The following is a 55,759-nucleotide window of genomic DNA, read 5'->3' on the forward strand; positions in this document are numbered from 1 at the left end:
GCACGGCGGTCCGGGTGGGCACGGCGGTCCGGGCGGGCACGGCGGTCCGGGCGGGCACGGCGGTCCGGGCGGGCACGGCGGTCCGGGCGGGCACCCCGGTGGTCACCCGGGCGGTAACAACCAGGGCGGCTCGAACCAGGGCGGCTCGAACCAGGGCGGCTCGAACCAGGGCGGCTCGAACCAGGGTGGCTCGAACCAGGGTGGCAGCAACCAGGGTGGCTCGAACCAGGGTGGCTCGAACCAGGGTGGCACCAACCAGGGTGGCGGCAACCGCCGCTGAGGGCACGTAGGTCCGGGGTTCGTCGTACCCGTACCGGAAGTGGCCGGCGATTGGTCTCCGCCGGCCATCCCTCCCACGCCGGTGATGCGGGGGACGGGCTCCGGACCTACGGAATCACCGGGGGCTGCCGCGCCGAAAACGCCGCGTGCTGGCGGTCTGGTCTCTAGGCTCGAAACGGCTCGAAACGGGCCAGGAACGTCCGACACGGCGGTTCTGCCGCCGAATATATAAAGGGATGCGCCCGGCCGGCTGGGGGGCAGTACCGGCCGGGCGCACGTCTCATCGGGTCGCCATGATCAGACCTGCGGGGTCCAGGCAGACCAGTTCCAGAGCGCGGGCGATCAGGGCGGGGTCGTAGGTCGAGGCGTGGAAGACCGCCTCCAGGTGCAGGACACCGTTCATCTCGCTGGTGGTGAGGGTGATGCCCTCGGGGCCGTTGAGGGTCGGGACGCTGAGGTTCATCCGCCACGCCGGCTCGACCGTCCAGGGCAGGTCGCTGAGCATGTCGTGCCGGCCCTGGTTGCTGAAGGTGAGCCGGGGGCGTGGGCGGGTGGTGACCTCGCGGGGATACGGGCCCGGCATCCCGGGCGAGCCGGCCACCAGCATCTTTGCCTCGCGCAGGAACATCATCCCGAGGATGCGGCCGGTGGCCAGTTCGGCCTTCAGGGTCTGGTGGATGGCCAGCGGGTCGAGCAGGCTCGGCGGGCTCAGGTACGGGCCCATGCAGAAGTTGCTGTCGATGCTGACGTCCTTGTCGAGGTAGCGCCGGCCGTCCGCGAGGAACGTGGCGCCGCTCAGGTCGGGGTTGAAGCCCAGGTCGGCCAGTGCCGCGGTGAACGCCGCGAAGGTGATCGCCGAGGTGGTCACGCCGGGGGCGTAGTCGTCGCGCCAGCGCCGCATCTGGCCCAGCACCCGGCCCGAGCGGGCGGTGCGGACGGTCAGGTTCGGCGCCCACGGACGCATCGCGGGCGTCTCGTGCACCGGCGGCTTCGCGAAGCTCAGGCCCTGCAACCACTTGGCCGGGCTGATCCCGAACGTCTTCCACAGCGCCTTGAGCAGCGCGGTCCGGTGCCGCTTCGACGGTTTGATCACCGCGGGCCGGCGCTCGTACGCGGCCTGCACCAACTCGTGCAGCAGGGTGTTCACCGGCCCGGCGTCGCCGTACGCGTGCGACACCTTGAGCGCCACGTAGCCGGCGCCGATCACGACCCGCACCGGGTGGTGGCCGCGCGGCTCGGCCTGCAGCCGCCGGGTCATCTCGTCGAAGTCGATCGACCAGTCGCCCAGGTCGGTGACCGCTTCCTGGACGTAGGTGCGGAACGCCTCGGCGCTGAGGTGCTCCCAGCGGGCGCCGGACCGGTCCAGCCGGGACACCGCGCGGTGCGTCGGGTCGGCGGCGTGCAGGCCGATCAGCGCGTTGCGCATGCCCTCGACCGTGACGCCGTAGACCGGGCCGATCGTCCGGATGTACTCCAGCGGCAGCCAGGCCCGCTCGTGCAGGGTCAGGCTGGTGGTCGACACGAAGTCGGCGCGCTCGGAGGTGCGGCCGAAGACGACCTTGAGCACGATCGGCGCGACCAGCACCGCCTCCACGGCCATCACGATTGCCACGTACGTGACCAGGTCGTCCAGGCCGCCGGTGGTGCCGCCGTACCAGGCCGCGAGCAGTTCGGTGGCGCCCGCGAACAGCGAGAAGATGCCGGCTTCGCGGACCCGGCCCTTCACCCGCGAGATGGCCAGGAAGAAGTGGTGGAAGACGAACGGCACGTAGGTGAGCGCCAGGATGGCCAGCGCCGAGCCGGCCGTGGTCGCGTAGCTCTCGCCGAACACCGACATGATCGGCTCGGCCAGGTACATCACCAGCAGGGAGGCCGGTACGCCGCCGCCCAGCGCGAGCAGCAGGCCGACCCGCACCTTGGACCGCAGCGCCGCCTTGTCGCCGCTGGCCACCGCGAACAGGGTCAGCGCGATGTTGGCCGGCACCATGGCCAGGAACGACAGCACCATGAACGCGGTGTAGAACGACGCGTTCGCCTCGGCCGACAGCACCGCGGTGACGACCAGCGGCAGCGCGGCCCGGGGCAGGTAGGTGGCGAGGTTCAGCAGGTTGTGGTCGAAGGTGGCCCGGCCGCGGCCACGCAGCAACGCCATCCGCGGGCGCAGCGTGTCGATCATCCGGCGCCGGCGCAGGGCCCGGCCGAGCACCGCGGTGGACAGCACGATGCCGGCCACCCAGGTGAGCAGCAGAGAGCTTCCGGTCATCGCGAACGGCGACAGGGCGAGCGCGCCCAGCAGCACCAGCTTGATCACCGAGAACCAGGCGTTGCGCATCAGCTGCAGCGGGCCCTGGAGCAGACCGACCAGGGCCTCGTCCAGCACCAGCGTCATGGCGTTCAGAGCGATGCCGACGACCAGCAGGGCGGTTCCGGGTACGCCGCCGAGCGCCTCCCTCAGCTCCGGCACCGCGAAGTGGGCGAGGGCCACGTAGATCACGCCGCCGACCGTGGCGGCACCGCCCGCGACCAGCAGGCAGGTGGAGATCAGCGCCCACTTGGGGCCGCGTAGCCGGGGTAGATCGGAGATCAGCATGGTGCCCATGCCGAACATGCCGATCGTGCCGATCAGCGTCATGGCGGACACCGCCGCGGACGCCTGGCCGACCGCCTCGGCCGGTGCCGTGCGCGCCGCCACCCACCAGTAGGCGAACCCGAACACCGAGGTGATCAGGGTGGTGGCGATCAGCGAGCCGGCGTTCAGGAGCAGGTCGACATGCCCGCGCAGCTTCGCGAACAGTCCGTGTCCGGACTCGCGCCCGGACTCGCGGTCGGGCTCGCGTTCGGGCGGCGGAGGCCCATACTCAATACGCTGCGTTACAGCGTCGGTCGCGGTCACACAGCCTCCCCCCACGTTTGACGATCAAAACGTAGTAACTCGTCGTAATTGGGGGCTACGGGAGAGCGGCCCAAGTCAGGCGCACTGTCCGGAGTGGAGGCTGGGCGTGCCGGTGGCTATCGGTAACCGTTCGGATGATCTTTGATGAGCTTGAGGTCCCAGGCGTTATGTCGGATCTCAGGCGCAACAGCCGTTAGTCGTGACGGTCGGTAAGGTCAAACATCACAGCCAGCCTGCCTTTTTCAGCCGCCAGTAGACGCCGCCGACGACCACCAGAATGACGAGGATCACTGCGGGGAAGCCGTACGGCGAGTTCAGGCCCGGGATGTGCGCGAAGTTCATCCCGTAGATGCCCGCGATCACGGTGGGCACCGCCGCGATGGCCGCCCATGCCGCGATCATCCGCATGTCGTTGTTCTGGTCCATCGAGACCTGCGCGAGCCGGGCCTGCAGGATCGAGTTGAGCAGGTCGTCGAAGCCGGCCACCCGGTCGACCGCCCGGGCCAGCCGCCCCTGCACATCGACGAAGTACGGTCGGAGCCCCGGCGGCGCGCCGGCCACGTCGAGCAGGTCGGCCAGCGGTTCCTGCAGCGGCAGCACCGCCCGCTTGAACTCGACCATCTCGCGTTTGAGCTGGTAGCAGTGCGAGATGCCGGGGGTGCGCTCGGTGGCGAACGTCTCCTCCTCGAGCCGTTCCAGGTCGCGTTCCACGGCGGCCGCCACGGCCAGGTACTCGTCGACCATCCGGCTGCCGATCGCGTAGACCACCGACCACGGGCCCAGCCCCAGCACGGTGGGCCGTTTCTCCAGGTCCTGCCGTACGTGCCAGAGCGCGCCGGCGGCGCCGTGCCGCACGGTGATCACGAACCACGGGCCGACCAGCACGGTCACGTCGCCGGTGTCGACCACCTCGGAGGTGGCGGTCAACTCCTCGTGCTCCACGTAGCGCGCGGTGCGGAAGACCAGCCGGGTCACCTCGCCGATGGTCTCCAGAGCCGGCCGGTGCCCGCCCTCCACGCTCTGCTCAACGAGCAACTCGTGCAGGTCGAAGACCTCGGCGATCGACCGCATGGTGGCCAGGTCGGGCTCATGCAGGCCGAGCCAGACGAACCCGTCGCGGTGCCGGCGGGCCTGCCGGGCGGCCTCGGTGTAGTGCTGGAGGCCGCCCCGGCGGGCGCCGGCGAAATAGGCGCCGCAGTCGACAACGGCGTCGGGATTGTGCCGCCGGGGGCGGGGAGCGGCCGAGCGGTGCGGCCGCGGTGCCAAGCCCTCGATCAACTTGCGCCATCCGAACATGCGCCGACCGTAGCGGTCAGGCGCTCCTGCGCATCGCGCGCACGCCGACCAGCAGGCCGAGGGCGGCGACACCGGCGGCGGAGAGCAGGCCGGTCACCGTTGTCGACGCCCACAGGTCGCCGTTGAACAGGGCCCGCTCGGCGTCGACCACGTAGCGCAGCGGGTTCCAGGAAGACAGCGTGCGCAGCCAGCCCGGGCCGCCGTCGAGCGGGAGCAGCACACCGGCCAGCAGCAGGATCGGGAAGAGGAGGGTCTGCTGCACGGTCCAGAACAGCCATTCCTGGTGCTTCGAGGCCAAGGCGAGGGTGTACGAGAGAGCGCCCAGCCCGACGCAGAAACCGGCCAGGATGAGCAGGCCGAGCAGGGTGCCGGCGACATTCAGGCGATAGCCGAACGGGAGGCAGACGACCACGATCAGGGCGGCCTGGGCCACCATCGGGACGATCTCCTTGAGCGCCCGGCCGACCAGCAGCGCCGGCCGCCGCAGCGGGGTGACCAGCATCCGCTCGTGCGAACCGGTCTGGATCTCGAACAGCAGATTCGACCCGGTCATCGACGCGGCGAACAGGCAGGACATCACGACGATGCCGGGCACGAACCACTGCAGGGCGTCCTCGCCGGGCAGCAGCGGGGCGAAAAGTGCGAGGAAGACCAGCGGCTGCACCATCGAAAAGACAATGGTGAACGGGTTGCGCAGGGTGGGCCGGAGCTCCCGGCTGAACACGGTCAGGGTGTCGGCGATCATTTCTGGGCCTCCGCTTCTGCGCCGCCTTCGCGGAGGCTGCGACCGGTGAGTTTGAGGAAGACGTCGTCGAGGGTGGGGCGGACCACTTCGATCTCGGCCGCCGGGGTGCCGGCGGTGCGCAGGGCGTCGAGGATCGCGACGGCCTTGCGGGCGGCGCCCTCGGTGTGAACCTGGAGATGCCGGCCGGTCCGTTCCAGGTCGCCGTGGCCGTCGAGCTGCCGGGCGGCCGCCGTGGCGTCGGATTCGGTGTCGAAGCCGAGCCGGATGGTGTCGCCGACATGCTCGGCCTTGAGCCGGGCCGGGGTGTCGTCGGCGATGATCCGGCCGTGGTCGATCACGATGACCCGCTCGGCCATCGAGTCGGCCTCGTCCAGGTAGTGCGTGGTGAGCACGATGGTGGTGTCCCGGTCGGCGCGCAGCTTGAGGATGTGATCCTGCAGGTTGGCCCGGTTCTGCGGGTCGAGCCCGGTCGACGGCTCGTCGAGGAAGAGCAGTTCGGGCGCGTGGATGAGACCCATCGCGATGTCCAGCCGCCGGCGCTGCCCGCCGGAGAGCGTGGCCACGGTGCGGTCGGCCACCTCGTCCAGCCCGAGAGAGGAGATCAGCTCGGTCGCGCGGGCGCGCGAGTCACGCACGCTCATGCCGTACGCCCGGCCCTGGCTGATCAATTCGTCGCGTCCCCGCTGGCTGTGGCCCGCCCCGTTGCCCTGCCCGATGTATCCGATCCGCAGCCGCACGTCGCGCTGCCGGCGAACCACGTCGAACCCGGCCACGGTCGCGGTGCCGGCGGTGGGCGGAATCAAAGTGGTGAGCATCCGCAGCGTCGTCGACTTGCCGGCCCCGTTCGGCCCGAGCAGGGCGACCAGTTCCCCGCGGCCGACCGTGAGGTCGATGCCGTCGACGGCCCGGACGTCCTTGAAGTGCTTCGTCAGACCTCGTGTCTCAATCATGGAACCGACGCTAGGGTGCGTTGCGGACAGTTTCTGACCTCAATGCGGCGGAGTCTGAAGTCATGGCGAACACGAGTGCCCGGATGCTGCGGCTGCTGTCCCTGCTGCAGACCCACCGTTACTGGCCCGGCTCCGAGTTGGCGGACCGCCTGGAGGTGAGCCCCCGAACCTTGCGGCGCGACGTCGACCGCCTGCGCGACCTGGGCTACCCGGTGGACGCCAACCGCGGCGCCGCCGGCGGCTACCAGTTGCAGGCGGGCGCGGCGGTCCCACCGCTGCTGCTCGACGACGACGAGGCGGTAGCCATCGCGGTCGGCTTGCGAACGGCCGCCGCCGGCGCCGTGGCCGGCTTCGAGGAAACCTCGGTAAGAGCCCTGGCCAAGGTCATCCAGTTGCTACCCCCACGCCTGCGCCGCCGGATAGACGCGTTGCGGGCCGTGACGGCCCCCGGCGCCTTCGGCGGCGGCCCGGTCCTGGACGCCACGGTGCTGACCACGATCGCCCTGGCCTGCCGAGGCGAGGAACGTCTCCGCTTCACCTACACCGCCCGCGAACGCGAAGCGGCCCCCCGCCACGTAGAACCCCACCGCCTGGTGAGCCTGGGCCGCCGCTGGTACCTGGTCGCCTGGGACCTGGACCGAGCCGACTGGCGCAACTTCCGGGTGGACCGCCTGTCAGAGCCGACGTTGACGGGAGCCCGCTTCCGCCCACGAGACATCCCCGGCGGAGACCCGGTGGCCTGGCTACGCTCCCGGATGGCCGCCATCCCCACGCGCTATGAGGTATCGGTCCGCCTGCAGACCCCACCCGACCGCGTCCGCGCGGTGGTCGGCTACTGGGGCACGGTCGAACCCCTGCCACCCGCCGCGCCCGCCATGTCCGCCCCCGCCATGTCCGCCCCCGCCGCCCCCGCCGCGCCCGCCCCCGCCGCGCCCGCCCCCGCCGCGCCCGCGCCCGCCGGGCAGGCTTCGCCTGCGCCGGAGTCTCCCGAATCCGGCGCCGCCGAACTGACCGCCTGCCGGCTGCGGATGAATGTGGACGACCTCTCCTGGCCCGTCATGGTGCTCGGGGTGTTGGGCGTGCCCTTCACTATCGAGTCACCGGACGAACTCCGCGACCACGTCCGCTCGGCCGGCGAGACGCTCCTGCGCGGCGCGGCCTGACGTCCGCGCCCGCACCGCCGCGCCCGCGCCCGCCCGGCTGACCGCGCCCGCCCGGCTGACCGCGCCCGCCCGGCTGACCGCGCCCGCCCGGCTGACCGCCCGCGCCCGGCTGACCGCCCGCGCCCGGCTGACCGCCCGCGCCCGCCTGACCGCCCGCCTGCCTGACCGCCCGCCTGACCGCCCGCCTGCCTGACCGCCCGCGCCCGCCTGACCCGGTCTCCTCCTGTGTCGCGCAGGTCAGGCACGGTTTAGACGGATCGGCGCCCCCGTGGCGCCGATCCGCATGAAGAAGGTATCCACGACGTACGACATTTCTCGGTCAGATATCGCCCCCGGCTTATATTAGATTTCACGAAACTAAGGACCCGTGGATACTGGCCCTCGTGAACCCGCTGCCGCTCTCCGTCGCCGACCTCGTACCGCTCAAAGATCAGGTCAAATACCTGCTTTTCTGGGGTCACCGGCCGCAACCGGACGGCAGCGTCGGCGCCGGTTGTCTTAGTCAGTGGTGGCCGGTCGAGTTCACTGTGGACGGCGTGCGGTTTCGGACGGCCGAGCATTACATGATGTGGCGCAAGGCGCTGCTTTTCGGCGACCGGGAGTCGGCCGACCGGATCGTCGCCGCGAAGCATCCCCGGGACGCCAAGATGCTGGGTCGTGGGGTGGCCGGGTTTGACGAGCAGACCTGGGTGGACCGCCGCTTCGAGATCGTCGTCGAGGCGAGTCGGCAGAAGTTCGGCCAGAACCCCGACCTGCGCACCTGGCTGCTCGGCACCGCCAACCGCGTACTCGTCGAAGCTAGCCCCACCGACCGCGTCTGGGGCATCGGCCTGGCCGCCTCCGATGAGCGCGCCACCGACCCGGCCCGCTGGCGCGGTCTCAACCTGCTCGGCTTCGCCCTGATGCAGGCGCGCTCCGAATCAGCCGGCTGACCGGGCCGCGCCGGCCAACCGCACCACCTGCTCGGCCGTCAGCGAGCGCGGCCCGATCAGCTGAACGGCCGTGCCGTCCTCAAGGGTCGCCTGGACCAGCCAGAACCCCGTCGAGCGCACCAGGCGGGCCGGCCGGCCGTTGACCGTCACCCGTTCGACCTGCTCGAAGCCCTCGACGTCCGGGCCCACGGCCGGGTCCACCGCATTCAGGCGGGACAGGCTCAGGTCGTCGGACGGGCGGTCCGGGTTGCGGTACGTCACGATCGTGCCGCCGGACTTGAAACCGCTGAGCCGCCACCCGTCCGGCACCAGGCTCAGGAACAGTTTGACCCCCACCCGCTGCGGACGGTCCTGCACCTGCGCGGCCAGCGCGCGTACGGCCTCCTCGGTGGCATAGCGATCGTTGCCCACCAGGACCAGCCACTCTCCTGGCCGCCGTTCCCAGGTCAGCTGCACGCTGGGGGCATCGCCCCCGATCCTGCCGAGGCGCGCCGGCCGGCCGTCCACCGTGGTGGCCGAGCCGAAGCCGTCCCGGGCCTGGTCCGCGTCGGTGGTGGTGAGGACGACGTTGACCGCGGTGTAGACGGCGATCAGCGGACCACCCGGATCGGCCGTGAAGGTGACCGCGCCCAGCCCGGGCAGGCGGTACGGAAATTCGGGCGCACCGGCCGCCACCAGCCGTACCGGTCCGGTGGGCGTGACCCCGACGACCGGTGGGCGTTCGCCGTCGCGGGAAGTCACGACGATCCCACCCAGCACGAGCGCGACCAGGCCCAACCCCGCAAGAGCCGGCCGCAGCACCAAGAAGGGCCGCCGTCGCATGCCACCGAGCACCTTCGCCCGTGCCGCCGCCAGCGCCTCGTCGGTGGCCGGTGGCGCGTCCGGGCCGTACCGCCGCAGGAGTTCGATCTCGTTCACATCTCCTCCTCGGGGAGCGTCGGAATCTGGGTGACGGCCAACATCTCGCGGGTCTGCCGCCGGGCCCGGCTGAGGCGGGAACGGACCGTGCCGATCGGGATGTCCAGGGTCACCGCGATCTCGGCGTACGTCAGCTGTGCCCAAGCCAGCAGCAAGAGTGCGTCGCGGTCACCCGGCTTGAGCGACGCCAAGGCCGCGGCCAACTCGGCCCGGACCGCCCGCGCGTCGATCCGCTCGGCCGAGGCGTCCGCGAAATGCGGGCCGGGATCGTCCTGTCGTGCGGCCTTGGCCAGCGCGCGGTACCGGCGTTCCTCCTGGCGCAGGTGGCGGCGCAGCACGTTGGTGGCGATGCCGAACAGCCACGGCCGCACCTCGAGGCGCAGCGGCTGGTAGCCGGACCGCTTCCGGAACGCGATCAGGAACGTCTCGGCGAGCAGGTCGTCGGCCGCCGAGCCGATCCGCCGGGCCAGATAGTGGTACACCGCCGCGGCGTGCCGGTCGAACAGCGGCGCGAATTGTTCCGGCTCGCGCACCGACGCGCGGATCAGGTCGGCGTCGGCCACGGCCTCGTCGAGTGGGGTCACGCCCGTTGATGCCCGATGCCGCGGATGCGGTTCACGGCCGATCACGGATGGCAGAGTAGGCAGCATGACCACCCTGGGCGCCATCGCGCTGCCGCGTAACCCGCCGGAACTCCTCCGGGACATCGCCCGCACCGCCGACCGCGCCGGCCTTGAGGAACTCTGGCTCTGGGAGGACTGCTTCCTCAGCGGCGGTATCTCGGCGACCGCGGCCGCCCTGGCCTGGACCGACAACCTCCGGGTCGGCATCGGGATCATGCCCGTTCCGTTCCGCAACGTGGCCGCCTGCGCCATGGAGATCGCCACGCTGTGCCGGATGTTCGGCGACCGGGCGATGCCCGGCATCGGCCACGGCGTCCAGGACTGGATGGGCCAGGTGGGGGCTCGCCCGGCGTCGCCACTCACGCTTTTTAGGGAGTACGCTGCGGCGCTGCGCTCGCTGTTGCACGGCGACTCGGTGACTACTCAGGGCCGGTACGTGAATTTGGACGCCGTGCGCCTGGACTGGCCGCCCGCCCAGCCGCCGAAGATCTACGTGGGCGCGACCGGCCCGAAGACGCTGGCGCTGGCCGGCGAGGTGGGCGACGGCACCATCCTGACCGGCGGCACGTCGCCCGCCGGGGTCGCGAAGGCCCGTGGGCACATCGCCGCGACCGGCCCGCACGAGCTGGTCGTGTTCGTACCGGCGGCGTTCGGCCCCGACGGCGCGTCCCGCCTGGCCGAGCAGCAGCGCGCGGAAAAAACGGACGTTCCCGGCGTGTCCGGCTCGCCCGCCGAGATGGCCGAGGCGCTGCGGGAGTACGTCGCGGCCGGCGCTACCAGGCTGATCCTGCAACCGGCCTTCGACGAGCCGGACCCGGCCGGCTTTGTGGCGCGCGTCACGGAGCTGCGTCCCCTGCTCGACTGACCGACGCCGCGCTGCCCCGTACCGGATCTGCAGTTTGGATAGCCTCGGCCCCGAATAAGTTGATCATTTACTGGGAGGGCGTCGTGACCCGCTTCGTGGCCATCGGGGACAGCTTCACCGAGGGGCTCGGCGATGCACAGCCGGACGGTTCGGTGCGCGGCTGGGCCGACCTGGTGGCGGCCGGCCTGGCCGCCGGCCGGAAAGAGACGGTCCAGTACGCGAATCTGGCCATCCGCGGCCGTTTGCTGGAGCCGATCGTCAATGAGCAGTTGGAGGCCGCGCTGGCCCTGTCGCCGACACCTACCCTGCTCACGCTGAACGGCGGCGGCAACGACATGCTGCGCCCCGGCGGCGACATGTCCCGCCTGGTCAGGCTCACCGAGCACGCGGTACAGCGCTGCGCCGAGGCAGGCGTCCGGATGGTCCTGCTGACCGGCGCCGACCCGTCCGACCGCCTCCCGTTGGGCGCGATGATGCGCCGCCGTGGCGAGGCGCTGACCCAGGCGGTGGCCGACATCGCCACCCGCTACGACATCACCCTGGTAAACGTCTTCCACGACCCGGAAATCCGCCGGGCGGGCTACTGGTCCCCCGACCGCCTGCACCTGAACACCTGCGGCCACCGCAGAGTGGCAGGCTTGGTGCTGACCGCCCTGGGCCACGAAACAGCAGCCCACGTGATCGACCCGGGCCCCGTGGAGTCCCGGCGTGTGCTGGCCGAGGCCCGCTACTACCGCGAACACGTCCTACCGTGGGTGAACCGCCGTTTGAGGGGCCGCTCCTCAGGCGACAACCGAACCGGCAAGTACCTCAATTGGGTGGCCATCGAGGCCACCCAGCCGTCCGACCAGCCCACCACCGAGGCCGTTTAGCCGGCTTCCGGGGGGTGTCGAGGTTCGCGCTCCCTTCCCGGACGGCCGAATCACGACGACCGCCGAAGCCGCAGGCGCCCCGGCATCGAGGGCCATGCCGTACCCGACAGACGTTGACCGTGGCCGGTGGCCTTCCCACCATGATCCGCCCCGCCGGGCAACGACAGCGAATCGTGGCTCGGACACCACCCGCTTCGGTGGCGTCCGGGGTCAAGGTCCGGAGCCGGGCCTCCTTCGCCGTCGAGTCCGACCGCAACCCGTGGGTAATACGCGCTCGTCCAGGCCCTTTGCCGCGGACGTCACCTTTGGCACCCGTCCGCGACGCGATGTTGTCGATCTGCTGTCGGGGTTGACCGCTCGACTATCGCCATTGTCCGTTTGCGTGGGTTATGCGCGGCGATCGCTGCGGGCGCGGTGGGCGTGTGGGTGGTCGCGCAGCCGGCGGCGTGCGTGGGTGGCCGGTCAGGCTGGGGTCAGGAGGCGTTGGCGGATGTGGTCGTGGTGGAGGACGGCGCCTACGCGGAAGCGCTTGGTGCCGATGATCGCGAAGCCGTGTTTGGCGTAGAAGTTGGCGGCTCGGTGGTTTTGCTGGTTTACGCCCAGCCAGCAGGTGTCGGCTCCGGTCGTGGCTGCCTCCGTCAGGGTTGCGGTCATCAGGGCTGCGGCGGTGCCGGAGCCGTGTCGGTCTGCGGACACGTAGAACTTGCTCAGTTCGATGCTGGTCTTCTCGTCGACTACGGCGGCCACGTCGGGGTCCGCTATCGGGCCGGTTACCAGCATCGAGTAGCCGACGGGGGTGTCGTCGGCCGCGGCGATCAGGAGGATCCGGTCGGGGTCCGCCAGATAGCGCTCAAAGGCCTCCCGGGACAGGTGTCCCGCAATGAACGCATCGATGTCGGTCTGCAGCGTGCCGGGCGGGCAGGCCAGCCCGAAGGTCTGTGCCGCCAGGTCGTGCAGCAGGCCGGCGTCGGCGAGATCCGCTCGACGGGTCGTGATCCACATGGAAAGACAGTTTAAGGTTTCACCCGTGCGTGCTCTCACGATGCGACAGCTCGGTGATGTCATCCCCCTTCCCGTGTCGGTGCGGCCCGACCCGTCCGGAAACTTCCGGATCGAGCCAGGCCTGGCGGTGAGCACCGTCCCGGCGGCCGCTGGCGTCGCCGAGCAGCTGGCGGAGCTGCTGCGACACGCCACCGGACTGCCGGTCCCCTTGGCGGACGGTGGTTCGGTGCGAATTCTGCTCGGGGGGTACGACAAAAATCCGGAGGCCTACCGCCTGGAGATCACGGCCGACGGTGTCACGCTCAGCGCGTCCGCCAACCGCGGCCTGTTCGCCGGCATCCAGACGCTGCGCCAACTCCTACCGCCGACCGGCGGCGCCGGTCTCACCGCTGAGGTGGTCCTGCCCGGCGGAACTATCGAGGATGCGCCGCGATTCGGGTACCGCGGCACGATGCTCGATCTGGCCCGGCATTTCTTCCGCCCGGACGAGATCAAGTCCTACCTCGACGCGATCGTGCAGTTCAAGATCAACCATCTGCACCTGCATCTCACCGACGACCAGGGCTGGCGACTGGAGATTCCGGGCTGGCCGCGGCTCACCGCGATCAGCGGCGGTCCGGGCACCGGCTGCGACGGCGAGGGACCGGGGTTCTTCACCGCTGATGAGTATCGCGACCTGGTCGCGTACGCGGAAAGGCTTTTTGTCACGATCGTGCCGGAGATCGACCTGCCCGGGCACGTGAACGCCGTGCAGGTGGCCTATCCCGAGCTGACCCGGGATGGCATGCCGGTGGGGCCGCGGACCGACGCCGAGGTGGGCTACAGTTCGCTCGTCGCTGGCAAAGAGGAGACGTACGCGTTCGTCGAGGACGTGTTACGCGAGGTGGCCGCACTGACCCCTGGGCCATACCTGCACATCGGCGGTGACGAGGCGTTCTCGACGCCGCCGGAGGACTACCGGACGTTCCTCGAGCGGGTGCTGCCCATGGTGGGCCGGTACGGCAAGAGAGTGATCGGCTGGCACGAGATGGCGGCTGTCGAGCTGCCGGCCGACGCGATTGCTCAGTATTGGCGGATCGAACCCGCCGAGGACGGTGTGGCGCGGGCGGCGGCCCGTGGTCATCAGGTGATCATGTCGCCGGCGGATCGCGTCTACCTCGACATGAAGTATGAGAAGAGCACCCGGCTCGGGCTGGACTGGGCGGGCCTGGTCGGTGTGGAGCGGTCATACGACTGGGACCCGGCGGACCGGCTGCCCGGCGTGGGCGAGGAGTCAGTGCTCGGCGTTGAGGCGCCGCTCTGGTCGGAGACGCTGCGGAGCATGGCCGACGTGCAGTACATGGCGTTTCCGCGGCTGGCGGCTGTCGCGGAAGTGGGCTGGACGCCGCGCGCCGCACGGGACTGGCCGTCGTTCCGGCGGCGGCTGGGCGAGTTCGGCCCGCGATGGGCAGCGCAGGGGATCAACTTCTACCGATCCCCGGAGATCGACTGGCCGGAGTAGGGGCCGGCGCCCCGCCGGCCGGGTGGCGGTCCTGTCGGCTGGGTGGCGGTCCTGTCGGCTGGGTGGTGCCCCGTCGGCTGGGTGGTGGCCCCGCCGGCCGGGTGGCGGCCAGCGCCCCACGGCCCACTCGAGAGCTTGCCTGGACAGCCACCCGACCGGCGATCTTGACGCCGACACCACCCGCGCCGGCGGCCCGCCTCGCCGCAGCTGAACGGCCGCGCAAACTGCCGATCATGTCGAGTTCGTGTTCCGGCGCAACTGTTCCGGCGCAACAGCGATTCAACAAGATCCACCGTTGCCGGGCGGAATGGGCAGTATGCGAACCTGCGCGCCGAGCAATCCCGGAGCGTGGAAGATGGTTACCGCGATGCGGGACCCCGGATCGCGAGGCCCTCGACCCCAGACGCTGATCTACCCGACGACGATCAGCGGGCCGCTGCGCACCCGAGCCGGCACTCGACCAAGATCAATCGACAGATCCTGCGCCGGCAAATAGTACTCAAGCCGCCCCAACCGCTGCACCAACTCACCAAGCAGCGCAACCGTGATATTCTCCCCGGGACACCGATGCCCGGTCCGTGGATCGCCGCCGCCCTGCGGGATCAGCTCGAACTCGCCGATCTGCCGCCTCAGGAAACGCTCCGGCCGGAACTCGTACGGCTCCGGCCACACCCGGGCGTCGTGGTGCTGCCCGTACACATCCAGCAGCGTGAGCGCCCCCCGCCGGATGTCCACCCGCTGAATGTGCAGGTCACGGGCCGCCCGTGCCGCCAGAAACGGCACGAACGGATAGAACCGCCGCAACTCGTGCACAAACGCCAGCGCGAAGTCATCGTCCGTCAGCCGCGCGCGATTGCCCGGCCAGCGCTCGAGGGCGTGCGCCGCAAACGCCACAAACCAGGTCACCGCCGTCGCGGGCCGGATGATGTTCAGCAACTCCACCGCCGCGGTCCGCGCATCCAGCAGACAACCGTCCGCGGTGTGATGGGCAATCGCGGACAGCGCACTCGGGAGCGGCTCCTCTCGGCGTACCGCCTCAATCAGCTCGGCCAGACGCCGCTCCTGACGCCGTCGCGCCAGGCGGGCCCGCGCATGGCGCGGTCCGAGGGCGACCGAGCCATCGACCATGGCGATCATGTCCCGGGCCTGCGCGATTCGGTCACTCTCGTTTTCCGGTACGCCGACCCAGCGCGCGACGGTGGTCGCGATGACCTCGGCCGTAGCGTCGAACAGCGACACCGGCGGACCGCCCCGCCAGCCATCGGCGGCCTCGTCGAACGCCTCGCCGACCATCTTCGCGAGGATGTCGACGCCATCCTGCATGAGCAGCGCGACGAACAGGGCCTTGCGCGCCTCGTGGGCCTGGCCGTCCAGGGTGTGCACGGCGCCGCGGCCGAACAGGGTGTCGAGGACCGGGCCGGGGATGGCGCCGTGGCGCTCGAAGTTGCCTTTCTCATAGAAGAACTGGGCCGCCGCCGGTCCGCCCAGCGCGACCGCGGGCAGCCCCAGCAGACGAATCGGGACGGGCCGGCCGTGGGTGCGCCGGCGCAGGTCGGGCAGCCAGGCATAACCCTTGATCGGGGCGGTGAGTGCCTGATCGAGCAGAGGCATGGCCTTGCGTATCCCCTCCGGTGACGGCGCGAATCCGGCCCACAAAACTTCCTTAATTCTTCCCGGCGGCGGACTCCGCGTCTGGAGTTTCTGTCGGTGCCCCGCTCTACGCTTGCCCCGTCCCAGATTCACCCGAACCAACGGAGGTCGGTGTGCGCGACGGCAAAGGGTCGGCGGCGTCCGCCGGTGCGCTGGCCGGCTTCCTGGCCGTGGCCTGGCTTCAGGTCCTCGGCGCGCTCCTCGCGGTCCTGCTCGTGCTCTCCTTCCTGCCCGGCTCCACCGCGGTCCGGGTGGCCGTCCCGCTGGCCATCGCCACGGGGGGCATTTTGTGGTACGCGACGGCACGTGCGCTCCGGCTGCGGCGTCCCTCGCCCGCCGGTGTGCCGGTCACCAGGACAGACGCGCCCGGCCTCTGGCAGATGGTGGACGACGCCGCCACCGCGGCGGGAGTCCGCCCGCCGCACGGCGTGACCGTGGTGGCCACCGCGACCGCGACCCTGATCGAGCATCACCGGCTGACCGGCCTGCTCGGCGGCCGTCGCGAGCTCTACCTCGGGTTGCCGCTGCTCCAAGCCTGGGATCAGCCGCGCCTGCGCGCCGCCGTCGCCCACGAGCTGGCGCACGGTTCGTCCCGGCTCGGCCTGTTCGCCCCGATGGCCTACCGCCTGCGGCTCGCGCTCGGCCGCATCGTGCCGCGCATCCCGCGGCGCAACCCGGCCGGTCCGCTGCTCCGGGCCTATGCCCGATGGGCCCGGCGGGCCGACGCGCCGTTCGGCCGCCGGCAGGAGCTGCACGCCGACCGGGTCGCGGCCGAGTTCGCCGGTGCCCGGGCGGCCACCGAGATACTGCGTGACGGGCCCGCGTTCGAGACGTTCCAGCAGCTGTTCTACACCGAATACCTCAGTCCCGGATGGCAGGCCGGCTTCGTGCCGGACGACGTGTTCGGCGGCCTGCTGCGGGTGCTGGCCGCCCGCGAGGACGACCTCGAGGTGCTCCGCCTTCAAGATCCCGAGCCGCCGGGGGAGTGGGACGCCCACCCGCCGCTGGCCGAGCGGGTCGCGGCCCTGGCCGACCTGGTCACCGAGGGGCCCGAGCCGGGTGAGCGGCCGGCCGCCGCGATTCTGGTGCCCGACCTGCCCGGCCTCGGTCGCGCCCTGCAGGAGGTGGCGTTCCCGCCGGCCGGTCGCGCGGTGGTCGGCTGGGACGAATTCTTCGGCGCGGCCCGCATCGCCGAGATGGAACGCGAGGCCGACGCGTCCCTCAAGGCCATCGCCCGGGTTGCCGGCACGCCGGTGCACAGCACGTCCGACGTGCTCGACCTGGCCGCCGACGGCCGCCTCCGCAAGGTGGCCGAGACGGTCTTCGACGACCTGCCCGCCGACGAGACCGCCGGCCGCATCACCGACCTGCTCAGCCTGCTGTTGGCGCTGGCCGCCCTGCACAGCGGCGTGGCGCGCTGGCGGCACAGCTGGACGGGCGCCGCCGAGCTGGTATCCAAGAACGGCGCCTTCCTCGACCTGGGCGGCCTCGCCGAGTTGGCCGCCGACCCGGCCACGGTGAGCGAGGCGCGCCAGCACCTCACCGTCCTGGGCATCGATCTGTCCACCGCCGGCGCCGCCTCCGGCCGCCCGCCGGCCCGCGTCCCGGTGATCGGCGGCGTAGTCAACGTCCTGGTCGACGGCGTCCGCACCGACCTCCTGATCGTGGAGACCGGTCTGTTCCTGGTGCCCGGCCTGCCCCGCTCCCGCACCGGCGAGGCCAAACGCCGCCTCAGCCGCCTGGCAGCCGACGGCGTCCTGGCCGACGGCACTCCCGCCGGCGCCGCACCGACGCACGCCGCCGCCCCAGTAACCGCGCCCCCGGCCTCCGCCGCCTCCTCCTCCGCCTCCGCTGCCACCCTTGCCTCCGCCTCCGCTGCCGCCGCCTCCGCCGCCTCCTCCGCCCCCGCTGCCGCCCCGGCCGCCGCAGCCCACCCGGCCAGTCCTGCCCAGGCGATGCCGAGCAGCCGTTTCGTCCCCTTCGCCGACGTGGCGGGCGCCTCCGTCTCCCGAAACGGCCGCCGTGCCTGGGAGATGAACCTCCGCGACGGCGCCACCTTGAGCGTCCGCACCGCCCTGGATTCCGACGAGCTACCCGGAGGTTGGACCGCCCTGGACGACGCAGTCGCCTTCCTCGCCAACACCCGCTAACCGACCCCGACCCCGACCCCGACCCCGACCCCGACCCCGACCCCGACCCCGACCCCGACCTGCCGCGACCTGCCGCGACCTGCCGCGACCTGCCGCGACCTGCCGCGCTGCCGCGACCTGCCGCGCTGCCGCGAGCCCGTCCCGGCGATGGCGCCGGCAGCGGGCGCACAGGCCGGTCCCGGCGGTGTGCGCTGGTGGCGGGTGGGGCTGCGGATGGGACGCGGGTGACAGATTGTGCTGATTCCGGCGTGGGTGGGTCTGAACCCGGCGGGCTGGGTGGGCCGTGCTCTATGGCAAGCACCGTCTCATCCCTGACGAATGAGCAACCGCAGCGTCACCTTCGGTCACAATGGCCTCAGTGGTTGTTCGCTAAGCGTTTTCCGAAATGGGTAGATGGGTGCTTGCAAACAGCGGATGATCGCCTTGACACGGGGGAGGTCGCTGATGGATCGGGGACCTGTGGCGCTCTTCGGGGCGATCGTCGCGGTGGGACTCGGGCCGGCCATGTGGTTGGGCGCCCAGTTCGGCAGCATCGAGGTGGATCCGTCGCGCCCGCCGGCAATTGTGGGTGAGCCCAATTCCGCGCCGGACCAGCTGGTCGGCGGTGCCGGCGCCGCGGATGCTTCCAGCGGCGATGACGCTGTCATCAACGGCACCCCGCAGTCCGAAGCGGTCCCGGCCAGGACCACGACCAGCCCGCCCCGCCGCCGCGCCACCGCCAGCCCCACCGCCACCGCGGCCACGTCGAGCCCGACGCCGACACCGACGCGCAGCACCGAGGCGCCGACGACCCCGCCCACCGGGTCGACTTCGTCTCCCGCCACCCCGCCGACCGGTGGCACCAGCAGCCCCACCCTCCCGCCGGAGCCGCCGGTCGAGCCGGCCCCGCTGTCCAACATCCCGAAAGTCGATCCGCTGTCGGAGACGGTTCACGGCTGACCGTCGCTCTTAACCCGTCACGGCGTCAGGTAGGTTGCGGCGAGCCCGCGGGCCGTTTCGGCCATCTGGGTACGCAAGTCTTCCGGAGCGAGAACCTCGGCATCGGCGCCCAGCTTCAGCAGTTCGATGTGGCCGTGCCTGACCGACTCGATTGGGACCGTCGTGGTCAGCCAGCCATCGGTGTCAGGCGGGCCGGCCGACTCGCGGGCCACCCGGGCCATCTCCGGCGGGAACAGGAACGCCGTGCGTTTCAGGGCCTGTTCGGTCATCCGCACGGTGGCCGTGCCGGTATAGACGCTGCTCTCGTAGCGTTCGGTCCACTCGTGCCACCACGACGCCAGGTCGAAATCGCCGGGCCGCGCCGCGGGGGTGTCCAGGACCTCGGCGTCCAGGATGTTCGCCACCCGGTAGGCCGTGGTGCGGTCGTCGACGGCGGCCACCAGATACCAGCGGCCGGCCTTCAGCACCACGCCCAGCGGGTGCAGCGTCCTGGTGACCTCGCGTGGCGCCTTCCATCGGCGGTAGCGCAGGGCTAGCATCCGCGCACTCCATACCGCGTCGGCAACCGTGGACAGGTACGGGGTGGGCTCGTCGGCGCGGAACCAGCCCGGCGCGTCGAGGTGGAATCTCTCGCGTACGCGATCTGCTCGGTTTGCCAACTCACCCGGCAGCGAAGCACGCAGCTTGAGCTCGGCAGCCGCCAGCACCGAACCGAGGCCCAGCTCGGCGGCCGGACCGGGGATGCCGGCCAGGAACAGGGTGCCGGCCTCGTCGCCGGTCATGCCGGTCAGCCGGGTTCGGTAGCCGTCCAGCAGCTGGTAACCACCGGCCGGGCCGCGATCGGCATAAACCGGCACGCCGGCGGTGCCCAGGGATTCCACGTCGCGGTAGACGGTGCGTACCGAGACCTCGAGCTCGTCGGCGAGCTCGCGCGCCGTCATCCGGCCCCTGGTCTGCAACAGCAGTAGGAGCGAGACGAGACGAGATGCGCGCACCCCGGCACAGTAACCCCGGTCCGGACACGATGAAGGGGAGCCGAAGCTCCCCCTCGAAAGGTGATGCTGCTGCTCAGAGTTCGGAGATGCGCTTCAACAGGTCGCGGTAGCCGCGCAGCTCGACCCGCAACTGCTCGGTGTCCTCGGAGCCGGCCGCGAAGGCGTTCTTCTTCTCGGTGAGCGCCGCGGTTACCGCCTCGACAGCCTCGGTCACCAGGGCGGCGGCCTGCGCGGTCGCCTCCTTGGGGCTGTCCACGAACGTCAGCTGGATCTCCCGGAACCGTTCGGCGAAGCTGTCGCCGTCGGCGAACAGCCGATCCACGTCGGGCGCGGGCACGCTGCCGGGGGTGGCAGCATTTACGGGTACGGGTGCCACGACCGGCTCGGCATTGTCGAGCGACTCACCGGTGGTGGGGTCCACGGCCGCCGGCACGTCCACATCAGACTTGTCGGACTTGTTCAGGTCGTCGCCGGTGGCGGGGTTGACGGCCACGGGGCTGTCAAAGGTGCCCTCGTCCTTGAGCGCGTCGTCCTTGAGCGCGTCGTCCTTGAGCGCGTCGTCCTTGAGCGCGTCGTCCTTGAGCGCGTCGTCCTTAAGCGCGTCGTCCTTAAGCGCAGAGTCCTTGGAGGCGTCGCCTTCGTCCGAATCCACGCCCTTGTCTGAATCCACGTCCGACAAATCCGATTTATCGGTCTTGTCCAGGTGATCGCCGGTGGCCGGATCGACGGCCTTGGGGCTGTCGAAGGTCCCGTCGTCCTTGAACGCGTCGTCCTTCGAAGCGTCATCGTGAGCGGTGCCGTCGTGAGCGGTGCCGTCGTGAGCGGTGTCGTCGTGAGCGGTGTCGTCGTGAACGGTGTCGTCCTTGACCGCTGCAGTGTCCGCCGAGGTGTCGTCCCGGAAGGCGTCGTCCTTCACGGAGTCGTCACGGAACGGGTCGTCCTTGAGCGAGTCGTCCTTGGCGGCGTCGTCCTTGAGGGCGTCGTCCTTGAGGGCGTCGTCCTTGACCGTGTCGTCCCGGAGCGCGTCGGCCGGGGAATCGTCCCGGACCGACTCGGTAACGGTTCCGTCCGGCCCATAGGTGGTGGTCGTGCCCCGGTCCTTGTCCGAGAACTCCGCCTCCGGCGCCGCCGGTGAGTCGCTCCACGGCGACCCGGCCCGCTGCTGCGGCACCGCCACCGGGTCGGACGTCACCACATCGGAGCCACGGTCACGGCCATGGTCGTCGTCGGGGTTGTCTTTCGGCTCGTTGGAGAAGAACTTCATGGTCGATGGCTCCTCAGCGGCTGGTGTCGGGCGCGGCGTCGGTCTTCTCGTCGGCGGGCGTCCGGGGAGCGGGCGCCGCCGCCTTCACGTCGGTGCTGTCCGGGCTGGCGGCAGCACCATTGTTCGGAACCGGGTCGGTGCCCAGGAGGTCGGCGAAGAGCGCCCGATAATGCACCAGAGCCTGCCGGAGGTCCTCCGTGCTGGCCGATCCGTCCCGGTTGCGCTCGCTGATCTCGTGGGCGTCGCGGTAGTGCTGGAGCGTGCTGGCGTGCTCGACCGAAAGGTTGGCGAGCCGCTCGTCGTACTCGCCGGTCGGGTAACCCCGCTCGGCGATCAGCCGGGTGACCAGGTCGTCGGCGGTGCTGACGGCCTCGGCCGGGTTGTCCACGAACTGGATCTGCACCTCTTCCCAGGCGGCAGCGTACTTCGACTGCGACTCCGGTGACAGCTCCTTGAGCTCGAGGTCGGCATGCCGCCGCTCGCGCTCGCGCAGCTCCTTCTCGGCCTCGGTCCGGTTGCCGGTGTCGGCGACCACCCGGTCGTACTCGGGTCCGAAAGTGCTCTGCAGCTTCTTGCGCCGCCCCGCCTGCACGCCGACGAAGATCGCGGCGACGACCACCAGGACGAGGATGATCAGGACGATGGTGAGTGTGGGGGACATCGGCCTCCTCCTTCTTCACCGTCGGTATTCCCACTGACCGCCTCTCGCCAATCCCTTTCACCCGCCCGTACCGAAAAATCGCTGGAAGATCGTCGACCATCGATAGGTGCCTGTCGGGTTCCGGTCACTCCGTTGACGGCAGGGGTGACGCCGGGCGCATGCCAATGTCCCAGGATAAATAGGACAGATCAACCATTTATCGTACGCCTGGGTGGTGGCTCCGATTGAAGGTTTTACGTATTCTCCGGAAGGCGCACGCGGACGGTAACGACCTGCCCGCCGTGCTGCTGCAACCTGTCAACCCTCGGGCGGAGCCTGATGAGAACGCGCAACTGGTCGATCCGTTCGAAGATCATCGCGATGATCACCGTGCCGCTGGTGGCGCTGCTCGCGTTGTGGATCTTCGCGACGACGCTCACCGCCGGCCCGGCGCTCACCCTGTTCTCCGCCAAGTCGCTGGCCGAGAGCATCGCCGACCGCGGTGCCAACATGGCCGCCGAGGTGCAGCGCGAACGCCGGCTCTCGGTGCAGTACCTGGCCGACCCCGGCTCGACCACGGCGCAGCTCAACGGACAGCGGCAGGTGACCGACCGCGCCATCGAGACGTTCCGCAAGGCGGCCCGTGGCGGTGACGCCTGGCAGAACGCCAGCGATGTCCTGCGCGAGCGCATCGACCAGGTCTTCACCGAGTTGGAGGGCCTGGCGTCCCAGCGGTTGCACATCGACCGCCGCGAGCTCGACATGATCGGCGCGCAGAACATCTACAACTCGATGGTCAAGAACATGTTCGAGATGTTCATGGCCACCGCGACGTTCCCGGACGAGGAGATCAACCGGCAGATCCGGGCGCTGGCCACCACCAGCCGCGGCCAGGAGCACCTGAGCCGGGTCGACTCGCTGCTGGCCGGCGCGACGCTGAGCGGTCAGCTCAGCGAGGACCTGCGCACCGCCATGGTGCAGGACATCGGCATCGCCCGGTTCCTGCTCCAGCAGGGCATCGACAGCCTGCCGGTGCAGGCCCGGGCCGCGTTCGAAAAGATGAACGCGGGCGAGGCGTTCACCCAGCTCAACGGCATGATGGACCGGATCATCGACGAGAGCCGGGCCGGCGAGATCACCCCGGTGGCCGCCGACACCTGGCACCCGGCGTACGTGAAGTCCGCGGCCCAGCTGCGCGCGGTCGAGGACGAGGCGGTGCACGCCCTCGCCGAGCGTGGCACGTCATTGGCCATCGACATCCTGATCCAGTTGCTGCTGGCCGCCCTGCTCGGCCTCGGCGCCCTGCTCGTCTCGCTGATGGTGTCGATCCGGGTGGGCCGGTCGATGGTCGGCCGCCTGCGCCGGCTGCGCGGCGAGGCCTCCGAGATGGCGACCGAGCGACTGCCCAACGTGGTCCGGCGCCTGCAGCGCGGCGAGAACGTCGACGTCGACGTCGAGACGCCACCCCTGGAGTACGGCGCGGACGAGATCGGCGAGCTCGGCCAGGCCTTCAACGATGTGCAGCGTACGGCCGTGCAGTCCGCGGTCGAGGAGGCGAACGTCCGCCGCGGCCTCAACGAGGTCTTCCTCAACATCGCCCGGCGCAGCCAGACCCTGCTGCACCGCCAGCTGGCCCTGCTCGACCGGATGGAACGGCGCGAGACCGAGCCGCAGGAACTCGAGGACCTCTACCGGGTCGACCACCTCGCCACCCGGATGCGGCGCCACGCCGAGGACCTGGTGATTCTGGCCGGCGCCGCGCCCGGCCGGGGCTGGCGCAACCCGGTGCCGGTCATCGACGTGGTCCGCGGCGCGATCAGCGAGGTGGAGGACTACAAGCGGGTCGACATCCGCTCGGTGGAGTCCACCGCGGTGCTCGGCCGGGCCGTCGGTGACGTCATCCACCTGCTCGCCGAGCTGCTGGAAAATGCGGCGTCGTTCTCCCCGCCGCACACCCGGGTGCAGGTGTCCGGACAGGTCCTGCCGAACGGCTACGCGATCGAGATCGAGGACCGCGGCCTCGGTATGTCGCACGACGCGATCGACGAGGCCAACCGCCGGCTGGTCGAGCCGCCCGAGTTCGACCCGGCGGACAGCGCCCGGCTCGGCCTGTTCGTGGTGGCCCAGCTGGCCAACCGGCACGGCATCCGGGTGTCGCTGCGCGAGTCCCCGTTCGGCGGCGTCACCGCGATCGTGCTGCTGCCCGGCGAGCTCGTGGTGCCCGGGCCGGGTCAGGCCGCGCTGCCGTCCGGCCCGATCACCCCGGACCGCATCGAGCAGCCGCTGGTCGGCTCCGGCAGCGTCGAACCCGGCCGGCGCTCGCTCGCCGCGCTGCAGTGGCAGGGCGCCGAGGAACTGCGCGAGATCACCGTGGCCGGCCGCCCGGTCGCTCTCAACGACGGCCCGGCCCCGGTGGTCGAGCCGGTCCGCAGCGGTCCGGTGCCGTCCTCGGTCGCCGAGGGCGTCAACGCCGACGGCCTGGTGCAACGCCGCCGGGTGCGCCGCCCGGTCGACCTGGGCACGGCCGACGAAGCGGTGGCCGCGGCTCGCACCGCGCAACCGGCGCTGCCTGCCGCACCGGCCTCCGGCGCAACGACCGACCGGAACCGCCGAAAGCCGGCCATACCGCGACCACGCGGGAAGGCCTCGGTGACGCCGATTTCCGCGGCGCCGCTCTTCCCCGGGACGCTGCCGGCCGTCTCCTCGCCGGTCGCGCCGACCTCGGCCGCGCCGATGTTCGCGGCGCCCACCTCGGCTCCGCCGGCCGGCGACGCGCCGGCCACAGAGGACGGCTTGCCCCGGCGGATCCGGCAGGCTAGCCTCGCGCCCCAGTTGCGGCAGCGCGCCGACGCGCCGCCGGACGAGCCGACCGTGCCCATGCGTTCGCCCGAGCAGGTGCGCAGCCTGATGAGTGCGCTACAGCTCGGCACCACGCGTGGACGCATCGACGCGTCTCGCTACCGTGACGACTCGCCGCCCGCGGACGGTGACTCTCCATCTGAAGATCGCCCGAAGACGGAGAAACCAGAAAACGGGGCATCATCTGACGACGGTTCGTTCGCCGATGCGGCTACCGTCAGTTTCCCGGCGATCGCGAACGTTGCGGTCGCCCGGGCGGAGGCACCCAACGGGGCCGGGGCGGACGCGGCGGGCGACCGCACCGACGACCCCGAGCAGGATAACGCGACCAGGCCGGAGAAGGACGCATAGTGACGCAGCAGACGACCAAGCAGAGCGCGAATCTCACCTGGCTCCTCGACGATCTTGTCGAGCGGGTGCCCACCGCGCAGCAGGCGGTGGTGCTGTCGGCCGACGGGCTGATGATGGGGGCCTCGGCCGGGATGAGCCGCGAGGACGCGGAGCACCTGTCCGCCATGGCGGCCGGCTTCCAGAGCCTGGCCAAGGGTGCGAGCCGGCATTTCCAGGCCGGGCCGGTGCGGCAGACGGTGGTCGAGATGGAGTCGGCCTTCCTCTTCGTGACCGCGGCCGGCCAGGGCGCGTGTCTCGCGGTGCTGGCCGCCGCGGACGCCGACCTGGGCCTGATCGCCTACGAGATGGCGATGCTCGTCACCCGCGTGGGACAGACCCTGAGCGCTCCCGAGCGCTCCGCGGTGGCGCCCTCCGATGCCGGCTGACCCGCCACGGTTCGCGCACGACTGGCTCGACCACGACGCGGGCCCGGTGGTCCGTCCGTACGCCGTGACCCAGGGCCGGGTGACACCGGCCGGCGACGAGATCGACCTGGTCGCCTTCGTGGTCGCCACCGTGGGCGAGGTAAGCCCGGGCGTCCGGCTCCAGCCCGAGCACCACGCCATCGTCGCGGCGGCCTGGGAACCCATCTCGGTGGTCGAACTGGCCTCCACACTGGACCTCTCGATCGGGGTGATCCGGGTCTTGCTCGGTGATCTACGCTCGGTAGGACTTATTTCGATGTACGAACCCCCGGCGGCAACACGGCCGCACGATGTCGACGTACTCAAGGCGGTTGTCAATGGACTCCGTGCGCTCTGACCGCAACGGCGCGACGTCGCGCATTCCGGTCGCGCTCAAGATCCTGATTGCCGGCGGCTTCGGCGCCGGCAAGACCACCATGGTCGGCTCGGTCAGTGAGATCCGCCCGCTCCAGACCGAGGAAGTCCTGACCGGCGCCGAGGGCGCCGACGACGTCGACGGCGTGGAGGGCAAGACCACCACGACCGTGACGATGGACTTCGGCCGGATCACCATCACCGAGGACCTCCAGCTGTACCTCTTCGGTACGCCAGGTCAGGATCGGTTCTGGTTCCTGTGGGACGAGCTCTCCCAGGGCGCGCTCGGCGCCGTGGTGCTGGCCGACACCCGCCGCCTGGCCGACTGCTTTCCGTCGATCGACTACTTCGAGCAGCGCGGCACCCCGTTCGTGGTGGCGGTCAACTGCTTCGAGGCCGAGCCGCGGTTCGGCACCGACGCGGTGGGCCGGGCGCTCGACCTCGACCCGGGCGTGCCCGTGGTGCTGTTCGACGCCCGCGAGCCGCTCGGTGCCCGCAACGTGCTGATCGAACTGGTGGAGTACGTCGCCCGCCGGCAGTTGTCGGCGGCCGGTTCCCGCTGAGTCCCGAGCCCGGCCGTCCCGTCAGTGGGGCGGCCAGGCCACCGACGCCTGGCCGGGCGGGATGCAGATCAGCCGCGGCGCCAGCCGGTGCACGGTCCGGGGGTCGGCCAGCCCGCGGGCCACCAGATCCTCCGGCCGCTGGAACGGACCGTGCTGGTTCCGGTTCGCCACGATCCCGTACGCCTGCGCCACCGGTAACCCGCTGGCGCGCGCCAGACCGTCGCTGCTCACGTGGTTGAGGTCGATGAGGCCGCCGTCGTCGAAGCTGCGCAGCACGTCCGGCCGGCCGATGCCGATCTGCCGGGCCTGGTCGGGCGCGAAAGCGACGAACTGCCGGGCCTGCTCGCGCAGCGTCCAGGTGCGTTCCTGGTCGTTGACCCGGCTGGCCAGCAGCACGCCGTGGAAGGCCGAGACGACCGGGAGAGCGAACAGGATTCCGAAGCCGACGTCCTCGGCGGTGCTGAAGTCGTTGCTCGCAAGCGAGGTCGGGTCGATCGCGAAGGCCACCACGACGCCGACCATGAAGATCGCGAAATAGACGAACGCGACCACGAACTGCCGCGGGTCGCGCCGCCGCACCCCGGCGATCACGAAGTAGATCCAGCTGCCGAACGAGCAGACCACGAACGGGAACAGCACGGCCGCCAGCATCTCGGCCACCGGCGCGCGGCGCTGCGGCGCGGGCCAGAGCATCGGCGGGCCGTACCCGGGCGCCGCCGTGGGCGATGCCGGGAACGGGGCGACCGGCGGCCCAGAGGTGACCGGCCCAGAGGTGACCGGCCCAGAGATAACCGGTCCAGGGGAGACCGACCCGAGGGCAGCTTGCGCCGGGATGACCGGTGCCGGGGTCGGTGGCGGCGAGACCGGATCGGCCGGCGGCGGCGCCGGGTCGAACTCGCCCCGGAGGATTTTGCGGTGCGCCTCCTGCATCTGCTCGCCCGGCTCGGCGCCCAACTCGTCCAGGAAGTACTCCCGGGCGTCCCGGAACACGGCGAGCGCCTCGGCCTGCCGCCCGCCCTGGTGCAGCGCGATCATCAGGTGCGTCCGCAACCCCTCGCGCAGCGGGAACTCCTCGACCAGCCGGGCCAGGTCGGGGATGAGCGCGGCGGCCGCGCCCTGGCTCAGCGAGATGTCGGCGAGCTGTTCCCAAGCCGTCGCCCGGGTCTCGGCCAGCCGGGTGCGCGCCGCCTCGAACACCGGTCCGGGCAGCCCGGCCAGCGCGTCGCCGCGCCACAGCGCCAGACCGGCCCGCAGGGTGTCGGCGGCCTGCGGCAGCTGACCGGCGTTGCGGGTGGCCGCGGCCCGGGTCACCGCGGCCTGGAACTCGTCGGCGTCGACCGTGCCGTCCGCGGTGCGCAGCACGTACCCGCTGCCGGTGAGCGCGAGCAACTCGCCGGGAGTGCGCGGCGCCCGGTCCGGGTCGAGCACGCGGCGCAGTCCGGCCACGTATTTCTGCACGACGTTGGCGCCGTTCTCGGGCGGCTCGTCGCCCCACACCGCGTCGACGATCTGGTGGGTGGGCACCGGCCGGCCCGCCTGCAGGAGCAGAACGGCGAGAACCGCCCGCTGTTTGGCCGGTCCAAGGTCGACCGGAACCCCGCCACGCTGGGCGCGGACCTCGCCGAGGATCTCGAACCGAAGCGGTGTGCCAACGCGGCCGTCGGTCACCGCAACACCCCCTGAGCAGCACTGATCCATCGACGGCAGCAGAACGGCAGCCGGCAGCAGCATAACGGCAGCGACCCGGCAGCGAGGGGCCCCAGTCTTCAATGCGTCGGCACCGCCGGACCGCGGTGAACCCTCCTTGAGAAAGACGATGAAGATGACTGCGCGTAAGACCTACCTCACCGGATTCGCTGCCCTTCTGGCCCTGTCCGTCGCCGGGTGCAACGCCGGCGACAGCGTCGGCGCGGTGGCCGAGAAGCTGGCACCCACCCCCAAGCAGCAACTGCTCGACGCCGTCCCGGACGAGAAGGACAGCGTCTACCGCTTCGACGTCAAGGGCGGTGAGACGCCGATGTCCGGCGTGCTGGACGTGCCGAACAAGGCGGTCGAGGTCAAGTTCGTCGAGTCCGACGAGGACTTCACCCTGACGATGTCCTTCCTGATGGTCGGCGAGAAGGCCTGGACGAGGATCGCGTTCAAGCCGGCCGACCTGCCGGGGCTGCCCAAGTTCGGCAAGAAGTGGCTGCTGCTGGACGAGGGGAAGCTCGCCGACAAGGAACTCCTCAAGGCGCCCAGCGAGGCCGACCCGGGCAACACCGGCGTGCTGGTGTTCAACGCCACCGAGGTGACCGAGACCGGCGCCGGCCGCTACACCGGCACCACCGACCTCCAGAAGAGCGCGGAGGCCGAGATCGTCGACGCCGAGACCCTGACGGCACTGGGCGAGCAGGCCAGGACGGTGCCGTTCGAGGCGACCGTCGACCGCGAGGGCCACCTCAGCACGCTGACCGTCAAGATCCCGGCGGCCGGCACGGCGAAGGCACAGACGTACCAGGTCAGCTACACCGGCTTCGGCAAGACCCCGACGCCGGAGGCCCCGGCGGCCGGCGCGCAGCAGAAAGCGAGCGCGCAGGTTTACGAGATGCTCAACGGCTGATCAATCGAGGCGGCGGTCGCGCGGATTCGACGGGGGTCCGCGCGGCCGCTCTTCCTGTATGTCGGAGCCAGTCTCATGCCCATGTGCACGATCTGCGGCCGGTTGGTGCTCGGCCTGGCCGGCCAGGACTGGACCGTCCTGCCCTGGATGGTGGAGCCGGCCGCCGCCGAGGTGCCGGCCGGCCCGTGCCACGTCCGTTGCCTCGCCGACCACGGTGCGGCCGCCGCCTGGGCCGCGGCCGTCGAGGCGTACCACTGCACCCGCTGGCCCCGCTGGCTGGCCGGCACCGACGCGGGGGTCCGCTGGCGGCTGCACAGCAGCCGGCCGGCCCGTCGCTTCCACCTCTGGCGATCGGACGGGCGCCTGGCCTCTTTTCCGTACGCCGCGATCCGCCCCGGCCCGCTCCAGGTGGCGACGGACCTGGCCGAACTGGGCAGCGCACACGCCGCGGCCCTGCTGGCCGCCATGGGCACCGACGAGCCGGGCGTCGAGGTTCCGCTGGACACGGTGCTCGCGGCCCTCGACCTGGCCGACCGGTATCCGCACGGTATGGGCGCGGTGACCCGCCGGCTGCGCGTGGTGGGCGGCGAGACCGTCGATGTGCTGGCCGTCCGGCACCCGCTCCCGCTGCTCCCAGCTTGCCGACGCGCCGCCCTTGAGCTGCGGAATGAGGGATGATCGGCCGATGAGGCCGCCGATCGCCGCCCTGGCCGCCCTGCTCCTGATGGCGGGGTGCGGAACGCCGGAAGAACCGGAAGAACCGGCGAAAGAGGTGCCGGCCCCGACGGCCAGCGCGGCGCCGGCCGACCGGGACGCCAGCGTCATGCTGGCCCGGGAACGCCCCGCAGGTGCCTGGCCCGGCGCCAACGGCCTGTCCGGCGTCAACGGCGACCCGGTCCTGGACACCGCCTCGGTGCAGAGCTTCTGCACCGCCCGCGGCCGGTCCTGCCCGATCGCGCACACCTACACCGAACGCACCTCGTTCGCCGCGATGACCACCGGCAGTTCCTGGACCTTTGAACACTTCGCCGACTTCCCGGGCGTCCTGGTGATCTCGCAGGGCCTGGTGCCCGAGGGCGGCGAGGCGCAGATGGCCGGGTGCGCGGCCGGCGAGTTCGACGACCTGTGGCGGGGCTTCGGCACGCTGATGACCCGGCAGGGCCGGGCCGACTCGATCGTCCGGCTGGGCTGGGAGGTCAACGTCGAGGCCATGCCCTGGCGGGGACTCGACACGCAGACGTACATCTCCTGCTTCCGGCGGGCCGCCACCGCGCTGCGCGCAACCAACCCGAAGGTGCTCATCGACTGGACGGTGAACGCGCACCGCACCCCGGCCGGCCTGTGCGGGGGCCTCAGCACGAACTGTTACCCGGGCGACGACTACGTGGACATCGTCGGCATCGACAACTACGACCATTTCCCCTGGTCGCCGACCAAGGAGGTGTTCGACCGCACCGCCGCCCGCCCGGAGGGCCTGACCTGGCTGTACGACTTCGCCCGGGAGCGTGGCAAACCGTTCTCGGTGGGGGAGTGGGGCGTGGTGCCGACCGCGGACGCCGGCAAGGAGAACCCGGACTACGTGAAGTGGATGCACGAGTGGTTCGCCGCGCACGCGCCGGCTCTCGCGTACGAGGCCTATTTTTCTGATTGCAGTTCCGGCGGCGTGCAGTCCAGCCTGTTCAACACCGCGGCCGGCTGCCGGCGCAACCCGGGCTCGGCCGACATGTATCGATCGCTGTACCGGCAATAGGCCGGGAGTGTGGTAGGGATCAGGGCATGGTCGCGAACACTGAATACGTCTATGTCGGTGCCTACACGGGTGACAAGGGTGGCGAGGCCGAGGGCATCGCGCTGCTGCGCCGCGACCCCGGCTCGGGCGAGCTGACCCGGCTCGGTGTCGCCGTGCGTACCCCCTCGCCGTCCTTCCTGGCCCAGCACCCCACCCGCCCGATCCTGTATGCGGTGAACGAGCTGGAGTCGGCCGGCACGGTCAGCGCGTTCACGGTGGCCGAGGACGGCGGCCTCACCCCGCTGAGCGTGCAGCCCACCGGCGGCTCCGACCCGGCGCACCTCGCGGTCACCCCGGACGGCCGCTTCCTGCTGGTGGCCAACTACTCCAGCGGCTCGGTCTCGGTGCACCCGCTGGACCCGGAAGGCGCCCCGGGCGAGCGCTCCGACCTGCTCGGGCTGACCGGCAGTGGCCCGGACGCCGAGCGGCAGGCCGGCCCGCACGCGCACATGGTGGTGCCGGCCGGCGACGGTGTGCTGATCGCCGACCTGGGCTCGGACCGGGTCTGGCGGTGCCGGCTCGACCACAGCGGCCGGCTGTCCCCGGCCGAACCCGTGATCACCGCGAAACCGGGTACCGGCCCGCGGCACCTGCGTCTCGCGCCGGACGGCACGGTGCTGCTGGTCGGCGAGCTGGCCGCGACGCTGAGCTGGTACCGCCCGGCCGCCGACGGCACGCTGGCGCTGGCCGGCGAGGTGGCGACCAGCACGCTGGACGGCCAGTGCTACCCGTCCGAGATCGTCACCGGCCGGGACGGCCGTTTCATCTACGTGGCGAACCGCGGGCCGAACACTGTGGCGGTGTTCGCCTGGGACGGCTCGCGGGCCACGCTGATCGCCGAGATCCCGGCCGGCGGCGACTGGCCGCGGCACATGGTCCTGCTGGGCGATCACCTCTATGTAACCAACCAGCAGTCACACAGCGTGACGACTTTCCGGATCGATCCGGATAGCGGAATCCCGACTCCGCAGGGCGTGCCGACCGTTGAGGCCAGCCCGACCTGCCTGCACCGCTGGGCATCGATCTCCATCAGATGATGAGAAGTTTGGGCTCCGTTTGATCCCTGTCGCGAATCGTGACAAATGGGTTGGAGGTCCCTACCGATCGGAACGGCGTAACTACCCTTTGCGTTTTTGTCGGGCAGAAGACGCAATCCGAGTAACTTTCCGCCGAACGTATATGGCGCTCAGCTTCCGAGATGCGCACTATAGAGCGCGTGTCAGGCCGCCATCGTCGAAATTTTAGTCTCCGGGGAGCGGGCGTCGTCGGTAGTGCGATGGCGATCGTCGTCGTTCTCGCGGGGTCCTACCTGGGTTACCAACAACTCTCCGACTCCGGCTGTACCGGTTCCGTACGGTTGACCGTCGCCGCCGCCCCAGAGATAGCGCCAGCCATCGAACAGACGGCGCAACGCTGGATCCAGGACGGAGCCAACGTCAACGGCACGTGTGTCGCCGTGACGGTGACCGCGATGAACCCAGCCACCATGGCCGCGGCCGTGGCCGGTGAGCACAAGGTCACCCTGACCGGGCTCGGCGCCGCGCCGGAGTCGGTCAAGGTGCCGGATGTCTGGGTCGCGGACTCCTCCACCTGGCTGTTGCGCCTCAAGTCCGAGGCGCCCGGCTTCGTGCCCACCGACGGCAAGCCGATCGCGCAGAGCCCGGTGGTGGTCGCCATGCCGCAGCCGGTCGCGCAGAAGATCGGCTGGCCCGACCAGAAACTCGGCTGGAAGGACCTGCTCACCCAGGTCACCAAGGGCACCGAACTGCGCACCGGCGTGGTCGACCCGGGCCGGGATGCGGCCGGTCTCGCCGGCCTGCTCGCGCTCGGTCAGGCGGCTGGTTCCGGTCAGCAGGCTCAAGCGGCCAAGGTCGGCGCGATCAAGGCGCTGGCGCAGAGCGCGTCCGCGCTGCGGGACGACCTGCTCCAGAAGTTCCCGCGTTCGGCCGACCCGAACGACATTGCCACCAGCCTGGCCGCGGCGCCGCTGTCCGAGGAGGACGTGGTCGCGTACAACGCGGAGAAGCCGCCGATCCCGCTGGTCGCGCTGTACCTCGAGCCGAGTCCGCCGCCGCTGGACTACCCGTACGCGATCATGCCGCAGGTCGACCTCCAGAAGTCGGCCGCGGCGACCGGGCTGCGCACCCAGCTGAACTCCGCGGCGTTCAAGAATGCGCTGGCCACCTCCGGCCTGCGGTTCCCGGACGGCTCGACCGGTGCCGGGTTCGCACGCCCGCTCGGTGCGCCCGAGGCCTCCCCGGCGGTCAGCCAGGGCACCGGTGGCAAGCAGGCCGGCGGTTCGGCCGCGGCCGGTCTCGACGCCAGCGCGCTCAACCAGGTGCTGGGCAGCTGGGCCGCGATCACGCTGCCCGGCCGGGTGCTCGCCGTCTTCGACATCTCCGGTTCGATGCTCACCAAGGTGCCCACCGCGGGCAACCAGGACCGGGCCGCGGTGACCCGTGGTGCGGCGGCCGGTGGTCTCGCCCTGTTCGACGACAAGTGGGCCGTGGGCGTGTGGCTGTTCTCCACCGAGCTGGACGGCAAGAGACCGTATCGGGAGATCGTGCCGATCAGCCCGCTGTCCTCGACGAGGCAGGAGCTGCAGGACTCGATCCGGCAGATCGTGCCGAAGCCGAACGGGCAGACTGGTCTCTACGACACCCTGCTGGCCGCGTACCAGAACGTGCAGAACTCGTGGCAGCCGGGCAAGATCAACTCGGTCATCCTGTTCACCGACGGCCAGAACCAGAACGACGACGGCATCAGCCAGAACAAGCTCGTCGCCGAGCTGAAGCGGCTGAACGACCCGAAGCGCCCGGTACGCGTGGTGATCATCGGCATCGGTGACGAGGTCAACGAGCAGGAGCTCACGACCATCGTGAAGCCGACCGCCGCCGGCGGCGTCTTCATCGCCGAGGACCCGGCCAAGATCAGCAGCATCTTCCTGGAGGCGATCGCCTCCCGCACCGGGGCCAACTAAAACCCCATTTCGTACGCGGAACGGCCGTCACCCTCGCGGTGGCGGCCGTTCCCTCGTAGGGAGCGGGGTCGCTCGCGGGCGGCACGGCCGGTCTGCGGGTAGTCTCTCCTGCACCATGGCCGTTACCGAAGGGCCGGACCCGATCCACGCCGCGGCGATCGACGACGCCGCGCAAGCTCTGCTGCTCGCCTGGGACCAGGCGCGCGAGCAGGTCACCCCGCGGCTGTCCTGGCCCCAGCTGAACGCGTTGCTCGCGGTCGAGCGCGCCGAGGGGATCAACCTGGGCGGCCTGGCCGCCGAGCTCAACATGCTGCTCTCCTCGGCCAGCCGGCTCTGCGACCGGATGGTGGCCTCGGGCATGGTCGAGCGGGTGCCGGGCCGGGCCGACCGGCGCGAGATCGCGCTCTACCTGACGCCACACTCCCGGAGTCTGCTGGCCGAGTTGCGGCGCATGCGGCGCCTGGCCCTGGCGAGTGTGCTCGAGCGGATGTCCGCTTCCGGGCGCTCGGCGCTGCTGCGCGGCCTCATCGAGTTCGCAGCCGCGGCCGACGAGGGCGTCGAAAAGCCGGCCTCAGCCCGCACGGCGTAGGTTCAGATAACTAGCCGGGTCGTCCAGCACCGCCCGCAGCACGGTGTCGGCCGCACCCCGCATGGCGGCGTCCGTGCCCAGCGTGGCGGCCCGCAGCGTGACCGGCGCCAGGTCGGCGGTCAGCACCCGGCGGTGCACCTCTGCCTCGATACCGGGGCGCAGCCGCTGCAGCTCCGGCGCGTAGGCGCCACCCAGCACGATCACCCCGATGTCCAGCAGGTTGACCACGGCGGCCAGCGCGATGCCGAGCGCCGCGGCGGCCAGCCCGGCGTCGGCGGCGACCGCCTCCTGGCCGGCGTACTGCTCCAGGCAGCCGTTCGCCCCGCACCGGCACGGGCGCCCGTCGGGATAGACGGTGACGTGCCCGATCTCGCCGCTCCAGCCCCGGCCGCCGCGGTACAGCTCGCCGTCGAGCACGATCCCGGCGCCGATGCCGATCTCGCCGGACACGTACAGGAAGGTCTGTTCGCCGCCGTGGTCGGCCCGCAACTCGCCGAGCGCCGCCAGGTTGGCCTCGTTGTCGACGCTCAGCGGCAGGTCGGCCAGGGCCGGAATGGCCCGGAGCAGGGCCGGTGCGTCCACGTCCTGCCAGCCCAGGTTGGGCGCCACCCGTACGGTGCCGTCCGCGGTGACCAGGCCGGGCACCGCGAGTGCCGCACCGGCGAGCGGCAGGCCGTTCGCGGCGGCCGCCTGCCGGGCCTGCCCGGCCACCCGGCCCAGTTCGGTGAGGGCCGCGGCAGGCGCCAGCGGCCGCTGGTCGGCGTGCGCCACGAAGCGGTGCCGTACCGCGCCGGTCAGGTCGACCACGCACGCCGACAGGTAGTCGACGTTGATCTCCAGCCCCAGCCCGGCCGCGCCGTCCGGTGCGAGCGCGAGCCCGGCGGCCGGCCGGCCGGCGCCGACCCGGGGTGCTGGCTCGTGCTCGGTCAGCAGCCCGCCCGCGATCAGGTCGTCGACCAGCGCCGAGACGGTGGCGCGGGTGAGCCCGGTGGCCGTCGAGGTGGCCGCCCGGGAGGGCCGATCTGGGCTGTTCGCCACGGTCTGCAGGACGAGCGCGAGATTATGAGCGCGCATGCTCGACTGCCGGACGGGAACGGTAGAGGCAGCCATGCCCTTGACTTTGGCACACGCGACCAAAATAATTCAACCAATAAACAAAATCCCCTCTCTAACGAGGGAAACACAGCTGTTACGTGGAGGTAACCGTGCCGGTCCAACCCACGCGCGACGACAAGTTCTCCTTCGGCCTCTGGACGGTCGGGTGGCAGGCCCGGGACCCGTTCGGCGACGCCACCCGCGGCCCGCTCGACCCGATCGAGGCCGTGCACAAGCTCGGTGAGCTGGGTGCCTACGGCATCACGTTCCACGACGACGACCTGGTGCCGTTCGGCTCGGACGCGCACACCCGCGACGGCATCATCGCCGGCTTCAAGAAGGCGCTGGACGAGTCCGGCGTGATCGTCCCGATGATCACCACCAACCTGTTCACCCATCCGGTGTTCAAGGACGGCGGCTTCACCAGCAACGACCGCGGCGTCCGCCGGTACGCACTGCGCAAGGTCCTGCGGAACATGGACCTGGCCGCCGAACTGGGCGCCAAGACCCTGGTGCTGTGGGGCGGCCGGGAGGGCGCCGAGTATGACGTGGCCAAGGACGTGCGCGCCGCGCTCGACCGCTACGCCGAGGCCCTCAACCTGCTCGCCCAGTACTCCGAGGACCGCGGCTACGGCCTGCGCTTCGCCATCGAGCCCAAGCCCAACGAGCCCCGCGGCGACATCCTGCTGCCCACCGCCGGCCACGCCATCGCGTTCGTGAACGATCTGGAGCGCCCCGAGCTGTTCGGGATCAACCCCGAGGTCGGCCACGAGCAGATGTCCAACCTCAACTTCGCCCAGGGCATCGCCCAGGCACTGTGGCACGGCAAGCTCTTCCACATCGACCTGAACGGGCAGCACGGTCCCAAGTTCGACCAGGACCTGGTGTTCGGCCACGGCGACCTGCTCAACGCGTTCGCCCTGGTCGACCTGCTGGAGCACGGCAGCCCCGAGGGTGGCCGGGCGTACGACGGCCCCCGGCACTTCGACTACAAGCCGTCCCGCACCGAGGACTACGAGGGCGTCTGGGAGTCGGCGAAGGCCAACATGCGGATGTACCTGCTGCTCAAGGAGCGGGCGCAGGCGTTCCGGGCCGACCCGGCGGTGCAGGAGGCGCTCGCGGCCAGCAAGGTCAACGAGCTGCGCACGCCGACCCTGAACGACGGCGAGACCTACCAGGACCTGCTCGCCGACCGCAGCGCCTTCGAGGAGTTCGACGTCGACGCGGCCGGGGCCCAGGGCTACGGTTTCGTGAAGCTGCACCAGCTGGCCATCGACCACGTCTTGAAGGCGAACTGACGACATGACTCTGGTAGCCGGGATCGACAGCTCCACCCAGTCCTGCAAGGTGGTCATCCGCGACGCGGAGACCGGCAAGCTGGTCCGGCAGGGCCGGGCGGCACACCCGGACGGCACCGAGGTGCATCCGGACGCCTGGTGGGCCGCGCTGCAGGAAGCGATCGACCAGGCCGGCGGCCTGGACGACGTGGCCGCCGCCTCGGTGGCCGGGCAGCAGCACGGCATGGTGGTGCTCGACGAGAACGGCGCGGTGGTCCGCCCGGCGCTGCTGTGGAACGACACGCGCAGCGCCGGCGCGGCCGCCGACCTGATTCAGGAACTTGGCGGCGGCGACCGGTGGACCGACGCGGTCGGCATCGTCCCGGTCGCCAGCTTCACCCTCACCAAGCTGCGCTGGCTGGCCCGCACCGAGCCGGACAACGCGGCCCGGGTGGCCGCCGTGTGCCTGCCGCACGACTGGCTGACCTGGAAACTCACCGGGTCCACCGACATCGGCACGATCAAGACCGACCGCAGCGACGCCAGCGGCACGCTGTACTGGTCGGCCCGCACCAACGAGTACCGGCACGACCTGCTCGAGCTGGGCTTCGGCCGGCGGATCGGGGTCCCCGAGGTGCTCGGGCCCACCGGCGTGGCCGGTCACCTGCCCAACGGTGCCCCGCTCGGCCCCGGCGCCGGTGACAACGCGGCCGCCGCGATCGGCGCCGGCGCAGGCCCGGGCGACGTGGTCGTCTCGATCGGCACCTCGGGCACCGTGTTCGTCTCGTCCGACGTGGCGCCCAACGACCCGAGCGGCACGGTGGCCGGGTTCGCCGACACCACCGGCCGGTTCCTGCCGATCGTGGTGACGCTGAACGCGGCCCGGGTGCTGGACGCCGCGGCCAAGCTGCTCGGAGTCGGGCACGAGGAACTGTCCCGGCTCGCACTGTCCGCACCGGCCGGCGCCGACGGCCTGGTGCTGGTGCCCTACCTGGAGGGCGAGCGCACCCCCAACCGGCCGGACGCCACCGGCGCCATCCACGGCCTCACCCTCCAGACCTCCGACCCGGCGCACCTGGCCCGGGCCGCAGTCGAGGGCATGCTCTGCGCCCTGGCCGACGGCCTGGACGCCCTGGTCCGGCACGGTGCCCGGGCCAACCGGATCGTGCTGGTCGGCGGCGGCGCGCGCAGCGAGGCGGTGCGCCGCATCGCGCCCGCGCTGTTCGGCCTGCCGGTGCTGGTGCCGCCGCCCGGGGAGTACGTCGCGGACGGCGCCGCCCGCCAGGCCGCCTGGGTCACCCTGGGCGGCGACGTGCCGCCGGCCTGGTCGGCCGAGACCCCCGAGGTGTACGAGGACGACCCGGTCCCGCTGATCCGCGAGCAGTACGCGGGCGCCCAGGACGCGGTCGTCAACCGGTCCCGTTAACCTTCCTCGGGTGAAGAAGGGCGGCTCCGCGCACCGCGTCTACAGCGTCGTGGTCTTCGTGATCCTGGCGTCGCTGGACAACGTGGCGATCGGCCTGGTGCCGCCGCTGTACGGCAGCATCGGCGACGACTTCGGCGTCACCGAGGGCCACATCGCGCTGGCCACCACGATCATGTTCCTGATCAGCGCGGTGGCGGCGATCGGGTTCGCGTACGCGGGCGACCGCACCGACCGCAAGCCGGTGCTGATCATCGGCACGCTGATCTGGGTCGCCGGCACCGCCTGGTCGGGCCTGGCCGGCGGCTATCCGTCGTTCCTGCTCGCCCAGGTGGTCGCCGCGTTCGGCCTGGGCGCGGTGGCCTCGGTGAGTTTCGCGGTGGTCAGCGATCTGATCTCGCCGCGCCGCCGGGGCCTGGTGATGAGTTTCTGGGGCCTGTCCCAGGGCGTCGGCACGCTGGCCGGCACGATGGTCGGCGGCCTGCTCGGCGCGGCCAACTGGCGCGAGCCGTTCCTGGTCACCGCGACCGCCGGCGTCGTGGCCACGGCGGCCTACCTGTTGACCTTCAACGTGCCCCGGGGCGACAGCCAGCCCGAACTGGCCGGCGTGGAGTACGACGAACGGATCCATGTCAACGACCTGCCGGTGATCTTGCGCCGGCGCACCAACATCTGGCTGATCCTGCAGGGCGGCACCGCGCAGATCGCATTCGGATCACTGGTCTGGCTGCCGGTGCTGTTCCGGGCCCGGGCCGAGGATCAGGGCTACTCGCCGGCCACCGCGGTGCTGGTGGGCAGCGTGTTCGCCACCCTGTTCCAGCTCGGCGGCGCGATGAGCATCCTGGGCGGCCTGGTCGGCGACCGGCTGCAGCGGCGCACACCTCGGGGCCGGGCGCTGGTCGCCGCGTTCGGGGTGCTGGCCGCCGTGCCGCTCTACATCGTCCTGTTCTTCGTGCCGATGACCATCGACGTGCCGGACGGCGCGGGCTCCGGCGCGGTCATCCGGGGCGTGCTCACCAACGTGGTCACCGACCCCACGGTCGGCTTCTGCCTGATCGTGGCGATATTCGCGCTGATGCTCACGTCGGCCAACTCGCCGAACTGGTTCGCCCTGATCGCCGACGTGAACCCGCCCGAGCACCGCGGCACCGTCTACAGCCTCGGCAACCTGGTCAACGGCTTCGGCCGGGCCGGCGGCAACCTGATGGTGGCCGTGGTGTTCCGGGGGCTGGCCGGTGCGTTCCCGCCGCCACTGAACTACGCGGTGGGCCTGGCCGGTTTCCAGCTGTTCTTCATCCCCACCGGCATCATGTTCTGGCTGGCCAGCAGGACGGTGGCCAAGGATCTGGCCGACACGCACGCCACCCTGCTGGCCGCCGCGTCAGAGAGCCGCCCAGACGGTGACGTCGACCGGGACCCGGCCCTCGGCGTCGAGCGGCTCGCTCGTGAGCAGGACCCGAGCCCCGGCCGGTAGCGGCACCGGATCCGCGCCGAAGTTGGTCAGCACCAGCACGTCGCCGCTGCGAAACGCCAGCACGTCGTCCGGCGCGTCCTGCCAGGCCGGCGCGCCGCCGCTGCCCAGGCCGTGCTCCCGGCGCAGCCGCAGTGCCGACCGGTAGAGCTCCCAGGTCGAGCCGCGCACCCCCTGCTGGCGGTCCAGCGCATACTCGGCCCAGACGGCCGGCTGGGGCAGCCAGCTGGCGTCGGTCGGGCCGAAGCCGTACGAGGGCGCGTCCGCCTCCCACGGGATCGGCACCCGGCAGCCGTCCCGGCCGCGCTCGGCGTGCCCGGAGCGGTGCCAGGCCGGGTCCTGCCGCACGTCGTCCGGCATCGTGGTGTGCTCCGGCAGGCCCAGCTCCTCGCCCTGGTACAGGTAGGCCGAGCCGGGCAGCGCGAGCATCTGGAGGGTGGCTGCCCGAGCCCGGCGCAGGCCCAGACCGGTGTCCGGCTGCGGGTCGCCGGCGCCGATGCCGGGCATCCGGGCGGTGCCCACCGGAAAGCCGAGCCGGGTCGCGTGCCGCACCACGTCGTGGTTCGACAGCACCCAGGTGGTCGTCGCGCCCACCGCGTCGTTCGCGGCCAGGGTCGTTTCGATCACCTTGCGCAGCGCCGCGGCCGACCACGGCGCGTCCAGGTATTCGAAGTTGAACGCCTGATGCATCTCGTCCGGCCGCACGTACCGGGCCAGCCGCTCGGCCGGTTGCACCCAGGCCTCGGCCACCAGGATCCGGCCGCCGGGATATTCGTCGAGCACCCGGCGCCACTCCCGGTAGATCTCGTGCACGCCCTCCTGGTCCCACATCGGCGGCGGCGGGCCGACCGGCTCGAGGCCGCCCAGGATCGCGCTCGGCGTGGTCCAGTCGGCCAGGGTCTCCTCCTTGACCAGGCCGTGCGCCACGTCCACCCGGAAACCGTCCACGCCGCGGTCGAGCCAGAACCGCAGGATCGACACGAACTCCTCGCGGACCCCCGGGTTGCTCCAGTTGAGGTCGGGCTGGGTGACGTCGAACAGGTGCAGGTACCACTGCCCGTCCGGCGTGCGCTCCCAGGCGCTGCCGCCGAAGACGCTGGTCCACGAGTTGGGCGGCTCGGCGCCGTCCGGGCCCTTGCCGTCGCGGAAGATGTAGCGCTCGCGCTCCGGGCTGCCCGGCGCCGCGGTCAGCGCCGCCTGGAACCAGGCGTGCTCGCTGGAGGTGTGGTTGGGCACCAGGTCGACGATGAACCGCAGGCCCAGGTTGTGCGCCTCGGCGATCAGCTTGTCGGCGTCGCCGAGGTCACCGAAGCGCGGGTCGACCGAGCGGTAGTCGGCCACGTCGTAGCCCGCGTCGCGCTGGGGCGACGGATAGAACGGGGAGAGCCACACGGCGTCGACGCCGAGCTCGGCCAGGACGGGCAGGCGCCCGGTGATGCCGGGCAGGTCACCCATGCCGTCGCCGTCGGCATCGGCGAACGAGCGGGGGTACACCTGGTAGATGACGGCGTTGCGCCACCAGTCGTTGGGCATGAATCCCAGGCTATCCGTCGAGGATGGCGGCAAATCGCTCCTCGGCCAGGTCGAGCTGATCGAGGATGTGGTCCTTGGCCTCGATGGACAGTGGCGTGTCCGGGCGTCCGACCAGCTCACGCAGCTTGGGCACGAGCGGGCGGTACTTGGTGGCGGACGAGAGCGCCTTCTCCGGCGTGGTGTGCACCACGCCCACGCCGTTGTCGGTGAAGTCGGACACCTTGATGACCCGGGCCCACGGGTCGCGCTCCAGGCTGGCCGTTACGTGCTCGCGGTACTGCTCGTGGCGGTCGCGGTCCGGGTCGTACTCCGGGTTGGTGACCGACCGGACCAGTTCGGCCACCCGCGAGTTGTAGCGCAGCGCCAGCACCGCGATGGCCGCCTCGGTGAGCTCGGTATGTGAGCCCTGCTCGAGCCCGCTCAGTTCCTCGGGGTGGTCCTCGACGGCGTCGTGCAGCAGCGCCGCCACGATCACGTCGACGTCGTGCACCCGGTAGTAGCGGATGATCCGGATAGCGACCCGGAGCAGGTGGTTCAGGTATGGCTCGCGGACCCGCCGGTCGTCGGCGTGCAGCTTGGCGGCCAGGTCGAGGGCGTCGGTCAGCTGCGTCTGCTCGCCCGGCGGGAACTGCTCCAGCTCCATCAGGAACCGGTCGCGCAGACCTGCCTCCCCGTACACCTCGGTGATCGCGTGCAGTGGCATCGACAGCAGCATCCGTGGCGCCATGCCAGGAAGGTATCGGACCCCGCTACCAAAACGGTATCGATCAGCTGTTTGAGGTGGACCGAAGGGGGACCGGACGCGGCGACGGGCGTCGCCCGGTAGCGGGCATCGAGGCCTGCTTGAGTGACCACGGATTGCTGCTGCCGGCGTGCGCACCGCGCCGGGGCGTACCGGCTCCGTCGGTGAACTCCTCCTCGGTCATCGCCTGGAGCGCGCTGAGCGCCACCCCCACGATGGTGGCCGCGGTGATCAGCGTGATCGGGACGATCATGGTGAGCGGCCGGATGCCGTGCACGTCGTCGAGCCCGGCCGGCGTCAGGTGCACCGACATGGCCGCCATCCCGGTGTAGTGCATGCCGCACACCGCGATCGCCATGATCGCCGCGGCGCCGCTGATCCGGGCCCAGCCGCGCACCGAGATGGCGAACCAGTGCGCGACCGAGGCCGCCACGATCGCGATGACGCCCGAGGCGATCACCAGCGCCGTGTCGTACCGCATCTCGCCGGCCACGCTCATCCCGGCCATGCCGGTGTAGTGCATGCCGATCACCCCGATGCCGGTCAGCGCGCCGGCCGCGACCACCTTCGGCACGCTGCGCCGGCCGTGTCCCACGATCAGCAGGCCTAGCCCGACCGCCAGCACGGCACAGGCGAGACTCGCCAGGGTCAGCGCGATGTCGAACCGCACCGGGCTGGCCGGCACCTCGAAGCCGAGCATTGCGGCGAAGTGCATCAGCCAGATGGCGCCGCCGCCGATCGCGAAGGCCGCGATCCCCAGCCACCGGTTGCGCCGGCTGCGGTTGCGGGCGTCCCGGGCCCGCGCGGTGCACAGCAGGCCGAAGAACGACCCCATGAAGGCGAGCAGGTACGCGGCGATCGGGTTGAAGATCCCGTAAGTGAAGTGATGGACCTCGGTCACGCAGTGATTTAGGTCTACCTGCCGCGCCGGGCGTCGCACCGCCTGTGCGGGCCACCCGCAAGAGACAGCGAACCGGGACCACCAGCTTCGGTGATCCCGGTTCGTGGTTCGGAGGCTTGTAAACGCGGGGGAGGGAGTGCCTTATCTCAGGTGAAGATGCTGACGCCGCCCGGCCCGACCAGCAGGCCCACGATGATCAGCACAATTCCCCAGATAAGCTGCCGCCGGAACAGCGCGAGGATGCCGGCGACCACCAAGATGACTGCGAGGATCCAGAGGAGTACGTCCATGCTGACCGGATACCCGAACCCGCGAAATCAGAAACCACTTAACTTGCCACGAGTTCCAGATCGACCTGGTCGGAAAGTAGCTGGTAGACGTTGTACGCCTGCTTGATCACCGGGTGCGCCACGTTGCGCACCGGCACCCCGCCCGGGGTGCGGCCGCGCTCCGAGCCGTGGTGCGCGTGCCCGTGCAGGGCCAGCGACGTCGGCGCCGAGTCGATCGCCCGGCCCAACTGGTAGCAGCCGAGGAACGCATAGATCTCCAGCGGCTCGCCGACCAGCGTCTCCGGCACCGGGGCGTAGTGGGTGAGCGCCACCAGCGCGTCCGCACGCACCGACTGCAGCGCCGCGGCCAGCCGGTCCGCGATCGCCTCGGTCGTACCCACGAAGTCCTTCATCTCGCGTTCGCCGAAGTTGCTGGCGCAGGCACCGGCGAACCCGCCGCCGAAGCCCTTCACGCCGACGATGCCGAGCCGCTGCCCGCGGATTTCCAGCACCGTCGCGTCACCCTCCAGCACGGTGATGCCGGACTCGGTCAGTACCTCGGTCACCTGGGCCTGCTGGTCGCTCTGGTGGTCGTGGTTGCCGAGCACCACGACCACCGGCACGCCCAGACCGCCGAACTCGGTGGCGAAGCAGCGCGCCTCGTCGACCGTGCCGTGGCGGGTCAGATCTCCGGCCACCAGCAGCGCGTCGGCCCGGTCCGGCAGTTGCTCGAGGGCGGGGCGGAACCGGCCCAGCACGTCCTTGTCGACGTGCACGTCGCCCACGGCGGCGATGCGGATCATGAAATTTCCTCCACCTCGGTGGGCGCCTGGGCCCGGGTGATGCCGATGTCGCAGGTGATTTCCACGTCCGGGAAGTGCTCGGTGATCTGCCGGCAGATCTCGTCGCGGCGCTGGGCGCTCTCCACCTCACCGCCGAGCACGAGCATGTGCTCCCGGCGCTGCACGGTGATGCCCAGTTCGGCGATCCGGCCGTCGGTGAGCAGGCGCTGCACCTCGGCCTCCAGGTATTCGTCGAGTTGGGTGCTCATCTCATCCCCCTACCCCTAGCGGCTCGCCCCCCGGAAAGGGGACGACGTCCAAGCGATCGAGCAACATCAAAAAGGCTTCGGCGTACGGCGACTTGCTGGTCTCCCGCCGGACGCGTTCCCAGTCGATCTGCTCGCGCAGCGACCGGGCCACCGGGAAGCCGGTGGCGAAGTCGCAGTAGTGCTGGCTGTAGCTGAGCAGCTTGTGCACCATCAGCTGGGTGGCCGAGATGACCGGCATACTGATCGCCTCGACCGAGATCAGCTCGGTGTCCTTGAGGGTCTCGTCGGTCACCGGCGACTCCACCGGGCGGTAGATGAGGTCCACCATCCGGCCCTCGTCGTAGACCTTGACCAGCCAGTCCTCCGGCGGCTGTTCGGTCCGGAATCCGACCGCGGCCAGCGCCCGCAGCGCCTCGTCCTTGTCCTGCTCCCGGAGCAGGAAGTCGACGTCGTGGTCGCTCGAGTGACCGCCGTGTGCGTACACCGCGAAACTGCCGCCCAGCGCGAACGGGATGTCCGCCGTCTTCAGGGTGGAGGCCACCCGTTTGAGCGTGATGGCCAGGCCGGCGTCCACCTGATGCGGCATGAGGCTCTCCCTGTCGACATGTGTGGTCCGTGCCGGTAATCCGTACCCCGAGCTGCCTCCCCTTGAACCCACGCTGCTCAACCCCATTTTGGTACGCCGGGGGCCCGGTCGCCGGTGAAACGAGTTGGGCGGGCCGGATACCGTTGGTGTACATGACTCGGTCCCGGCAACTACGAACGATCGCGCTCGTCGGCATCGACGGCTCGGGCAAGACCACGCAGGCACATCGCCTCGCGGACGAGCTCGCGGCTCAGGGTGTGCGCGCGGCGTACCGGCGCAACGCCGGTGGGCGGCACTGGTTCGGCCGCCTCGCCAACCGGCTGGGCCGCCAGGACGCCGAGGAATTGCTGGGCCGCCGCACCATGCTGGTGATCGAGTCGGTGCTGCGCTGGCTGGCCATCCTGCGCTCGCTGCTGCGCCGCCGGCTCACCGGCGAGATCGCGGTGATGGACCGGTACGCCTTCTGCCAGTACGCGAGCATGCGGGCCCGCGCGGCCGGCCCCGCCGCCGAACGCCGCGCGCGCCTGGCCTACCGCCTGTTCCCGCGCCCCGACATCACCTTCCTGCTCGACGTGGACCCGCAGGTCGCCCACGAGCGGGTCGAGGTCCGCGGCTACGACCACGAGCCCACCGAGTACCTGAAGGTGGCCGCGGCGGCCTACCGCTCCCTGCCCGAGTACGCCGATTTCGTGGTGATCGACGCCAACGGCACCCCCGACGAGGTGGCCGCGGCCATCCGCGCCCGGCTGCCCCTGGCCGCCGGTGACCCGCCCGCCCGCAACCCGGCGCGCACCCTGCTGGTGGCCGGCGGCTCGTTGCTGGCCCTGATGACCGCCCTCGGCTACCAGCTGGCCGACTCGTTCTAGCTCTGCCCGTATACCGGGACCTGCGCGCCGGTCGTCGGTGCGGAGGCGTCCGACGCGAGAAAGAGGATCACCGGCGCGATCTGTTGCGGCGCCACCCACGACTGCACGTCCGCGTCCGGCATGGCGGCCCGGTTCGCCGGTGTGTCGATCACGCCGGGCAGCACCGTGTTGCAGCGCACGTTCTTACGCCGGTATTCGACCGCCACCGCGCCGGCGAACGCCAGCACCCCCGCCTTGGCCGTCACGTATCCGGCCGCCCCGGGGAACGGCGCCACCGCGGCCCGCGAGGACACGCAGACCACCGCGCCACCGCCGGCCGCCACGAGGTGCGGCAGGGCCGCCGCGGTGACCAGATAGGTGGGCCGCAGATTGACCGTCAGCATCCGCTCGAAGTCCTCGAGGGGCGTGTCGGCGACCGAACCGCCACCGGCGTACCCACCGGCCAGGTTGACCACCGCGCGCAGCGGAGCCTCCGGTTCGCCGGCCGCCACGTCAACGGCCGCCGTGACGTCCGCCACCACCTCCAGGTCGGCTTCCACCACGACGGCACCCGCCGCCGGACTCGTGCCGCGACCCGGCCGGACCGGCGTCACCACCCGCCAACCCTCGGCCAGGAACGCGGCCACCGCGGCGGTGCCCAGACCGCCCGCGCCGCCGGTGATCAGTGCCGTGCGCCCGTTCTGCATGCGCACCATGCTGCCCCGTCCCCCCGGTGCCCCGGTGTGTCTTTGCTCACTCCCGTCACCGGATGACGGAGCGTCTGCGAACAGTTACCAAGAGGGCCGTCACCTGCTCGGGCGTCACCCGCACGGGCGAGTGAAGTGCGGGACGATGTGGCGCATTGTGGCAGGTGGTCCCGTTCGGCAAGAGCATCGGGATCTTTTTGCTGTGGTTTTGTTTCAAGCCACGCGCAAAGCCGTCGATGCTGCACGTGAACCCGGGAAGCCGGACGGCCGTACTGGGTAGTGACGAGCGTCCCAAGGTCAGTGGTGATGCCCGTCGCTGCGACGGATGAAGGGCCGATGGTGTCATTGAGGCGAAGCCGGGTATGCGTGCAGTGGCACGCGACCGACGGCGGCTGCGGCGCGGGAATGCCGTACCGGGAGCCCTCCTCAGGAACATCGCACGCGGCTCTCAGCTATCACCCAGGCATTCGTGACACTTTCGACCCACCAGCCGGAATCAGTGCACGCCGCAATTTGTTGTGTAAGTGCCAGTAACCGCAATGTGCGACTGCGGACGTTACGGGGAGGAACTGATGGACACAGGGTTTGCCCGTAACGGGGTAAGTAGTGAAGGCAGCAATGAGGGGACCGTGGGCAACGTGGAGAAGAGCACCGTGATGCGGACCGATCAAGTCGCCGAGGAGCGCGACCTGGTCGGCGTTTACCTGCACGAGATCTCCCGGACGCCGTTGTTGGACGCAGCCCAGGAGGTTGATCTCTCCAAGGCTATCGAGGCGGGCCTCTATGCCGAGTTCCTGCTCGATGAGGGCGAGGTTCCGCGCGGCGTGAGCCGGGAGGAACTGGAGCGCCTGGTCCACGAGGGCCACCGGGCCAAGGACCTGTTCATCCGCGCCAATCTGCGACTGGTCGTGTCGATCGCCCGGCGTTACGTCCGCTCGGGCATGCCGATGCTTGACCTGATCCAGGAGGGCAACACCGGCCTGGTCCGCGCCGTGGAAAAGTTCGACTACGAGCGCGGCTACAAGTTCTCGACGTACGCGACCTGGTGGGTGCGGCAGGCGATCAGCCGGGCCATCGCTCAGCAGGAGCGCACCGTGCGACTGCCGGTGCACCTGGTCGAGGACGTCAACCGGATGCGCAACGTGACCCGTCAGCTGGTCCGCGAGCTGGGCGCCGACCCGGAGCCCGAGCAGATCGCGGCGGCTCTCGGCGTGACCGTCGAGCGGGTCAACGAGCTCACCCGGTGGGCGCAGGACACGGTCTCGCTGGACACGCCGGTGGGCGACGACGGCGACACCAACCTCGGCGACCTGGTGGCCGACAGCGACGCTCCCTCGCCCGAGGAGATCGTGCTGACCGCCCTCGAACGGCAGCGGATCGAGGGACTGCTCAACCACCTCGACGACCGGTCGGCCGGCATCATGCGGGCCCGGTACGGCCTCGAGGACGGCCGGGAGCACTCGCTCACCGAGGTGGCGTCGCGGTTCTCGCTGAGCCGCGAGCGGATCCGTCAGCTCGAGATCCAGGCGCTCGGCCGGCTGCGTGAGCTGGCCCGGGCCGAGGGCCTGCAGGCCGCCTGATTCCCTTCTCTCCCCCCGTCACGACAGACAAAGGGCCGGTACCCCGAGGGGTACCGGCCTCTTCACGTGCTGGGAGTTACTTGACCCGGCCGTAGCCGTACGGGGTCATGACGTTCATCGACCGCTTCTTGACCGGCTCGCCCTCCCGGGACGCGTCGATGATCATGCCGCCGCCGACGTACAGGCCGACGTGGCCCAGGCTGCGGTAGAACACCAGGTCGCCCGGCTTGAGCTGAGCCTTCGTGATGCGCGCGGTGGCGCTGTACTGCGCGGCCGCGTTGTGCGGCAGCGACTTGCCGGCGGCCTTCCAGGCGGCCGAGGTCAGCCCGGAGCAGTCGTACGTGTTCGGGCCGGAGTCGCCGTAGCCGTAGTAGGCCGGCTTGTTGGCCGCCGCGTACGCGTAGTCGACCGCGACGCCGGCCGAGCCGGAGATGCTCGGCGCCTTGCCGGCCGCGCCGGACGAGGCCGACTCGGTGGGGCTGCCGTACGCCTGGGTCCGCAGCGCGCGGAGCTTCTTGATGTCCGCCTCGATCTTCTTCTTCCGAGCCTCGAGCTCCTTGAGCTGAGCCGCCTGCTTGTCCTGTGTGACCTTCAGGGCGGCCTGCCGGTCGGCGAAGGTCTCGGTGGTCTCGGTGAAGGTGTTGATGTCGCGCTGGTTGGCCCGGGTGATCTGGTCGAGGTAGCTCATCCGGTCGATGAGGCTGTCCCGCTCGCCGCCGAGCACGGCCGACACCGGGCCGACGCGGCCCTGCTTGTAGGTCGTGGCGGCGATCGTGTCGACCTGCGCGCTGGCGACCAGGAGCTGGGCCTTGGCGGGCGCCAGGGAGGCCTGCAGCTTCTTCTGGTCGGCGGCGGTCTTGGCGATGTCGAGGCGGAGCTTGTTGAACGACTCGGTGATGTCCTCGAGCTTGTTCGACTCGGTCTCGATCTGCTTGTTCAGCTCGCTCTCGGACGGAGCCGCATGTGCCGCGGGCGCGAGGGAGCCGAGGAGGGCGAGCGCCATGGTCGCGACCGCGAGGGACCGAAGCCTCGTTCGGGGGTGTGGCACCGGTTGCTGGCCTTTCTTCCGCTCGGCCGCCTACCGGGTCAGCTGACGCCCGGGTCTCAGCGGATCTCGGGCTGGAAGAAAGCCCTACCGCACGGTTCCCCGGTTCGATCGCGACGACCCGTCACGCCCGGGGGTTGAGCGCGCTGGCCGCCGTGCCGATTCGGCGGCGTTGGCCGGCGCCATCGAGGGTTGTGGCTGCGGACCGGACCAACCGCATTAACCTATCGGCGCTCAAAACAAAATCAAGGGCTCACAGAGTTATTTAAGGCAAACGTCTGGTATGCGGGATTAATCCCGATAACTCATTGTCATTTCGCCGAAACGCCGCGTCAGTCAACCGCTCAAATTGGACTTTTCGCCAGTGCGCTCGTCGATGCCCAGTCCCGGGTCACCTTACGCTCGACCCAGAAGGAAAGGAACGGGATCGTGCCGGCGAGCATGACCAGGATCATCCGCTGAAAGGGCCAGTTCCGTCGGCGGGAAAGGTCGAAGGTAGCGACCAGATAGACCATGAACAGGAAGCCGTGTGCCGGTCCGACCGCGGCCACCACGGTGTCGTTGCCGGCCAGGTACTTCAGCGGCATGCCGACCACCACGAGCGCGATCAGGCACAGGCCGACGATCCACGCGATGATCCGGTAGCGGGTGACAGCGTCCTGCACGGTGCACGTCCTATTTCTCGGTGAATCCCGGGTAGTCGACGGGGCGGGCCGCGGGGTGGGCGGCCAGCCAGGCCAGGTAGTGGTTGTAGGCGGCCAGGTCGGCGTCGTCCTCGGCGGGCACGGCCCGGGTCGCGACCCGGACCGGGCGGCGGACCTTGACCGGTGCGCCGGACTCCTCGGCCGGTGCGTTCTCGGCTGGTGCTTTCTGGGGCTGCGGTTTGCCGCCGTGGCGCGCCAGTTGCACCTCGCGCCACCAGAGGAAGGCGACGAAGCCCGCGAAGACCGGCCACTCCAGGGTGTAGCCCCAGCTGATGGCGTTGCCACCGGCCGCGCGGCCGAGCTGCCACCAGCCCATGCCGAGGCAGAAGGCGACCCCCGCGAGGGCCAGGACGTGCCGGGCGATCCACGCCGGAGTCCACAGGCCTTTCATGTCCCCGAGCGTACCGGCGCGGGTTTGGCGGCTGCCGCCACGGGCAAGCCTTGTGCAGCTGACCCAACGACCGGAGGTGCACCGATGTCCGAGCAGATGGTCTCCGATACGGGCGTGGACCCCGCCGTCCTCCCCGATGACGATCTGTTCCGCGAACTCGCCAGTCTCTACCGCGCCCGGCTCGCCACGCTGCGGCACGGCCCGGACGCCGCGCTGGCCAACCATTTCCGGCGCACGGCCGAACTGGAGACCGAGTACATGACCCGCAACCCGGGCCGGGAGATCGATCCGTCCCGCCTCACCCAGGACTTCTGACCCGCCGACCCGGAGGCCCCGCATGCCCGCGACCCTGCGCGCCCGACTGGCGCGTATCGGTGAGGCGTACGCGCCACACGACCACCGTCCGCTCGACGGCTACCTGGTGGCGATGGGCGCGTTCGGCGCGCTGGCCGCGAGTCTGGCCACCGCCGGCAAGCTGGTCGGCCAGGTGCCGAACCGGCCGGCCGCCGGTGACGTGGTGCTGCTCTCCGTCGCCACCCACAAGCTCAGCCGGATGCTCGCCAAGGACTCGGTGACCAGCCCGTTGCGGGCGCCGTTCACCCGCTACACCGAGCCGGCCGGCGCGGCCGAGCTGAACGAGGAGGTCCGCGATCAGGCCAGCACCGTCCGGCACGGCATCGGAGAACTGGTCACCTGCCCGTTCTGCCTGGCGGTGTGGGTGGCCACCGGGCTGACCGGCGGCCTGGTGCTGGCACCCCGGCTGACCCGGCTGGTGGCGGCCACGCTGACCGCGACCGCGGCCTCGGACTTCCTCCAGCTGTTCTACGACATGGCCAAGAAGGCCGCCGAGGACGACTAGGGCGGCCCGGCAGGCGCTGTGGCCGGCGTCACATCGGCTAACGGAATCGTGGTCGGTGGCCGACGGTTGAGAACGGATGTCGGTGTGTTCAGTGTCCCCGGGCCTCACCATATTGCCTGCACGGAATACCGTTCGGCTGGAGCCGTGTTGAGCCACTCGCCGCGAGGCGACATGCACACCGACATCTGCGTTCGCCGCCCCCGGGTCCCGACCCGGGGGCGGCGTCGTGTTTCAGTGCCCTTCCCGGTTTCAGTGCCCTTCCCGGCCGGGTACGTGATCACCATGACCGATGACCGGATCGAGCAGCGCGCCGCTGACCTGCTGCCCGAGGAGCGTGCGGCCGGTGGCAGCGCCGACCCGCACGCGCAGGCCGAGGCCATCCTGGCCGAGTCGGACCAGCGCGAGGACGACCCCGGCGCTGCGCCCGACTCGTTCCTGGAACGGCGCACCTCGGACCAGACCGTCACGCCGGGCGAAACCACCCGGTAGAGGCATCAAACTTCCGTGTCGGTCAATGGTCATGGCAGGATGCCCCGCGTGCCTGCCCCGAACAGCCGGGTTTCGACCCATCGCCGTGGGCCTCGCCTGCTCTCGTTACGCCCGCGCCGCCGGGCCGCCGAGCCGGTCGGCCCGCACGCCGTCGAGCTGGCCGGGCTGCTGCACGAGTTGTCGGTGCGGCTGCTCGGCGCCGACGACTCCGCGGCCGCGGTGGACCGGCTGGCCGGCTTCGTGGCCGAGTCGGTGCGAGGTGCGGTCCGCTGCTCGGTCGCGCTGATCGGCGAGGGCGGCCCGCTCACCCGCGCCGGTCACGGCCCGGCGGGAGAGAGCTGCGACGAGGTCCAGTACGCGACCGGCACCGGCCCCGCGCTCGAGGCGGCCCGCACGCGCGCACTGGTGATCGTGCCGGACCTGGCCGCCGACCCGCGCTGGCCGGCGCTGGCCGACCCGGCCCGTGCCGACGGGGTGCGCGCGGTGGTGGCCATCCCGCTGGACGTGCCGCGGGCCGAGGTGGGCGCGGTGAGCCTCTATCTCGAGCGCGCCGGCGAGCCCGGCCCCGATCTGCTGCTGACCGCGATGGCGCTGGTCAACCAGTCCGAGGTGCTGCTGGGCGAACTGCGCCGCCGCGAGACGCAGAGCGTGGACGCCACCGTCGACCGCGCGGTCGGCGTGATCATCGCCCAGCGCGGCTGCGGGGTCCGCGAGGCCTACGACGTCCTCGGCGAGACCGCCCAGCGCCTCGGCCTGGATCGCCGCGCGGTCGCCGACCGCCTCATCACTGTGGCCGCCCGCAACGCCTGATCAGACCTCCCCGCCGGATATTTCGGGTATGTCCGGCATGGGCGAGCGGCGGGCGCTGGGGCCGGTGGCCTGGGTGCTGAGGGCTTAGCTGGTGGGCTTTTCGGCGTGCTGGATCACCTCGAACTCGAGCAGGGAGGCGCCGCTGGCTACCGGGCGGCTGCGTTCGCCGGCGTGGGCGGCGCGGCCGCTGCCGGTGGACCACGCCTGGAACGCCTCCTCGGACTCCCAGCGGGTGTAGACGAAGTAGCGGGTTTCGCCGGCCACCGGGCGCAGCAGCTCGAAGGCCAGGAAGCCGGGCGCGTTCTCGACGGCGCCCTGCCGGGCGGCGAAGCGCTTCTCGAGTTCGGGGCCGGCGCCCTCGGGTACGTCAATTGCGTTGATCTTCACGACTGCCATGACGGCAACGCTACTTCTTGCCGTCCTTGCCGGCCGGTACCGGCTCCTCGTCGAGCGGGCCGGCGCCCACCTCGCCGGGGACGCCGTTGCTGTGCTCGGCGGCCAGCAGGTCGGCCTCGCGCTGCTGCTGGGCCGAGCGCTCGGCCAGCGGGATCTCGGGCAGGAAGAAGACCACCACGAGGCCGACCAGCATGATCGCGAGGGCGATCAGGAAGACCACGGTGATGCCGTCCGCGAAGCCGACCTTGAACGGGTGGGCCAGCACGTCGGTGAGGCGGTTGATCCAGGAGGTGTCGCTCAGGTCGCCGCCGCCGCTGGTGGCCTGCTGGAGCATCTGGGCCTGGTCGGGGTGGGCCTGGATGGCCGACTGGAACTCCGGGGTGGCCGAGGCGGTGCTGAACGCGTCCCGGATCTTGCCGGGCAGCACGTTGAACAGCACCGACAGGAACACGGCGGTGCCGAGCGTACCGCCCATGGAGCGGAAGAAAGTCGCCGAGCTGGTGGCCACCCCGATCTCTCGCGGTGACACCGCGTTCTGCACCGCGGTGATCATCGGCTGCATGTTGCTGCCCAGGCCGAGGCCCATCACCACCATGATCAGCATGGTCTTCCAGAGCGGGGTGTCGGCGCCGATCAGCGCGAACAGGCCGAGCGCGAGCACCATCAGGGTGCTGCCCACGATCGGGAAGATGCGGTAGCGGCCGGTACGGGCGATCAGCTGGCCGGAGACGATCGAGCCGGCCATGATGCCGACCACGAACGGGATCATCTGGAGGCCCGCCATGGTGGCCGAGGAGCCCTTGACGATCTGCAGGTAGAGCGGGACGGTCATCAGCCCGCCGAACATCGCCATGCCGAGGATCGAGCTGGAGACGGCGCCGACCGCGACCGTGCGGTTGCCGAACAGCCGCAGCGGCAGCAGTGCCTCCTCCTTGTACGCCCGCTCGGCCAGCACGAACCCGATCAGGCCGACCACGCCGATGACGTAGCAGAGGATCGACCGGCCGGAGCCCCAGCCCCAGTCGCGGCCCTGCTCGGCGACGGTCAGCAGCGGCACCAGGCCGACGATCAGGGTGATCGCGCCGGGCCAGTCTATGCGGTGGTTGACCCGGTGGTGCGGCAGGTGCAGCACCTTGGCCACGACCGCCATGGCCGCGATGCCGATCGGCACGTTCAGGTAGAAGACCCAGCGCCAGCCGTCCACCCACAGGATCTTGTCGGCGCCGGCGAAGAAGCCGCCGAGGATCGGGCCGAGGACGCTCGCGGTGCCGAAGACGGCCAGGAAGAAGCCCTGATAGCGGGCCCGCTGCCGGGGCGGCACGATGTCGCCGATGATGGCCAGCGCGAGCGACATCAGGCCGCCGGCGCCGATGCCCTGGATGGCCCGGTACGCGGCCAGCTCGTACATGTTCTGGGAGAGGCCGCACAGCATCGAGCCGACGATGAAGATGCCGATCGCGAACAGGAAGAACGGCCGCCGCCCGTAGATGTCGGAGAGCTTGCCGTAGAGCGGCGTGGAGATCGTCGACGTGATCAGGAACGCCGTGGTGGCCCAGGCCTGCAGGTCGAACCCGTGCAGGTCGTCGGCGATCGTCCGGGTCGCGGTGGCCATGATGGTCTGGTCGAGCGCGGCCAGGAACATGCCCATCATCAGGCCGCCGAGGACCGTGAGGATCTGCCGGTGGGTGAAGTCCGCGGACGGCGTCTTTGCGGTGGTGCTCACGCGTTCTCCCGAGGTGTCGCGGCGACCGGGGCACGCAGGCGCGTCTCGACCGCATTGTTGAAATCGGCGAAGAGGCCGACGAAGGCGTCGACCCGATCGGCCGGCCAGTCGCTCAGCACGTCGGCCAGCAGCGCCTCGCGGGCGTCGTGCAGCCGCGCGCAGGCGGCCAGCCCGGCCTCGGTGACGGCGAGGCGGGAGGCGCGCCCGTCCTCCGGGTCGGCCTCGCGGCGGGCCAGGCCGGCCTTGACCAGCTGGGCGGCCTGCCGGCTGACCGTGGACGGGTCGGCCTGCTTGATCTCGGCCAGGTCGGTCACTCGCATCGGTCCGTGGAACCGCAGCGGGAACAGCAGCATCAACGCGGAGAACTCCGCACCCAGATCTCCGGCATGCACACTGAGCATGCCCTTGGCGCGCGCGCCGAGCCGGACGAACCGCATAAGTTCCTCGGCCAGGCGGGCCGATCCGCTCTGCTGCTGCACGTGCCTGCTCCCGGCGTCGCTGGTTAGATGCGTGTAGCGTACAAGTATTTGCACGATGAAAATAACCCACCCCGGGTGACGCTCACCGCATCCGCCAGACGCCGGTGACCAGCGTCTCGGTCTCCTCCAGTGCGGCGGGCACGGGCACGGCGTATTCCGCCACGCGGTCGAAGAGCCGGTCCGGGAAATACCCCCGGCCGGGGTCGCCAACCAGCACCTCGGCGGAATTCCGGCGATACCGGCGGAGGATTTCCGACATCCGCGGCGCGACCGTGGGGCTGTAGAAGACGTCGCCGGCCAGGACCAGGTCGGGGGCGTCCGGCTCGCCGCCGAGCGTGACCCGGTTGGCCGCCGCGTTACGGTGCGCCGCCGCGACCGCGGCCGGATCGATGTCGGTGACGCCCACCTCGGCGGCGCCGGCCCGGCACGCGGCGATCGCCGCCACGCCCGAGCCGGTGGCGAGATCGAGCACCCGGCGGCCGGCCACCGTCCGCGGATGGTCTAGCAGGTAACGGGCCAGGGCCTGACCGCCGGCCCAGGCGAAGGCCCAGAACGGGGGTGGCTCGTCGCTGCGGAACTCGCCGCCGCTCAGTTCGAACAGGCCGACCGGCCCGTCGACCAGGTGGAGCGAGATCTCCGGGGCCAGCGGCACCGGCAGCAGCGCGGTCGGGAACGGCACCCGGCGATTATGCCGACCGGCCGGGTCAGGCCACCGGCACCGAGCCGGGCCGGGCCATCGCGAGCTTCGCCCGGTATTCGTTGCGGGCCTCGGCCGCCCAGGGTGCGTCCTCGTCCTCGAGCAGCGGGCGGGCGGCCAGGAACGCGGCCGCGGTCAGCGGCTTGCGGGCCCGCTCGGCCGGACGGCCGGCAGCCAGGTTGATCAATTCGTCGAAGCGGGCCACGTCGACCCGGACCCGATCCGGATCGAGTCGCAGACGGCCACGCTGCGTGACGATCACGGACTGTCCCGGCTGCACGTCGGGCTCGAGGTGCTTGCGCAGGATGCCGAGGTCGTCCTCCAGCTTTTTGCGGCCGGTGCCGAGGACGTCCGCCAGCTCCGAGATGGACGCCTCGCCGCGCAATGCAAGCAATGCCAGGAGGTGCCGGGGCCGGACGCCACCGAAGTCGCCACGGGACAGGCGAACGCCCCGGGTA

At 70.9% G+C, this 55,759-nt stretch carries 56 protein-coding genes (1 of these 56 cut by a window edge); 27 read left to right on the top strand and 29 right to left on the bottom strand.

Annotated elements, in window-relative coordinates; genetic code table 11:
• On the top strand, positions 1-280 hold a 280-nt coding region (locus tag Ari01nite_RS38520; protein ID WP_203787930.1), incomplete at its 5' end, for a hypothetical protein.
• 279 nt (positions 281-559) lie between these two features.
• Here the strand turns inward: Ari01nite_RS38520 and Ari01nite_RS38525 are convergent.
• From Ari01nite_RS38525 to Ari01nite_RS38540, 4 genes are all read right to left on the bottom strand, one after another.
• Positions 560-3,172: a lipopolysaccharide biosynthesis protein gene (locus tag Ari01nite_RS38525; RefSeq protein ID WP_203787932.1), complete on the bottom strand. Its 2,613-nt coding sequence runs from the start codon at positions 3,170-3,172 to the stop codon at positions 560-562.
• Positions 3,173-3,394: 222 nt separating this feature from the next.
• Positions 3,395-4,468: a magnesium and cobalt transport protein CorA gene (locus tag Ari01nite_RS38530; protein WP_203787934.1), complete on the bottom strand. Its 1,074-nt coding sequence runs from the start codon at positions 4,466-4,468 to the stop codon at positions 3,395-3,397.
• 16 nt (positions 4,469-4,484) lie between these two features.
• Positions 4,485-5,213: an ABC transporter permease gene (locus Ari01nite_RS38535; RefSeq protein ID WP_203787937.1), complete on the bottom strand. Its 729-nt coding sequence runs from the start codon at positions 5,211-5,213 to the stop codon at positions 4,485-4,487.
• Complete coding sequence (locus tag Ari01nite_RS38540) at positions 5,210-6,163, bottom strand: ABC transporter ATP-binding protein (RefSeq protein ID WP_203787939.1); 954 nt, start codon at positions 6,161-6,163, stop codon at positions 5,210-5,212. The genes Ari01nite_RS38535 and Ari01nite_RS38540 overlap by 4 nt, the downstream gene beginning before the upstream one ends.
• Before the next feature lie 62 nt (positions 6,164-6,225).
• Between Ari01nite_RS38540 and Ari01nite_RS38545 the strand changes: the two genes are divergently transcribed.
• A complete protein-coding gene (locus Ari01nite_RS38545; protein ID WP_239163382.1) occupies positions 6,226-7,326 on the top strand; it encodes a helix-turn-helix transcriptional regulator in 1,101 nt (366 codons plus the stop codon).
• 383 nt (positions 7,327-7,709) lie between these two features.
• Positions 7,710-8,258, top strand: a complete 549-nt coding sequence (ybiA, locus tag Ari01nite_RS38550; RefSeq protein ID WP_203787941.1) for a riboflavin biosynthesis intermediates N-glycosidase — start codon at positions 7,710-7,712, stop codon at positions 8,256-8,258.
• Here the strand turns inward: ybiA and Ari01nite_RS38555 are convergent.
• Positions 8,247-9,176: a hypothetical protein gene (locus Ari01nite_RS38555; RefSeq protein WP_203787942.1), complete on the bottom strand. Its 930-nt coding sequence runs from the start codon at positions 9,174-9,176 to the stop codon at positions 8,247-8,249. The two genes, ybiA and Ari01nite_RS38555, sit on opposite strands and share 12 nt — an antisense overlap.
• Positions 9,173-9,760, bottom strand: a complete 588-nt coding sequence (locus Ari01nite_RS38560) for an RNA polymerase sigma factor (RefSeq protein WP_239163383.1) — start codon at positions 9,758-9,760, stop codon at positions 9,173-9,175. Before Ari01nite_RS38560 ends, Ari01nite_RS38555 begins: the two co-directional genes overlap by 4 nt.
• 64 nt (positions 9,761-9,824) lie before the next feature.
• Between Ari01nite_RS38560 and Ari01nite_RS38565 the strand changes: the two genes are divergently transcribed.
• Both Ari01nite_RS38565 and Ari01nite_RS38570 read left to right on the top strand, forming a co-directional pair.
• On the top strand, positions 9,825-10,664 hold the full coding sequence (locus Ari01nite_RS38565; RefSeq protein WP_203787947.1) for an LLM class flavin-dependent oxidoreductase: 840 nt from the start codon (positions 9,825-9,827) through the stop codon (positions 10,662-10,664).
• A gap of 83 nt (positions 10,665-10,747) precedes the next feature.
• Complete coding sequence (locus Ari01nite_RS38570; RefSeq protein ID WP_203787950.1) at positions 10,748-11,536, top strand: SGNH/GDSL hydrolase family protein; 789 nt, start codon at positions 10,748-10,750, stop codon at positions 11,534-11,536.
• A gap of 462 nt (positions 11,537-11,998) precedes the next feature.
• Here the strand turns inward: Ari01nite_RS38570 and Ari01nite_RS38575 are convergent, their stop codons facing one another.
• A complete protein-coding gene (locus Ari01nite_RS38575) occupies positions 11,999-12,577 on the bottom strand; it encodes a GNAT family N-acetyltransferase (RefSeq protein WP_239163384.1) in 579 nt (192 codons plus the stop codon).
• On the opposite strand from Ari01nite_RS38575, the gene Ari01nite_RS38580 reads away from it, so the two are divergent.
• A complete protein-coding gene (locus Ari01nite_RS38580) occupies positions 12,564-14,039 on the top strand; it encodes a beta-N-acetylhexosaminidase (protein WP_239163385.1) in 1,476 nt (491 codons plus the stop codon). The two genes, Ari01nite_RS38575 and Ari01nite_RS38580, sit on opposite strands and share 14 nt — an antisense overlap.
• Before the next feature lie 411 nt (positions 14,040-14,450).
• Here the strand turns inward: Ari01nite_RS38580 and Ari01nite_RS38585 are convergent, their stop codons facing one another.
• On the bottom strand, positions 14,451-15,650 hold the full coding sequence (locus Ari01nite_RS38585) for a cytochrome P450 (RefSeq protein WP_203787957.1): 1,200 nt from the start codon (positions 15,648-15,650) through the stop codon (positions 14,451-14,453).
• Positions 15,651-15,802: 152 nt separating this feature from the next.
• On the opposite strand from Ari01nite_RS38585, the gene Ari01nite_RS38590 reads away from it, so the two are divergent.
• On the top strand, positions 15,803-17,839 hold the full coding sequence (locus tag Ari01nite_RS38590; RefSeq protein WP_203787959.1) for a M48 family metallopeptidase: 2,037 nt from the start codon (positions 15,803-15,805) through the stop codon (positions 17,837-17,839).
• Positions 17,840-18,283: 444 nt separating this feature from the next.
• The gene (locus Ari01nite_RS38595) at positions 18,284-18,778 is read left to right on the top strand and encodes a hypothetical protein (RefSeq protein ID WP_203787961.1); all 495 of its coding nucleotides are present in this window, start codon (positions 18,284-18,286) and stop codon (positions 18,776-18,778) included.
• A 17-nt stretch (positions 18,779-18,795) separates the two neighbouring features.
• On the opposite strand, the gene Ari01nite_RS38600 is transcribed toward Ari01nite_RS38595, so the two are convergent.
• The 3 genes from Ari01nite_RS38600 to Ari01nite_RS38610 all read right to left on the bottom strand — a co-directional run bounded on the left by Ari01nite_RS38600 (position 18,796) and on the right by Ari01nite_RS38610 (position 21,698).
• Complete coding sequence (locus Ari01nite_RS38600; RefSeq protein WP_203787963.1) at positions 18,796-19,773, bottom strand: helix-turn-helix transcriptional regulator; 978 nt, start codon at positions 19,771-19,773, stop codon at positions 18,796-18,798.
• 73 nt (positions 19,774-19,846) lie between these two features.
• Positions 19,847-21,037, bottom strand: coding sequence for a midas domain-containing protein (locus Ari01nite_RS38605; protein ID WP_203787965.1), 1,191 nt, complete (start codon positions 21,035-21,037; stop codon positions 19,847-19,849).
• A 13-nt stretch (positions 21,038-21,050) separates the two neighbouring features.
• On the bottom strand, positions 21,051-21,698 hold the full coding sequence (locus Ari01nite_RS38610; RefSeq protein WP_203787967.1) for a hypothetical protein: 648 nt from the start codon (positions 21,696-21,698) through the stop codon (positions 21,051-21,053).
• 318 nt (positions 21,699-22,016) lie between these two features.
• Between Ari01nite_RS38610 and Ari01nite_RS38615 the strand changes: the two genes are divergently transcribed.
• The 4 genes from Ari01nite_RS38615 to Ari01nite_RS38630 are packed head-to-tail and all read left to right on the top strand — an operon-like array spanning position 22,017 to position 26,268.
• Positions 22,017-24,887, top strand: a complete 2,871-nt coding sequence (locus Ari01nite_RS38615) for a sensor histidine kinase (RefSeq protein WP_239163386.1) — start codon at positions 22,017-22,019, stop codon at positions 24,885-24,887.
• Complete coding sequence (locus Ari01nite_RS38620) at positions 24,887-25,312, top strand: roadblock/LC7 domain-containing protein (RefSeq protein WP_203787969.1); 426 nt, start codon at positions 24,887-24,889, stop codon at positions 25,310-25,312. The genes Ari01nite_RS38615 and Ari01nite_RS38620 overlap by 1 nt, the downstream gene beginning before the upstream one ends.
• Entirely contained in the window at positions 25,302-25,688 is a 387-nt protein-coding gene (locus Ari01nite_RS38625; RefSeq protein WP_203787971.1) for a DUF742 domain-containing protein, read from the top strand. Before Ari01nite_RS38620 ends, Ari01nite_RS38625 begins: the two co-directional genes overlap by 11 nt.
• The gene (locus tag Ari01nite_RS38630) at positions 25,669-26,268 is read left to right on the top strand and encodes a GTP-binding protein (protein ID WP_203787973.1); all 600 of its coding nucleotides are present in this window, start codon (positions 25,669-25,671) and stop codon (positions 26,266-26,268) included. Before Ari01nite_RS38625 ends, Ari01nite_RS38630 begins: the two co-directional genes overlap by 20 nt.
• A gap of 21 nt (positions 26,269-26,289) precedes the next feature.
• On the opposite strand, the gene Ari01nite_RS38635 is transcribed toward Ari01nite_RS38630, so the two are convergent.
• Entirely contained in the window at positions 26,290-27,936 is a 1,647-nt protein-coding gene (locus tag Ari01nite_RS38635; protein WP_203787975.1) for a BTAD domain-containing putative transcriptional regulator, read from the bottom strand.
• A gap of 154 nt (positions 27,937-28,090) precedes the next feature.
• On the opposite strand from Ari01nite_RS38635, the gene Ari01nite_RS38640 reads away from it, so the two are divergent.
• The 6 genes from Ari01nite_RS38640 to Ari01nite_RS38665 all read left to right on the top strand — a co-directional run bounded on the left by Ari01nite_RS38640 (position 28,091) and on the right by Ari01nite_RS38665 (position 34,228).
• On the top strand, positions 28,091-28,870 hold the full coding sequence (locus Ari01nite_RS38640; RefSeq protein ID WP_203787977.1) for a hypothetical protein: 780 nt from the start codon (positions 28,091-28,093) through the stop codon (positions 28,868-28,870).
• Positions 28,871-28,951: 81 nt separating this feature from the next.
• Positions 28,952-29,548: a hypothetical protein gene (locus tag Ari01nite_RS38645; RefSeq protein ID WP_203787979.1), complete on the top strand. Its 597-nt coding sequence runs from the start codon at positions 28,952-28,954 to the stop codon at positions 29,546-29,548.
• 7 nt (positions 29,549-29,555) lie between these two features.
• Positions 29,556-30,620, top strand: a complete 1,065-nt coding sequence (locus tag Ari01nite_RS38650) for a glycoside hydrolase family 26 protein (protein ID WP_203787981.1) — start codon at positions 29,556-29,558, stop codon at positions 30,618-30,620.
• A 26-nt stretch (positions 30,621-30,646) separates the two neighbouring features.
• Positions 30,647-31,696 carry a lactonase family protein gene (locus Ari01nite_RS38655; protein ID WP_203787983.1) on the top strand — a complete coding sequence of 350 codons (1,050 nt, stop codon included), beginning with the start codon at positions 30,647-30,649 and terminating at the stop codon, positions 31,694-31,696.
• 239 nt (positions 31,697-31,935) lie between these two features.
• On the top strand, positions 31,936-33,639 hold the full coding sequence (locus Ari01nite_RS38660; RefSeq protein ID WP_203787985.1) for a substrate-binding domain-containing protein: 1,704 nt from the start codon (positions 31,936-31,938) through the stop codon (positions 33,637-33,639).
• A gap of 115 nt (positions 33,640-33,754) precedes the next feature.
• Positions 33,755-34,228, top strand: a complete 474-nt coding sequence (locus tag Ari01nite_RS38665) for a MarR family winged helix-turn-helix transcriptional regulator (protein ID WP_203787987.1) — start codon at positions 33,755-33,757, stop codon at positions 34,226-34,228.
• Here Ari01nite_RS38665 and Ari01nite_RS38670 read toward each other — a convergent pair.
• Positions 34,211-35,338 carry an ROK family protein gene (locus Ari01nite_RS38670; RefSeq protein ID WP_239163387.1) on the bottom strand — a complete coding sequence of 376 codons (1,128 nt, stop codon included), beginning with the start codon at positions 35,336-35,338 and terminating at the stop codon, positions 34,211-34,213. The two genes, Ari01nite_RS38665 and Ari01nite_RS38670, sit on opposite strands and share 18 nt — an antisense overlap.
• A gap of 95 nt (positions 35,339-35,433) precedes the next feature.
• Here Ari01nite_RS38670 and xylA point away from each other — a divergent pair, with 95 nt between their 5' ends.
• From xylA to Ari01nite_RS38685, 3 genes are read left to right on the top strand one after another with little or no spacing between them, the layout of a single operon-like run.
• Positions 35,434-36,621 (top strand): xylose isomerase, encoded by a 1,188-nt coding sequence (gene xylA, locus Ari01nite_RS38675; protein ID WP_203787989.1) that lies wholly within the window; start codon positions 35,434-35,436, stop codon positions 36,619-36,621.
• 4 nt (positions 36,622-36,625) lie between these two features.
• Positions 36,626-38,026, top strand: coding sequence for a xylulokinase (gene xylB / locus Ari01nite_RS38680; protein ID WP_203787991.1), 1,401 nt, complete (start codon positions 36,626-36,628; stop codon positions 38,024-38,026).
• A 10-nt stretch (positions 38,027-38,036) separates the two neighbouring features.
• Positions 38,037-39,497: an MFS transporter gene (locus Ari01nite_RS38685; RefSeq protein ID WP_203787993.1), complete on the top strand. Its 1,461-nt coding sequence runs from the start codon at positions 38,037-38,039 to the stop codon at positions 39,495-39,497.
• Here the strand turns inward: Ari01nite_RS38685 and Ari01nite_RS38690 are convergent.
• The 7 genes from Ari01nite_RS38690 to Ari01nite_RS38720 all read right to left on the bottom strand — a co-directional run bounded on the left by Ari01nite_RS38690 (position 39,405) and on the right by Ari01nite_RS38720 (position 44,576).
• Positions 39,405-41,027 (bottom strand): glycoside hydrolase family 13 protein, encoded by a 1,623-nt coding sequence (locus tag Ari01nite_RS38690; RefSeq protein ID WP_203787995.1) that lies wholly within the window; start codon positions 41,025-41,027, stop codon positions 39,405-39,407. The two genes, Ari01nite_RS38685 and Ari01nite_RS38690, sit on opposite strands and share 93 nt — an antisense overlap.
• Before the next feature lie 10 nt (positions 41,028-41,037).
• On the bottom strand, positions 41,038-41,754 hold the full coding sequence (locus tag Ari01nite_RS38695) for an HD domain-containing protein (RefSeq protein ID WP_203787998.1): 717 nt from the start codon (positions 41,752-41,754) through the stop codon (positions 41,038-41,040).
• A 40-nt stretch (positions 41,755-41,794) separates the two neighbouring features.
• Positions 41,795-42,670, bottom strand: coding sequence for an MHYT domain-containing protein (locus Ari01nite_RS38700; RefSeq protein WP_203788000.1), 876 nt, complete (start codon positions 42,668-42,670; stop codon positions 41,795-41,797).
• Positions 42,671-42,816: 146 nt separating this feature from the next.
• Positions 42,817-42,960: a GPGG-motif small membrane protein gene (locus tag Ari01nite_RS38705; protein ID WP_020514625.1), complete on the bottom strand. Its 144-nt coding sequence runs from the start codon at positions 42,958-42,960 to the stop codon at positions 42,817-42,819.
• 38 nt (positions 42,961-42,998) lie between these two features.
• Positions 42,999-43,742, bottom strand: coding sequence for a metallophosphoesterase family protein (locus Ari01nite_RS38710; protein WP_203788002.1), 744 nt, complete (start codon positions 43,740-43,742; stop codon positions 42,999-43,001).
• Positions 43,739-43,990: a hypothetical protein gene (locus tag Ari01nite_RS38715; RefSeq protein WP_203788004.1), complete on the bottom strand. Its 252-nt coding sequence runs from the start codon at positions 43,988-43,990 to the stop codon at positions 43,739-43,741. The genes Ari01nite_RS38710 and Ari01nite_RS38715 overlap by 4 nt, the downstream gene beginning before the upstream one ends.
• A 1-nt stretch (position 43,991) precedes the next feature.
• Positions 43,992-44,576, bottom strand: coding sequence for a nucleotidyltransferase (locus Ari01nite_RS38720; RefSeq protein ID WP_203788006.1), 585 nt, complete (start codon positions 44,574-44,576; stop codon positions 43,992-43,994).
• Between the two features lie 152 nt (positions 44,577-44,728).
• Between Ari01nite_RS38720 and Ari01nite_RS38725 the strand changes: the two genes are divergently transcribed.
• On the top strand, positions 44,729-45,442 hold the full coding sequence (locus Ari01nite_RS38725; RefSeq protein WP_203788008.1) for a dTMP kinase: 714 nt from the start codon (positions 44,729-44,731) through the stop codon (positions 45,440-45,442).
• Here the strand turns inward: Ari01nite_RS38725 and Ari01nite_RS38730 are convergent.
• The gene (locus Ari01nite_RS38730) at positions 45,439-46,128 is read right to left on the bottom strand and encodes an SDR family NAD(P)-dependent oxidoreductase (RefSeq protein WP_203788010.1); all 690 of its coding nucleotides are present in this window, start codon (positions 46,126-46,128) and stop codon (positions 45,439-45,441) included. The genes Ari01nite_RS38725 and Ari01nite_RS38730 overlap by 4 nt on opposite strands.
• Positions 46,129-46,700: 572 nt before the next feature.
• Here Ari01nite_RS38730 and Ari01nite_RS38735 point away from each other — a divergent pair.
• Entirely contained in the window at positions 46,701-47,708 is a 1,008-nt protein-coding gene (locus Ari01nite_RS38735) for a sigma-70 family RNA polymerase sigma factor (RefSeq protein WP_203788012.1), read from the top strand.
• A 76-nt stretch (positions 47,709-47,784) separates the two neighbouring features.
• Here the strand turns inward: Ari01nite_RS38735 and Ari01nite_RS38740 are convergent, their stop codons facing one another.
• The 3 genes from Ari01nite_RS38740 to Ari01nite_RS38750 form a co-directional block, all read right to left on the bottom strand.
• A complete protein-coding gene (locus Ari01nite_RS38740; RefSeq protein WP_203788014.1) occupies positions 47,785-48,711 on the bottom strand; it encodes a C40 family peptidase in 927 nt (308 codons plus the stop codon).
• Between the two features lie 386 nt (positions 48,712-49,097).
• On the bottom strand, positions 49,098-49,418 hold the full coding sequence (locus Ari01nite_RS38745; RefSeq protein WP_203788016.1) for a DUF3817 domain-containing protein: 321 nt from the start codon (positions 49,416-49,418) through the stop codon (positions 49,098-49,100).
• Positions 49,419-49,428: 10 nt separating this feature from the next.
• Complete coding sequence (locus Ari01nite_RS38750; RefSeq protein WP_203788018.1) at positions 49,429-49,848, bottom strand: hypothetical protein; 420 nt, start codon at positions 49,846-49,848, stop codon at positions 49,429-49,431.
• Positions 49,849-49,932: 84 nt separating this feature from the next.
• Between Ari01nite_RS38750 and Ari01nite_RS38755 the strand changes: the two genes are divergently transcribed.
• The 4 genes from Ari01nite_RS38755 (at position 49,933) to Ari01nite_RS38770 (ending at position 52,006) form a co-directional block, all read left to right on the top strand.
• A complete protein-coding gene (locus tag Ari01nite_RS38755) occupies positions 49,933-50,163 on the top strand; it encodes a DUF6158 family protein (protein WP_203788020.1) in 231 nt (76 codons plus the stop codon).
• A gap of 22 nt (positions 50,164-50,185) precedes the next feature.
• A complete protein-coding gene (locus tag Ari01nite_RS38760; RefSeq protein ID WP_203788022.1) occupies positions 50,186-50,707 on the top strand; it encodes a DUF1360 domain-containing protein in 522 nt (173 codons plus the stop codon).
• Between the two features lie 282 nt (positions 50,708-50,989).
• A complete protein-coding gene (locus Ari01nite_RS38765) occupies positions 50,990-51,196 on the top strand; it encodes a hypothetical protein (protein ID WP_203788024.1) in 207 nt (68 codons plus the stop codon).
• 39 nt (positions 51,197-51,235) lie between these two features.
• On the top strand, positions 51,236-52,006 hold the full coding sequence (locus tag Ari01nite_RS38770; RefSeq protein WP_203788026.1) for a GAF and ANTAR domain-containing protein: 771 nt from the start codon (positions 51,236-51,238) through the stop codon (positions 52,004-52,006).
• Between the two features lie 84 nt (positions 52,007-52,090).
• On the opposite strand, the gene Ari01nite_RS38775 is transcribed toward Ari01nite_RS38770, so the two are convergent.
• From Ari01nite_RS38775 to Ari01nite_RS38795, 5 genes are all read right to left on the bottom strand, one after another.
• Positions 52,091-52,402 (bottom strand): antibiotic biosynthesis monooxygenase family protein, encoded by a 312-nt coding sequence (locus Ari01nite_RS38775; RefSeq protein ID WP_203788028.1) that lies wholly within the window; start codon positions 52,400-52,402, stop codon positions 52,091-52,093.
• A 10-nt stretch (positions 52,403-52,412) separates the two neighbouring features.
• The gene (locus Ari01nite_RS38780; RefSeq protein WP_203788030.1) at positions 52,413-54,125 is read right to left on the bottom strand and encodes an MDR family MFS transporter; all 1,713 of its coding nucleotides are present in this window, start codon (positions 54,123-54,125) and stop codon (positions 52,413-52,415) included.
• Complete coding sequence (locus Ari01nite_RS38785; RefSeq protein WP_239163389.1) at positions 54,122-54,604, bottom strand: MarR family winged helix-turn-helix transcriptional regulator; 483 nt, start codon at positions 54,602-54,604, stop codon at positions 54,122-54,124. Before Ari01nite_RS38785 ends, Ari01nite_RS38780 begins: the two co-directional genes overlap by 4 nt.
• An 82-nt stretch (positions 54,605-54,686) precedes the next feature.
• Positions 54,687-55,283, bottom strand: coding sequence for a class I SAM-dependent methyltransferase (locus Ari01nite_RS38790; protein WP_203788032.1), 597 nt, complete (start codon positions 55,281-55,283; stop codon positions 54,687-54,689).
• A 25-nt stretch (positions 55,284-55,308) separates the two neighbouring features.
• A protein-coding gene (locus tag Ari01nite_RS38795) for an AfsR/SARP family transcriptional regulator (RefSeq protein ID WP_203788034.1) crosses the window boundary here: on the bottom strand, positions 55,309-55,759 show its 3' portion. The gene runs 38 nt beyond the window's last position; 451 of the gene's 489 nt are visible here — the last part of the coding sequence; its start codon lies off the right edge, out of view — the gene reads right to left on this strand; the stop codon is at positions 55,309-55,311.

This window comes from Paractinoplanes rishiriensis, from assembly GCF_016862375.1.
Lineage (GTDB): Bacteria > Actinomycetota > Actinomycetes > Mycobacteriales > Micromonosporaceae > Actinoplanes > Actinoplanes rishiriensis.

Coding starts and splice junctions, on each gene's coding strand:
- Ari01nite_RS38695 (WP_203787998.1), bottom strand. CDS start 41,754: ATGGCGCCACGGATGCTGCTGTCGATGCCACTGCACGCGATCACCGAG.
- Ari01nite_RS38655 (WP_203787983.1), top strand. CDS start 30,647: ATGGTCGCGAACACTGAATACGTCTATGTCGGTGCCTACACGGGTGAC.
- Ari01nite_RS38740 (WP_203788014.1), bottom strand. CDS start 48,711: ATGGCGCTCGCCCTCCTCGGCTCCCTCGCGCCCGCGGCACATGCGGCT.
- Ari01nite_RS38750 (WP_203788018.1), bottom strand. CDS start 49,848: ATGAAAGGCCTGTGGACTCCGGCGTGGATCGCCCGGCACGTCCTGGCC.
- Ari01nite_RS38615 (WP_239163386.1), top strand. CDS start 22,017: ATGAGAACGCGCAACTGGTCGATCCGTTCGAAGATCATCGCGATGATC.
- Ari01nite_RS38720 (WP_203788006.1), bottom strand. CDS start 44,576: ATGCCGCATCAGGTGGACGCCGGCCTGGCCATCACGCTCAAACGGGTG.
- Ari01nite_RS38725 (WP_203788008.1), top strand. CDS start 44,729: ATGACTCGGTCCCGGCAACTACGAACGATCGCGCTCGTCGGCATCGAC.
- Ari01nite_RS38640 (WP_203787977.1), top strand. CDS start 28,091: ATGACTGCGCGTAAGACCTACCTCACCGGATTCGCTGCCCTTCTGGCC.
- xylB (WP_203787991.1), top strand. CDS start 36,626: ATGACTCTGGTAGCCGGGATCGACAGCTCCACCCAGTCCTGCAAGGTG.
- Ari01nite_RS38535 (WP_203787937.1), bottom strand. CDS start 5,213: ATGATCGCCGACACCCTGACCGTGTTCAGCCGGGAGCTCCGGCCCACC.
- Ari01nite_RS38765 (WP_203788024.1), top strand. CDS start 50,990: ATGACCGATGACCGGATCGAGCAGCGCGCCGCTGACCTGCTGCCCGAG.
- Ari01nite_RS38710 (WP_203788002.1), bottom strand. CDS start 43,742: ATGATCCGCATCGCCGCCGTGGGCGACGTGCACGTCGACAAGGACGTG.
- Ari01nite_RS38755 (WP_203788020.1), top strand. CDS start 49,933: ATGTCCGAGCAGATGGTCTCCGATACGGGCGTGGACCCCGCCGTCCTC.
- Ari01nite_RS38585 (WP_203787957.1), bottom strand. CDS start 15,650: ATGCCTCTGCTCGATCAGGCACTCACCGCCCCGATCAAGGGTTATGCC.
- Ari01nite_RS38730 (WP_203788010.1), bottom strand. CDS start 46,128: ATGCAGAACGGGCGCACGGCACTGATCACCGGCGGCGCGGGCGGTCTG.
- Ari01nite_RS38645 (WP_203787979.1), top strand. CDS start 28,952: ATGTGCACGATCTGCGGCCGGTTGGTGCTCGGCCTGGCCGGCCAGGAC.
- Ari01nite_RS38625 (WP_203787971.1), top strand. CDS start 25,302: ATGCCGGCTGACCCGCCACGGTTCGCGCACGACTGGCTCGACCACGAC.
- Ari01nite_RS38705 (WP_020514625.1), bottom strand. CDS start 42,960: ATGGACGTACTCCTCTGGATCCTCGCAGTCATCTTGGTGGTCGCCGGC.
- Ari01nite_RS38630 (WP_203787973.1), top strand. CDS start 25,669: ATGGACTCCGTGCGCTCTGACCGCAACGGCGCGACGTCGCGCATTCCG.
- Ari01nite_RS38665 (WP_203787987.1), top strand. CDS start 33,755: ATGGCCGTTACCGAAGGGCCGGACCCGATCCACGCCGCGGCGATCGAC.
- Ari01nite_RS38735 (WP_203788012.1), top strand. CDS start 46,701: ATGGACACAGGGTTTGCCCGTAACGGGGTAAGTAGTGAAGGCAGCAAT.
- Ari01nite_RS38770 (WP_203788026.1), top strand. CDS start 51,236: ATGCCCCGCGTGCCTGCCCCGAACAGCCGGGTTTCGACCCATCGCCGT.
- Ari01nite_RS38670 (WP_239163387.1), bottom strand. CDS start 35,338: ATGGCTGCCTCTACCGTTCCCGTCCGGCAGTCGAGCATGCGCGCTCAT.
- Ari01nite_RS38595 (WP_203787961.1), top strand. CDS start 18,284: ATGGATCGGGGACCTGTGGCGCTCTTCGGGGCGATCGTCGCGGTGGGA.
- Ari01nite_RS38775 (WP_203788028.1), bottom strand. CDS start 52,402: ATGGCAGTCGTGAAGATCAACGCAATTGACGTACCCGAGGGCGCCGGC.
- Ari01nite_RS38760 (WP_203788022.1), top strand. CDS start 50,186: ATGCCCGCGACCCTGCGCGCCCGACTGGCGCGTATCGGTGAGGCGTAC.
- Ari01nite_RS38540 (WP_203787939.1), bottom strand. CDS start 6,163: ATGATTGAGACACGAGGTCTGACGAAGCACTTCAAGGACGTCCGGGCC.
- Ari01nite_RS38690 (WP_203787995.1), bottom strand. CDS start 41,027: ATGCCCAACGACTGGTGGCGCAACGCCGTCATCTACCAGGTGTACCCC.
- Ari01nite_RS38565 (WP_203787947.1), top strand. CDS start 9,825: ATGACCACCCTGGGCGCCATCGCGCTGCCGCGTAACCCGCCGGAACTC.
- Ari01nite_RS38715 (WP_203788004.1), bottom strand. CDS start 43,990: ATGAGCACCCAACTCGACGAATACCTGGAGGCCGAGGTGCAGCGCCTG.
- Ari01nite_RS38530 (WP_203787934.1), bottom strand. CDS start 4,468: ATGTTCGGATGGCGCAAGTTGATCGAGGGCTTGGCACCGCGGCCGCAC.
- Ari01nite_RS38610 (WP_203787967.1), bottom strand. CDS start 21,698: ATGTCCCCCACACTCACCATCGTCCTGATCATCCTCGTCCTGGTGGTC.
- Ari01nite_RS38660 (WP_203787985.1), top strand. CDS start 31,936: ATGGCGATCGTCGTCGTTCTCGCGGGGTCCTACCTGGGTTACCAACAA.
- Ari01nite_RS38650 (WP_203787981.1), top strand. CDS start 29,556: ATGAGGCCGCCGATCGCCGCCCTGGCCGCCCTGCTCCTGATGGCGGGG.
- Ari01nite_RS38545 (WP_239163382.1), top strand. CDS start 6,226: ATGGCGAACACGAGTGCCCGGATGCTGCGGCTGCTGTCCCTGCTGCAG.
- Ari01nite_RS38605 (WP_203787965.1), bottom strand. CDS start 21,037: ATGAAGTTCTTCTCCAACGAGCCGAAAGACAACCCCGACGACGACCAT.